Annotated in this window: 39 protein-coding genes, 1 tRNA gene and 1 riboswitch (1 of these 41 running past the window's edge); of the genes, 15 read left to right on the top strand and 25 right to left on the bottom strand. The window is 46.3% G+C overall.

Going from position 1 to position 57,671, the window contains the following annotated elements:
• Window positions 1-2,880, bottom strand: the 5' portion of a protein-coding gene (locus H8K52_RS16520; protein WP_186924012.1) for a TonB-dependent receptor. It extends 66 nt beyond the left edge of the window; only the first 2,880 of its 2,946 coding nucleotides appear in the window; it begins with the start codon at window positions 2,878-2,880; its stop codon lies off the left edge, out of view.
• Window positions 2,881-3,624: 744 nt separating this feature from the next.
• On the bottom strand, window positions 3,625-5,553 hold the full coding sequence (locus H8K52_RS16515; protein ID WP_186924011.1) for a M64 family metallopeptidase: 1,929 nt from the start codon (window positions 5,551-5,553) through the stop codon (window positions 3,625-3,627).
• Between the two features lie 285 nt (window positions 5,554-5,838).
• Here H8K52_RS16515 and H8K52_RS16510 point away from each other — a divergent pair, with 285 nt between their 5' ends.
• Complete coding sequence (locus tag H8K52_RS16510) at window positions 5,839-7,419, top strand: amidohydrolase family protein (RefSeq protein WP_186924010.1); 1,581 nt, start codon at window positions 5,839-5,841, stop codon at window positions 7,417-7,419.
• Window positions 7,420-7,796: 377 nt separating this feature from the next.
• Here the strand turns inward: H8K52_RS16510 and H8K52_RS16505 are convergent, their stop codons facing one another.
• From H8K52_RS16505 to H8K52_RS16495, 3 genes are all read right to left on the bottom strand, one after another.
• Entirely contained in the window at window positions 7,797-8,336 is a 540-nt protein-coding gene (locus H8K52_RS16505; RefSeq protein WP_186924009.1) for a CAP domain-containing protein, read from the bottom strand.
• Between the two features lie 127 nt (window positions 8,337-8,463).
• Complete coding sequence (locus tag H8K52_RS16500; protein ID WP_186924008.1) at window positions 8,464-8,928, bottom strand: nuclear transport factor 2 family protein; 465 nt, start codon at window positions 8,926-8,928, stop codon at window positions 8,464-8,466.
• A 10-nt stretch (window positions 8,929-8,938) separates the two neighbouring features.
• Window positions 8,939-9,298, bottom strand: coding sequence for a hypothetical protein (locus H8K52_RS16495; protein WP_186924007.1), 360 nt, complete (start codon window positions 9,296-9,298; stop codon window positions 8,939-8,941).
• A 325-nt stretch (window positions 9,299-9,623) separates the two neighbouring features.
• Here H8K52_RS16495 and H8K52_RS16490 point away from each other — a divergent pair, with 325 nt between their 5' ends.
• Together H8K52_RS16490 and dinB are read left to right on the top strand one after the other, a co-directional pair.
• Window positions 9,624-10,394: a DUF481 domain-containing protein gene (locus H8K52_RS16490; protein ID WP_186924006.1), complete on the top strand. Its 771-nt coding sequence runs from the start codon at window positions 9,624-9,626 to the stop codon at window positions 10,392-10,394.
• A 132-nt stretch (window positions 10,395-10,526) separates the two neighbouring features.
• Window positions 10,527-11,588 (top strand): DNA polymerase IV, encoded by a 1,062-nt coding sequence (gene dinB, locus H8K52_RS16485; RefSeq protein WP_186924005.1) that lies wholly within the window; start codon window positions 10,527-10,529, stop codon window positions 11,586-11,588.
• 1 nt (window position 11,589) lies between these two features.
• Here dinB and H8K52_RS21095 read toward each other — a convergent pair whose 3' ends face one another.
• The 6 genes from H8K52_RS21095 to H8K52_RS16460 form a co-directional block, all read right to left on the bottom strand.
• Window positions 11,590-12,330, bottom strand: coding sequence for an ATP-grasp domain-containing protein (locus H8K52_RS21095; protein WP_222613811.1), 741 nt, complete (start codon window positions 12,328-12,330; stop codon window positions 11,590-11,592).
• A gap of 9 nt (window positions 12,331-12,339) precedes the next feature.
• On the bottom strand, window positions 12,340-12,822 hold the full coding sequence (locus H8K52_RS21090; RefSeq protein WP_222613810.1) for a hypothetical protein: 483 nt from the start codon (window positions 12,820-12,822) through the stop codon (window positions 12,340-12,342).
• 49 nt (window positions 12,823-12,871) lie between these two features.
• On the bottom strand, window positions 12,872-14,332 hold the full coding sequence (locus H8K52_RS16475; RefSeq protein ID WP_186924004.1) for a pyridoxal phosphate-dependent decarboxylase family protein: 1,461 nt from the start codon (window positions 14,330-14,332) through the stop codon (window positions 12,872-12,874).
• Between the two features lie 141 nt (window positions 14,333-14,473).
• Complete coding sequence (locus H8K52_RS16470; protein WP_186924003.1) at window positions 14,474-15,424, bottom strand: hypothetical protein; 951 nt, start codon at window positions 15,422-15,424, stop codon at window positions 14,474-14,476.
• A 13-nt stretch (window positions 15,425-15,437) separates the two neighbouring features.
• A complete protein-coding gene (locus H8K52_RS16465; protein ID WP_186924002.1) occupies window positions 15,438-15,812 on the bottom strand; it encodes a flagellar protein FlaG in 375 nt (124 codons plus the stop codon).
• 275 nt (window positions 15,813-16,087) lie between these two features.
• Window positions 16,088-16,162, bottom strand: a tRNA-Arg gene (locus H8K52_RS16460).
• Between the two features lie 346 nt (window positions 16,163-16,508).
• Here H8K52_RS16460 and H8K52_RS16455 point away from each other — a divergent pair.
• Entirely contained in the window at window positions 16,509-17,051 is a 543-nt protein-coding gene (locus tag H8K52_RS16455; RefSeq protein ID WP_186924001.1) for a c-type cytochrome, read from the top strand.
• A 102-nt stretch (window positions 17,052-17,153) separates the two neighbouring features.
• On the opposite strand, the gene H8K52_RS16450 is transcribed toward H8K52_RS16455, so the two are convergent.
• The 3 genes from H8K52_RS16450 to H8K52_RS16440 all read right to left on the bottom strand — a co-directional run bounded on the left by H8K52_RS16450 (window position 17,154) and on the right by H8K52_RS16440 (window position 22,222).
• On the bottom strand, window positions 17,154-19,187 hold the full coding sequence (locus H8K52_RS16450; protein ID WP_186924000.1) for an NADPH-dependent 2,4-dienoyl-CoA reductase: 2,034 nt from the start codon (window positions 19,185-19,187) through the stop codon (window positions 17,154-17,156).
• 131 nt (window positions 19,188-19,318) lie between these two features.
• Window positions 19,319-19,720: a BLUF domain-containing protein gene (locus tag H8K52_RS16445; RefSeq protein WP_186923999.1), complete on the bottom strand. Its 402-nt coding sequence runs from the start codon at window positions 19,718-19,720 to the stop codon at window positions 19,319-19,321.
• 66 nt (window positions 19,721-19,786) lie between these two features.
• Window positions 19,787-22,222 (bottom strand): zinc-dependent metalloprotease, encoded by a 2,436-nt coding sequence (locus tag H8K52_RS16440; protein WP_186923998.1) that lies wholly within the window; start codon window positions 22,220-22,222, stop codon window positions 19,787-19,789.
• A gap of 342 nt (window positions 22,223-22,564) precedes the next feature.
• Between H8K52_RS16440 and H8K52_RS16435 the strand changes: the two genes are divergently transcribed.
• The gene (locus H8K52_RS16435; RefSeq protein ID WP_186923997.1) at window positions 22,565-23,359 is read left to right on the top strand and encodes a substrate-binding periplasmic protein; all 795 of its coding nucleotides are present in this window, start codon (window positions 22,565-22,567) and stop codon (window positions 23,357-23,359) included.
• A 44-nt stretch (window positions 23,360-23,403) separates the two neighbouring features.
• The gene (locus H8K52_RS16430; protein WP_186923996.1) at window positions 23,404-24,753 is read left to right on the top strand and encodes an MATE family efflux transporter; all 1,350 of its coding nucleotides are present in this window, start codon (window positions 23,404-23,406) and stop codon (window positions 24,751-24,753) included.
• A 58-nt stretch (window positions 24,754-24,811) separates the two neighbouring features.
• On the opposite strand, the gene H8K52_RS16425 is transcribed toward H8K52_RS16430, so the two are convergent.
• Window positions 24,812-26,737 (bottom strand): PKD domain-containing protein, encoded by a 1,926-nt coding sequence (locus H8K52_RS16425; protein WP_186923995.1) that lies wholly within the window; start codon window positions 26,735-26,737, stop codon window positions 24,812-24,814.
• Between the two features lie 70 nt (window positions 26,738-26,807).
• Window positions 26,808-26,891, bottom strand: a riboswitch (cyclic di-GMP riboswitch).
• Window positions 26,892-27,133: 242 nt separating this feature from the next.
• Between H8K52_RS16425 and H8K52_RS16420 the strand changes: the two genes are divergently transcribed.
• Together H8K52_RS16420 and H8K52_RS16415 are read left to right on the top strand one after the other, a co-directional pair.
• Window positions 27,134-27,640 carry a hypothetical protein gene (locus H8K52_RS16420; RefSeq protein WP_186923994.1) on the top strand — a complete coding sequence of 169 codons (507 nt, stop codon included), beginning with the start codon at window positions 27,134-27,136 and terminating at the stop codon, window positions 27,638-27,640.
• Window positions 27,641-27,790: 150 nt separating this feature from the next.
• Window positions 27,791-30,001 (top strand): NHL domain-containing protein, encoded by a 2,211-nt coding sequence (locus H8K52_RS16415; RefSeq protein ID WP_186923993.1) that lies wholly within the window; start codon window positions 27,791-27,793, stop codon window positions 29,999-30,001.
• 249 nt (window positions 30,002-30,250) lie between these two features.
• Here H8K52_RS16415 and H8K52_RS16410 read toward each other — a convergent pair whose 3' ends face one another.
• From H8K52_RS16410 to H8K52_RS16400, 3 genes are all read right to left on the bottom strand, one after another.
• The gene (locus H8K52_RS16410; RefSeq protein WP_186923992.1) at window positions 30,251-32,281 is read right to left on the bottom strand and encodes a UvrD-helicase domain-containing protein; all 2,031 of its coding nucleotides are present in this window, start codon (window positions 32,279-32,281) and stop codon (window positions 30,251-30,253) included.
• A gap of 149 nt (window positions 32,282-32,430) precedes the next feature.
• Window positions 32,431-33,309 (bottom strand): pirin family protein, encoded by an 879-nt coding sequence (locus H8K52_RS16405; RefSeq protein ID WP_186923991.1) that lies wholly within the window; start codon window positions 33,307-33,309, stop codon window positions 32,431-32,433.
• Window positions 33,310-33,336: 27 nt separating this feature from the next.
• Window positions 33,337-33,936 (bottom strand): FMN-dependent NADH-azoreductase, encoded by a 600-nt coding sequence (locus tag H8K52_RS16400; protein WP_186923990.1) that lies wholly within the window; start codon window positions 33,934-33,936, stop codon window positions 33,337-33,339.
• Window positions 33,937-34,073: 137 nt separating this feature from the next.
• On the opposite strand from H8K52_RS16400, the gene H8K52_RS16395 reads away from it, so the two are divergent.
• Entirely contained in the window at window positions 34,074-34,991 is a 918-nt protein-coding gene (locus H8K52_RS16395) for a LysR family transcriptional regulator (protein WP_186923989.1), read from the top strand.
• Window positions 34,992-35,173: 182 nt separating this feature from the next.
• Here the strand turns inward: H8K52_RS16395 and H8K52_RS16390 are convergent, their stop codons facing one another.
• The gene (locus tag H8K52_RS16390; RefSeq protein ID WP_186923988.1) at window positions 35,174-36,259 is read right to left on the bottom strand and encodes a potassium channel family protein; all 1,086 of its coding nucleotides are present in this window, start codon (window positions 36,257-36,259) and stop codon (window positions 35,174-35,176) included.
• 567 nt (window positions 36,260-36,826) lie between these two features.
• Here H8K52_RS16390 and H8K52_RS16385 point away from each other — a divergent pair.
• Window positions 36,827-41,188: an NACHT domain-containing protein gene (locus tag H8K52_RS16385; RefSeq protein WP_186923987.1), complete on the top strand. Its 4,362-nt coding sequence runs from the start codon at window positions 36,827-36,829 to the stop codon at window positions 41,186-41,188.
• 483 nt (window positions 41,189-41,671) lie between these two features.
• Here the strand turns inward: H8K52_RS16385 and H8K52_RS16380 are convergent, their stop codons facing one another.
• Window positions 41,672-42,598, bottom strand: a complete 927-nt coding sequence (locus tag H8K52_RS16380; protein ID WP_186923986.1) for a peptidylprolyl isomerase — start codon at window positions 42,596-42,598, stop codon at window positions 41,672-41,674.
• Between the two features lie 229 nt (window positions 42,599-42,827).
• Here H8K52_RS16380 and H8K52_RS16375 point away from each other — a divergent pair, with 229 nt between their 5' ends.
• The 3 genes from H8K52_RS16375 to H8K52_RS21635 all read left to right on the top strand — a co-directional run bounded on the left by H8K52_RS16375 (window position 42,828) and on the right by H8K52_RS21635 (window position 46,175).
• Window positions 42,828-43,286, top strand: a complete 459-nt coding sequence (locus tag H8K52_RS16375; protein WP_186923985.1) for a hypothetical protein — start codon at window positions 42,828-42,830, stop codon at window positions 43,284-43,286.
• 113 nt (window positions 43,287-43,399) lie between these two features.
• Window positions 43,400-45,457 (top strand): methyl-accepting chemotaxis protein, encoded by a 2,058-nt coding sequence (locus H8K52_RS16370; protein ID WP_186923984.1) that lies wholly within the window; start codon window positions 43,400-43,402, stop codon window positions 45,455-45,457.
• Window positions 45,458-45,713: 256 nt separating this feature from the next.
• Entirely contained in the window at window positions 45,714-46,175 is a 462-nt protein-coding gene (locus tag H8K52_RS21635; protein ID WP_222613809.1) for a prepilin-type N-terminal cleavage/methylation domain-containing protein, read from the top strand.
• An 88-nt stretch (window positions 46,176-46,263) separates the two neighbouring features.
• On the opposite strand, the gene H8K52_RS16360 is transcribed toward H8K52_RS21635, so the two are convergent.
• From H8K52_RS16360 to H8K52_RS16350, 3 genes are all read right to left on the bottom strand, one after another.
• Window positions 46,264-47,145: an AraC family transcriptional regulator gene (locus tag H8K52_RS16360; protein ID WP_186923982.1), complete on the bottom strand. Its 882-nt coding sequence runs from the start codon at window positions 47,143-47,145 to the stop codon at window positions 46,264-46,266.
• A 593-nt stretch (window positions 47,146-47,738) separates the two neighbouring features.
• Window positions 47,739-50,492, bottom strand: a complete 2,754-nt coding sequence (locus tag H8K52_RS16355) for a TonB-dependent receptor domain-containing protein (protein WP_186923981.1) — start codon at window positions 50,490-50,492, stop codon at window positions 47,739-47,741.
• Window positions 50,493-50,593: 101 nt separating this feature from the next.
• Window positions 50,594-52,966 carry a GspE/PulE family protein gene (locus tag H8K52_RS16350; protein WP_425507552.1) on the bottom strand — a complete coding sequence of 791 codons (2,373 nt, stop codon included), beginning with the start codon at window positions 52,964-52,966 and terminating at the stop codon, window positions 50,594-50,596.
• Between the two features lie 430 nt (window positions 52,967-53,396).
• Between H8K52_RS16350 and H8K52_RS16345 the strand changes: the two genes are divergently transcribed.
• The gene (locus tag H8K52_RS16345) at window positions 53,397-53,606 is read left to right on the top strand and encodes a cold-shock protein (protein ID WP_186891624.1); all 210 of its coding nucleotides are present in this window, start codon (window positions 53,397-53,399) and stop codon (window positions 53,604-53,606) included.
• Window positions 53,607-54,349: 743 nt separating this feature from the next.
• A complete protein-coding gene (locus tag H8K52_RS16340) occupies window positions 54,350-55,630 on the top strand; it encodes a Xaa-Pro dipeptidase (RefSeq protein ID WP_186923980.1) in 1,281 nt (426 codons plus the stop codon).
• An 86-nt stretch (window positions 55,631-55,716) separates the two neighbouring features.
• On the opposite strand, the gene H8K52_RS16335 is transcribed toward H8K52_RS16340, so the two are convergent.
• On the bottom strand, window positions 55,717-56,508 hold the full coding sequence (locus H8K52_RS16335; protein ID WP_186923979.1) for a hypothetical protein: 792 nt from the start codon (window positions 56,506-56,508) through the stop codon (window positions 55,717-55,719).
• Between the two features lie 93 nt (window positions 56,509-56,601).
• The gene (locus H8K52_RS16330; RefSeq protein ID WP_186923978.1) at window positions 56,602-57,159 is read right to left on the bottom strand and encodes a neutral zinc metallopeptidase; all 558 of its coding nucleotides are present in this window, start codon (window positions 57,157-57,159) and stop codon (window positions 56,602-56,604) included.
• Window positions 57,160-57,671 lie beyond the last annotated feature (512 nt).

The following is a 57,671-nucleotide window of genomic DNA, read 5'->3' as shown; positions in this document are numbered from 1 at the left end:
GGTTGGAGAGATCGTACCTAACGCAGACTCACCTTGTTCATTGAGGCTCTTCACGGTACGTTCGTTGAAAACGTTCAAAACGTCAACCGCGAATGTCAAACCTTTGTACCAAGATGGTGCATAGTGCGCCTGCAAGCTCAGATCACGTGTCCAGTCGGTACGGCCATAAGAACCACGTGGTTGCAAGCCTGGCTTGATCGCCGTGCAATAAAATGAAGCCGCGCCGTAGAGAATCGACACACCATCCGTATTACCAGCATAGTAACCGAGACAGTTACGTGGGCGACCACTTTGCACCACTAAATTTGCACCTAAACGGAATTCAGGCGTAACTTGGTAAGAACCCCACACTTTCAATGTATGGCGACGATCATTTGGCAAGTAACCATTTGAACCTTCAGCCAAACCTGGGTAATCCCAATCTTGACTAATACCAGCATCATCCTGACCAATATCAGACTTCACGTAACCTTCTGTATTACCTTTATTGAATGCTAATACATAGTTACCTTGCAGGCTCCATTTACCATCCCATGCACGATCAAAACCGAACTCAAGCGCATTGAAAGTACGTACTGGCTGAGGGAACATCAATGCAGCAGCAGGGATCGTGATTGCCTTCAGACCTGATGCAAAAGCAACATTCGCTGTCAAATCCTTACCTGGGTTATACAAGAAGCAATGACCGACTGTATCAGCGATTTTGGCTGCATCAGTTGCGTTGTAACCGTTTGCAGCAGCCCATGCGCCTGCACCTTCGTCATTACACATATCGTCCATTACGCTTTGTAATTTACGGTGCGTAACCTTGACGCTCCCTGACCAACGGTTACCGAAAGCTTGCTGTAGACCAAGGATGAACTCGTCTTGATACATAGGCTTAATGTTTGGATCAACCACAGTACGTGGGTCAGCAGCCTTGCCATTAGAGACTTCTAGACGTGTACCTAGTTGAGCACCGCGACCTGGCAACTGGAACTTGTCTGCGCCATAAGTGCCGTTAAACGCGAAATAGTCAGTATAGTCAAGTTCAGCGCCCGCTAAACGCACATTGGTATTCGACATTACAGGGATGTAGTAGCGACCTGCATTTGCAAAGACTTTGGTCTCTGCATTGCCCTTCATGTCCCATACCAAGCCCAAGCGTGGAGCAATCGTGTTCTTCACGTTAATAAAATCAACGCCATTAGCGTTCAAGTTATTAAAGGACTCACTACGTAAACCGATATTAGCGATCACGTTTTTAGTTGCTTGCCAGTTATCTTCGATGTAAAAAGCACTGTTTTTAGTAGTAAAGATACCGCCATTTTCAAAATGGCGAATAGCCATGTATGGTTGAACGGCAGCCGTATTATTTACATAACCATTTGATAACTTAGAGCCAGGATTTAAGTTACGGATAGTATATGAATCACCACCTGGGTACTTTGTACCATCAACCACTTCATATTTTTCATCATCCATACCGAAACGCAGACTATGCGCACCTAAATTCCACTCAGCATCGATACGGAACGCAGTACGCTTGTCATTTGCATTTGGGTCAGAAATCGATGTCACCGTCGAACAACCAAGTTTAATGCTTGGAGAAGTACGTGCATCTGTAATGCGCGGACAGGATGCTGTTTGGATTTCAGATTTACGGTCATACTTACCAACACCATACATAGCAGACACTGTCAAATCATCTGTCACCCAAGCTGTATATTTACCGATTAAGTTTTGACCACCGTTAGTAAGCGTGTCATTGCCGACCACAGCGCCTTTGGCACCACCATACGGAGTAGCTGCCTTATAAGTACCGATTTTGTCTTCGGATTTATCACTGAAGCCAGTGAACTCAAGCAAGTTCGATTCGTTGATATTCCAATCCACCTTCATCAAATATTGAGGAGTTGAATTTTTTAAGGTCTCCTGTTCGGTCGTGAAATACGATTCACGCTTCACATTCGCAGCTTGTATCAAACCAAAAATGAACAACTTATCTTTAATAATTGGACCACCCAGCCAAACGTTAGACTTCAAGTCATCGGTGCCACCTGGACGGTTATGGAGTTCCCACTTGCCGGTGATAGCTGATTTTTCAGTGTAAACTGAAGAGGCTTCCAAAGATTCTGGTGAGTACACAACGTTTGCGCCACCATGCCATTCGTTTGTACCACGCTTTGTCGTCACACTCAACACACCACCGAGGGAACGGCCAAATTCAGCGCCGTAACCACCAGTTTTTACCTGTTGCTGACCAATAGCGTCAAATGGCACTTGATTGAACGCCACACCATTCAGATTATTTGTGACGTTAAAACCATTGATGTAGTAGACGTTTTCTGCTGGTGATGCGCCGCCCAATGAAGGAACGTTACCAGCGCGTGAACCAGTCTGTCCAATGCGTGAGTCACCAGCAACAGCACCTGGTGCCAACAATGCGACGGCTGTGACGTCACGCAATACTGGTACACGGTCAATTGCGGCCTTATTCATAACTAAGCTTGACTCTGGGGATTTAACGTCAATCCGCGTCAAGCGTGCCGTAACTACCACTTGCTGTGCAGAACCCACGAAAGTCGCAGCGGTACCTTCACCAGCATTGACAGCGACCGTCAACTCTTCATTGCCAGATTTCAAAAGGTAAGTGCCAGGTGGTAATTGGCTGACCGTAAACGTACCATCTTTGCCAGCTTTTACGCTACGCAATAAGCCTATTGATTTGTTCTCAATTGTGACAACCGCACCTGCAGGTGCTTGTCCATTAACTGCACCGTTGCTTGACTGAGCCATCGCTTCTGGCATTACGCCGATCGTCAGAGCACTTGTGCCGAACGCAAATACAAGCGCATGTGCGACTAATTTTTTCTTAAAAATCATATTTCTTTTTGACATGTAATTACCTTTTAAATTTATTAACGAGATTCCATGTTTTTTTGAAGTTATAGCGAGACCTTTTGGGAAATCGATACTTCTTTGAACATACGCCAATTATCTTTTTACTACATAAAACAAATATTTAATTCACAACGAGATTTTTTACGATAATTGAGCTGTATTTGTAAAAAAATCGAATCGTACAAATTGCAAAAAAAATCGCTCAGGTATGAGAACATTTTTCTCGTCGGCCTGTCAATTTGATTCAAAAATGATCAGTAAAGTAATTATAAAAAAAAACCCGTGAAAAACCGGCATTAAGTTAAATTTTCAACAATAAAAATACGTCTAAATTTTAGGTTTATTGGTTTTAGATCAAAAAACCAACATATATTTTGAGAAATCGCGATTACTGTTTACTTTTACCTCCTTGATATTCGATATTTCACTTTGATAAAAAATAGCATTAAATGTCTTTTATTTACCAAATTGATGCAAAAAAACAACATTTAAGACGCCTATGAGGATTGGGCCGAATCAGGAAGACCGCCTGCAAATTTCGATCATGAAGTGCTTCTGATTCAAATAAATAGCTATTTAAGTGACTGAATTAACATTAATTGACAGTTTTCTTCATCTACTTAGTAGGCAATGATGGGGTGAAACTTGCGGTAGGCTCTTGATCGATGCAAGCAGGTAATTGATCAAGGCACAAACTGTGAAATAGCCGAGGGCGGTACATCATGACAACGCAAATTCTAATTAAACAAACAAAACCTGCCCCTCAGCCAAACCAATCAAAGCAATTGCCGCTTGTGTATCGGTCGGCGTGATTAATTTCGCAATAGCCATACCCTGTGTAATCGAGGTGTCCGAGTCGAGATAATTCAATCCCCAGCTAACTGCAAACTTGTCGGCCACTGCGGCTTTGTTATCTAATAGATCAGCAACCCAGCCCCAAGTCGCATTGCCTTTAAAGCTATGTGCGCTATTTAAAATCGAATGCACTAAACTTCCCGGCGTATCACTCCCACTTGTCAACTGTGCTGACCAGTAGCTCAAGCCTTCGGCATCAGCGCCTTCATTCCGTCCCAGTACATTTTTATAAACGATGTTGACAAAACTCTCAGGCGACATCGACGCACTGTAGCCGGTCAAATGACTAAAACTGATCGCAGACTCATAAAACAAATCACCAATTTGCTGCAAGGATTTACCCGCTTTGTATTGGTCTATCCAATAATTGAGGCCGTCTGCCTCTGGAATACGATTAAAAAACGCGACATATAAATCTTCGAGTGCGGTAAGCCCTTGCTTAGAAATACTTGCTGCATTTTGGCGAATATTGAGATTCACCGTGAAATCCTGGAATTGCAGATTTTCAATATTACGTGTAGCCCAATTGACCGCGCCTTGCATAGCTACCAGAAATGTTCCACTTTCCAGTTGCTCTAATTGCAGTTTTTGGATGGTTTTTAAAGAATTAGAGAATCGCAACACATCATTTCCGGCACCACCATCGATATAAACCTTGATGGAAGTCTGGGCATCCAAAATCTCGATGACATTATTAGCATCGGTAAAATGCAAGACTTGGTTCACATCACTCGCCCCCACTGCATAACTTGGCGTAGTTATTTGTTTTACCGGGTTACTTACAGAGATCGATTCTGTCTGTTGTGTCGAACTCAGATTTTTTCGTATGGTCCCAGTTGTATCTATCGTCGTCAGGCTGAGCGCGCTACCTGGGCTATACGCATCGTTTGCATAAGCATCAAACAACTTGGCCTGATCATTCATGCGAATAATGTTCCCGGCATATTTCCACGTATATGAAAACAGAGAGTTATTTGGTGTGACAGGCATATACAGACCTGGCAAACTCGTATTGACAGACAAATAGTCGCCAATCGCCTGATAATACTTGAGCGCAAAAGCTTCTTTTTCCGGGGCGTTAAACGGTACATCCAAATTCAACATTTTCGAACGCTGAGTCGCGCGCCAAACACCAGTCGCCCGATAATATCCGCCCTCAAACGTGCCCACTGCACCTAATTCGCCATCGCGGTAGCCCATCCAATCTTGCCACGGAATGCGCGCTAGCGAATCAGTGACATGTGGGCTGTTACGAAACGCTGTGGCGCTTAAAGGAAAGTCCTTCGCGACGACCGAGTCGACATATTCATCCTGCAACTCAGCAAAGCTATGTCCAATCTCATGCAATGCTAATTCCGAAGCCAAGCGATTTCCGGCAGACGCCCATGCTATCGAGCCTCCGGCACCCCCATATAACGGCGTATTCACCAGCACAATGACCAATTCACGCGCATTACTTGCCAGAGCGTTTGCGACTTCTTGTTCCACCCTGCCACCATCACCATACAATAGCCGACCGTCACTACCATGCTGTGAAGCATTGAAGTACGTGTCCACTTGGATACTATTATTCGGCTGATCGGTACCAGATTGCGCAGAGGCAAAAAATAGTGCGTTGGCATTAAAAAATCCATCATAAGTCGAAAATGGCGCATTCAAGCGGGCATTGCCAGCTCCTAAGATGGTCGTCACAAAAGTATTGGCATCCAAAATGAATTTGTCACGCTCTGCCTGAGTGTAACCCTCAGCAACAATCACGATATCAACCCGCTTTGCGCTGTCGCCTGTGTTCAAGATAGGAATAATGTCTGCCATAGTTCGATCAATGATAAAAATGAAAAATAATTATTAAACCGAGATTCCGATTGGGATTTGCGAAAATTGCAAGCACTCCGATGGATATCTGGGTTAAATACTACGCTAATTTGAGACTGTTATGAGTTCGGCTCTCATTTTTTAAGATTCCCAATTCCGGCAGTTTCCTGCTGCTGTCGTAATTTCCCCCAAAACAAGGAATATTTCTTGATGGAAGCAAACTTAAGTTTGATACTCAGCATCTAAAGAAACTAGACCCAACACGACCACTGTGGAGACACCAAGATGAATCGGCATTACAAGTTCCTACTTTCTATTTTATGTTTAGTGAGCACGACTGGCTTCGCTGCCGAGCAACATAAATACACCGTCAGCCCAGCCCCAACACGTCAAGAAGGACAAGGTCCCTATTCCCAATTGATTCTGCGTGAAGTGATGGTTATCAATGGCACCGGTGCCCCAGCTTTCGGCCCTGCTGACATTGTGATTGAAGGTAATAAAATCAGTCAAATCAGCATCGTTGGGACACCCACATCAAGCGTGCGTAGTAACCGTCCAAAACTTAAAGAAGGCGGCACAGAACTACAACTCGCAGGCCATTTCGTGATGCCCGGCATCATTGACATGCATGGTCATATCGGTGGGAGTGAACAAGGCACACCTGCCGAATATGTTTATAAATTGTGGATGGGACACGGTATCACCACGATTCGGGATCCTTCTTGCGGCAATGGTCTGGAATTTTGTTTAAGTGAAAAGAAACGTAGCGCGGAAAACAAAATCACTGCACCGCGCATACTTGCCTACCCGGTCTTTGGACAAGGACAAAGCAAAGCTTTCACCGATCCGGAGCAAGCACGCACCTGGGTACGCGAGATCAAAGCCAAAGGCGCTGATGGCTTAAAGTGTTTTGGATATCGCCCAGACATTTTACAGGCGGCCTTGGAGGAAACAAAAAAACAAGGACTACGCTCCGCCTGTCACCACGCACAAATTGATGTGGCACGTGTCAATGTTGTCAACACCGCGCGTTGGGGTTTGACCACGATGGAACATTGGTATGGATTACCAGAAGCCTTATTTGATGGACAAACCGTACAAAATTATCCCGCCGATTACAATTACCAAAACGAACAACAACGTTTTGCACAAGCTGGCCGCCTGTGGGCACAAGCAGCGAAACCTGGCAGTGACAAATGGAACTCGGTCATGGATGAGCTCTTAAAGCTAGACTTCACGATCGACCCAACCTTCACCATCTATCAGGCTTCCCGTGATGTCATGCGGGCACGTCGCGCAGACTGGCATGACGCCTATACCTTGCCTAGCTTAACTCAATTTTTCACACCGAATCCTGATTCGCATGGTTCCTTTTTCTTTGACTGGGGCACGGAAGAAGAGGTCGTCTGGAAAGAAAACTATCGCCTTTGGATGCGATTTGTGAATGACTATAAAAACCGCGGTGGGCGTGTCACGGTTGGGTCTGATTCTGGCTATATCTACAAGGTATATGGTTTTGGCACGATCGAAGAACTAGAATTGTTACGCGAAGCGGGCTTTCATCCTTTGGAAGTGATGAGGTCGGCGACCTTGTCTGGTGCCGAAGCATTAGGGCTGCAACAAAGTCTGGGAAGTATAGAACCAGGCAAACTGGCTGACTTAGCGATTTTGGACGAAAACCCTTTAGCTAACTTCAAACTGTTATACGGTACCGGACATATGCGCCTAGATAAAACTGGCAAGCTAAGCCAAGTAGGCGGCGTCAAATATACTGTCAAGGATGGCATTATTTATGATGCTAAGCAGTTGTTGGCTGATGTACGAAAAATCGTAGAAAATGCTAAAAAAGTAGCCATCTCCAAATAGAATTCTGCCTAAGCCGATAGTTCAATTGATTGAGCAAAGGCTGACGATACGCACGGGACGTCGATATTTTTTAAAAACACACCTGTGCTATCGTCAATTTGCTTATACCCAGAGCAAGTAATATGTCTGGCGATTCTCAATCGATTGTCATCGCAATACAAGATCACAGCACGGGCATTTTTAAGGTGTTTCTCGACCGGATTTCTTCTAAGTCTACCTAAGCTAGCGGCGCCAACAACCGCAAAAGACAGCATCGAATTAAGGCTCAATATTGCCAAATTCTTAGTCGAGAAAATGAGTGGCGAGAGTAATTTTGATTGCAGCGAAGGACAAGTCGGTCTATTTTGGGTTCCCTTAACGATAGAACTGCAATAGACCTATTGGATGGGTTTAGGCAAGGACAATGGACGGCCTAAGTTCATCGTCCAATAGCGCTTATAAAACGAGTTGTCCTTCGCTACGCAAGCGATAGCGATTTCTGTAAACTCAGACGTCAGCATTTGCTGGCAGTGCGGCGGACTATTGAACCACCGCTGTATCGCGGTCCGCACATCGATTTTACCCGCTGCGATATTTTCCCCCAAGAGTATGTGTTGATAGCCCGTTATGGCTACGCGATCGTGCAATCTTCGACCATCTAAGCTAACGTGAGAGACTAAGTTTGTCGCTGCCATCTGTGCTGAATGTTCATATGCAGCGATTTGCAACTTTGCATTCCATGTCAGCGGCTTGCTTGCCAACATAGTTTGTCCACCACAAACTTGATCTTGAGCACGCAGTTGATTGACCAATGTAAGTGCTTCGTCTTGAAAAAATTGAGCTCCAAGTAAATTACAATTGGCATCACTCATATCGACATGCACGTAGGGAGAATGAACCTCGTGTTCAGAAAAAATGGTGGCAGGCTCGGATGCCACACTTTTTACTAGCGAAGATCTGCTTGCACGTTCAGACTCAGAGACGCAAGCCGTATTCATAATCAGTAGAAAAATACTGCAAATCAAGTGGTAAAAGAACCTGCACCGGCGCATGACAATTTACACGCTATTTGGCAGAAAATTTACGTAGATTCTTTGCTGCTAGCTGGCGAATTTTGTTCTGCACAAATGGTAAGCTCCCAAGCAAATAACCCTTCCAACCCATCGCCTGACGGCTCCATTTCCACAAGTCAAAATGATCCCTATGCTGGATTATTTTTCCATCTTTAAATCTAAACTTGGCGTGAATATCATTCACCACAAAACGCCCTGTTTGGCTAAAGCTATAACTGGCAACCCAATGTGCGCTGCCTTCACTATCATTCGCTTCGATGGAATCAAAAACCAAAGAAAAATCCTGTGCACGTGAAGTCAACATCCGCCACATATTTTTCGCCTCAACTCCACGTAATTCTGGAAAAACTGGATCAGAAAAAACCACATCTTCCGCATAGCATGCACACATCGCATCACCATCAAGACGTTGAAATGCTTGATAAAACTGTTCTATTAACTTGGCATTTGGGTGCATATTATTTCCTTTAATGGGCGCTTGCGCTTGCACTTGCGCTGGCAGATGCCGATGCAGAATCAGAGGCAGACTCTTCTGTCTCGGCGCTAACAGGAACTTCAATGCTTGGTTTCACATCCGCGATATTATTTTCACGCATATAGTCATTCATTTCTTTCCAACCCGCATACACTGCGGCGCGAGCAGCAGCTGGATTTAATGCATAACAATCTTCGATGCCTCGTCCAGCATGTCGACATGCACTACCTGTAGCGCGCGCATCTGCTTCTTTTAAAGCGGCTTCTTTCGCAGGATCGGCCAAGCCCAGCCGCTCACATGCGGTCAGGCTACATAGGCTAAGGCAAAATAAATATTTTAAATACTTGGACATGGCACCACCGATTTACTGATTCATTCAAACTTTGGAAATTCATGCTATCACAATCACACTTGGGTAGTAAGGTAATCTCATCACCACACTTAGTGTAAAACATAAACTGTACAACATGCTCGCCTGCCGAAGAGATTTTTATTTTTACATCTCATTTTGAACACAACGTGTGCTAATGAATCCCCAACGGCCGTCATCATAAAGATCAAATTGGTAGTCAACGCCGAAGGATGTCGAGACGTTAGCGGAACCTGTGCCGATTAGAAAAATCCCGCGAGGATTTATAATTTCACCTTTAACTCAGTTCTTATGATGGGAATCACTCATGTTACAAAGCCTTAAACGTAATTCAATTCACACTCTCGTATCAAGCCTACTTCTTGCTGGTAGTTTAGGGTTAGCACAAGCGCAAACAGTCCAAGACAATCAATGGCACGGTGGCATTGCGATTGGCGGCAGCTATGCTTCCAGTAATACCATCGCTCAGACCTTCAACCTGAGTGCGAACGGCACCAAGGCTAGCAAAGAAGATAAGTTAGGCCTGTACGCCGTTATGAACTACGGCAGCAATACCGTCAATAAAGTGAAAACCAATACAGCACAATTGGCTCGTCTCGGCGGACGCTATGATTACAACTTATCGGAAAACAGTTTCTTCTTTAGTGGTAGTGAAATCGAAACCAACAAGATACAAAACATTGACTCACGCTACTCCATTAATGCAGGTGCGGGTTTTAAATTAATCAAAACGGACGAAACCTCCTTCGATTTGTTCACCGGTTTAGGCTATTCCGATACGCGCTTTGGCACCACCATTCCACCTTCGCCGAGCAATAAAAAGGGTGTGGAATTTTTGATAGGGGAAGAATCAACCCACAAGCTAAGCAGCACATCGAGCATCAAGCAGCGTTGGGCAATTTACCCGGGCAGTTCCAATATTGGCACACGTAGCACCTTTGATATCAGCCTCGCCACCGTGGTCGCCAATGGTTGGACCATGAATGCCAGTGCAGCAATCAGCTATACCAGCAAACCCAGCAATAACTTCAACAAAACTAGCAGCCTGATTACGTTTGGGTTTGGCTATAAGTATTAATCAACTTGTGCTATCCGAGCATAAATCGGCAACAGAGGTAACTACGTAATCGGCTACGATTTCAGCTACAAATTCAGCTATGAATTCAGTTACAATAAGCACTGAATAAATAACCAGTGTTTTAGCGAGAAAATGAAGCCGGTTCAACGCAAAATCATTCACTGTGATTGCGACTGTTTTTATGCATCGGTCGAGATGCGCGATGACCCCAACTTACGTGATGTGCCGCTCGCCATTGGCGGACAAGCCGATCAACGTGGGGTCATCGCTACCTGCAACTATGCCGCCCGCAAATTCGGCGTACGTTCAGCGATGCCAACTTCCCAAGCGCTAAAACGCTGCCCCGACCTAGTCGTGATGCGACCCAACATGGAAAAATATCGCATCGCATCTCGCCAAATATTGGCGATCTATCGTGACTACACGGATTTGGTCGAGCCGCTATCCTTAGATGAAGCCTATCTCGATGTCAGTAACACCAAGCACTTACAGGGCAGTGCCACCCGCATTGCGCAAGAACTACGTCATCGCATTGCAGATAATGTCGGCATCACGGTCTCTGCGGGCGTGGCACCCAATAAGTTTCTTGCCAAAATCGCGAGTGACTGGAATAAGCCCGATGGCCTGTATGTGATTTTACCGGAGCAAGTCGAAGAATTTGTGGCTCAACTCGAAGTCGCGCGCTTATTTGGTGTCGGTAAAGTCACAGCGGCGAAATTGCAGCAATTAGGGATTCAAACCTGCCAGGACTTATTGAACTGGTCACTACCCGATTTGTTACACCAATTTGGCAAACTTGGCGCTAGTCTATTTTCCTTATGCCGAGGAATCGATGAACGTGCCGTGGTCGCCAGTTCTGAGCGTAAGTCGGTAAGTATAGAAGAAACTTACACAAACGATCTGATCGATTTTCAGCATTGTATTGCTGAGCTTCCTATCCTCTACGCTAGCCTCGAAAAGCAAGTTGCACGAACTGGTACCGCACAACAAATCCATAAACTCAACATCAAAATTCGCTTTAACGATTTCAAGCAAACCACAGTCGAATGCCGTGCCAGTCAACTCGATCAGCAAGTGTTCGCTGACCTCTTACAAATCGGCTATCAAAGACGCCAACGCCCCGTCCGTTTGATCGGTTTAGGAATAGGCATTAGCGATAAAGTCGTCGATGAACAATTAAAACTATTTGAATGAATTATTCCAATGTGCTGGCCACTTTATCCAAGGAGACGGTTTTCAACAACAAAGCACGAAAGGCAGCAAATAATTTTTGCATAGGTTCCTGCTTATAGGGAAACATGTCGACCGGATCCATAGCATGCACAATCATGTCACTATCAACTTCAAAAACCAGCAGCTTACCATCCTGCGTTTCGCCACAATCGATGCCGACATAATCCAGTCCAGTTCGTTGATGAATTTCTGCAAAAGCATTGGCATGACGTTGCGCAAAATCTGTCTCAAAAGTCGCCATAAAGTGCGCTTCTTCAGCTCTCTTCTCGGCGCTCTCCGTCATCCCTGCATTCAGATAATGTATCATCCAATGCTTAGAAATACCCATGTGTGAAATAAAGGCTTGACCATCAATCAGCATAATTCGGTACTTACGGAAGAACCCATCACCGCTACGATAGTCAACGAAACGTGCGATATAAAACTCAGCGCTTGGTACCGCTTGTAAATAGTCTGCTATCGCATCAGCAGAAGCAATTTTTCGCAATCCATTGCCAGCATGCGAGCCCAAGGGGCGGGCAATAATCGGGAAATCGGTGGCAGGAATCAAATCAGACAAAGCACATTTTTCATCAGCCAAGTCTTGCATTTGAACGCGGGTAATTCTCACCGCAGTGGGCATCTCGATAGCGCTCACTGATTGCAATAAGGCGCAAGCGCGATCACGTCCAAGCTCCGCGATTCTGGCAGGATAATTTAACACTGGACGTGGTCAGATTTTCAGGATTTCTTCAAGATTCAACAACAAATCACGTTTATCGTCAGCCTCACCAATAGCCACGAATAACACATCATGCTCAGGCAACTCAGTGATCGCCGGAATTCCCTCACCGACATATAACAACTCAAGTGCGATATCTGAATTCTCCAGCAAAAATTCGACGGGCGTATTTGCCATCAAGTTGCCATTCGTCATCAATACCAGAAGTTTGATGGTCGCCTCAGACTTTGGAGCGATCTGATACAAAGCCTGCGTTTGTAGCGCCAACATTTGCGTCGCTAAAGCAGTATCGGCATGTCCAGACAGCAGTAAAATTGTGGCTAAATCCATACAGGCATGAGCGTCGTCTGGATTATTACCAGCCCTCGCAATCAACTCAGCGGCGAGCGGCTTTAGGTCTTCTTCGGCAAACGCTTTGCGCATGAGTGGCGCCAGACCAATCAAATCTGGTATGACGGTGTTTGGTGCAGTCATTGATTATCCTTAGCTGGTGGCAGCGATTTACTGATTTATTAAAGTGGAATTAAAAAGCTAAAAGTTGATCGCCAAAACGCAAAGTCGCATCGATCATGCGATCTATGTCTAGCCTTGTAGTACGGTGATTCACCAGCGCCGCACGAATCGCCAACACACCATTCACACTGGTGGTTGAAGGCGCAGCAATACCGGATTCATGTAGGGCGAACACGATGTCGCGGTTGAGATCATCGAGCGACAATTCAATGTGCGCATCAGCTAAGGGGCGATAACGGAAACAAACTATATTCAAATTGACCGGCGCAAGTAATTCTAACTGGGGCTCTTGCTCAACACGAGCTTTCAGATATTGTGCAAGTTCGCAAGTGTGGGCAATCATTTGCCCTAATTGCTCAGCACCATAAACCTGTATCGTGAACCAAGCTTTCAGCGCACGAAAACCACGCGATAAATCTGGCCCGAAATCACACGGCCAACGCTCACCAGCAGCGATACCACGCGTTTCCCTTTTTAAATAACTAGTCGGCGTCGCAAAAGTATCAAAGTGCGCCTGACCATCTCTCACCAAAATATAACCAGCGTCATATTGCACCTGTGCCCATTTGTGGAAATCAAATGCAATGGAATCTGCGCGTTCTATTCCTTTGAGTCGTGGGGCAATGCTTGTCGATAACATCGCCAAAGCGCCATAAGCACCATCAATATGAAACCACAGCTGATGCCGTTGCGCGATATCTGCCAGTGCATCCAAATCGTCAATCGCACCAACATCAACAGTACCAGCAGTACCTGCGATCAAAAAAGGGGTATAACCAGCGGCACGATCGGCGGCGATGCGTTGCTCTAGTTCGTCGAGATTCATCGCAAACTTGGCGTCCACAGAAATCAAACGCAAGGCATCGATTCCAATTCCCGCCATATCAATGGCTTGTGACACACAAGCATGCGCACCGGCAGAAGTATAGGCGACCAACTTGTGTGGACTAGCAGCCAAACCTTGACGACGGCTTGCGAGTCCTAATGCCTTGGTGCGCGCCACCAGAACAGCAATAAAATTGGCGATGGAGGTCCCAGTCACAAACAGGCCGCTCGCACTCTCAGGAAATTGAAACAATTCACGCATCCATTGCGTCACTTGTTTTTCCACCTCAATCGGCATTTGATCCCTGCCACCTAAATTGGCATTTAAGCCAGCAGCCAACATCTCCGCCAACATGCCAACTGGCGTGCCACCACCCTGCACCCACCCCATGAAACCAGGATGCGAGTTTCCGACGGCATACGGTAACACTTCCTGCATAAATCGCTGGTGTATCTGCGCTAAGTCACTAGGCTGTTGCGGTAAGTTTTGTCGAAAGCCTGAGCGGATCTCATCAGGAATAGTTTGCCACACTGGTCTCTCGCGAATTTTCTCAATGTAGTCGAGCATATCGTCGAGCATACGATGGCCTTCGGCACGCAGGTTGCTCCAGTCTTGGGGGTCTAAACTGTGGTTAGGTTCTGTCATATTATGTGATTGCAGAAAAGTTACCTCTATGCAGTGCGCTAATGTGCAGTGCAAATAGACTTAACATTATTAATGGGCAGGGCAAATCTAAAGCGAAGAATAGCGTGTATTTTCTTGTCTTGCCGAAACTAGGGAGAGGTTTTATGGTGATGCTTGCAAGAATTTCGCAAATATTTGTGCTTTTCGCTGGGCTCGCGAGCTGCTCCAAAAATCAAAAAAGCGCAAAACAGGCTGATTCGCCTGAAAAATTTGAATCTGCCATGGCTTTTTCATCAAAACCACATGAACAAAGCTGGCAAAACTGTCAGCAAAATCCTCATACACCGTGGTTGATGCGTACAAAGTTGGAAACGAGGTATGGCTTAAGGATTGATAAACAGCGGACATGCACTCAGCGTCTAATTGAGGCTTCGTATAGTAGGTAATCTTGCTGCGCTGTTCAAAGTTATGTCGAATTAAGGGAATGATGTCGCCATTCATCGCAATTTGCCAACAGATGGAGAGAAAAGAATACTCTTCAGTATCCTTAAACTTCTGCGAACCTAACCACCAGTTGGGCAAAAACTCCGTATCGACACTTAAGACATGACCAAATTCGTGTAATAACAAATATTGCAGGGCTTGCTGGCGATGATCATCTTCAGGATAGGCAATCTGCGCATTGAGTTGAACATCCGAATGTGCAGCAAATGGCGTTGATTCCTTCCAAGTCATCCAGACATTTGCCGAACGTGTCAAAAAAACCTCGGCATCCAGCAATACTACCGAGCCAAGCAGGCGTCCATCTTGCTGTACCACGACATCCGTAATGGCAGATGAGCCAACGCCCGATGCCAAGAAAACGCCAAGCAAACATGACTCCAGTTTTGTCTGCACAATCTCAGGAAGCTGCGCAATCGCGCCCCGTATATCATCTAAAAAATCTGAAGGTATTTGATAAGGTAAAACTGGTTGTGACACAGCTTCGGGATAGGCCGCAGCATTGACTGCTGTGACGTAGTGAAGTAATTCTTTGGGTGCGGTACCGATTCTGTCCAGTAAAGGGTGTTTGCTATGTGCACGCCAAAAATCCGGCTCGGTTGCAATAATCACAAATTTGGTTCGCCTAAGCCTGATCGCGCAACAGCATGCCGTTTTTCTTTTCCAAATCTTTGGCCATTTCCAGCACTTCTTTAGATGGAATCTGCCGGATCAAGGTATTGGTTTCTTTATCAACAATTTGCACTATGACTTTGCCAGACTCACTATCAAGATTCAAATTCACACTGTTGTTGGCATTAAAAAAACGATTTATGGCATCCACGGATTTTTTTAATTCCGCATCACTGACCGCGTCACCTTTTTCATTACTGGCATCCGTTTGATTCACCTTTTTTGAATCCGTAGTTGCTTTGATCGCCACACGGGCATCTGCTGCAGGAGCGATTGCCGCTATATTCGCAACACTGGAAACAGCTGCAGTAATTTGATTGATACTCATAATTTTCCCCGATAGCTATCGAACAATCATTGAATAATCACTGATTAATCACTGATTAATCACTGACAAATTCATCAACAAATCAAACCTTAAGCGGATTACGCCGTATAGTGTTTATCGGAGAGTTTCGCGAAAAGTTTAATCAAATCGCACAAATTCGCAAATTAAGTTCGCACCGATTGTGCTAACGCACAGATCAAACTCGCGAACGGCTAGGTGTCAACACTTTTCAAAGTCTTAGGCGGGCACAAACGGTGGTGATGTCGATGGGGATTTGGTGCGACCGACAGGAATCGAACCTGTATTGCGAGCTTCGGAAACTCGTATCCTATCCGTTGGAAGACGGTCGCGTGTGCGGAGAAATTGCAGACCGCTATTGTAGCTGTTTGAAGCAAAATATGCATGAGCAATATGCGCTAAATTGCTTGACGTCTTCAGTCTTCATACCGTCACATCACTAAAGGAACGCATTCATTGAGAATATTTGCACACAATTGACTGAAAATCAGGCACAGAGACTTTCCTGTTTTTTTGCTATTTTGTGTATTTCTTCAGGATTTGAACCGACTCCACGCACGCAAAAGCCGATTTTTCATTCCAAAACACAAGCTTTAGCTCTATAATCTGATGTTTTACGCTTAGCCTGAAATATTGTGTGGCAAGCAAATTTCACATTATTTTTGTATTGAGGAAACTATGAGCGACGCCCACGACGAACACGAATCAGCGATCAAAACGCCTAAGCAACTTATCGTTGCCGTTGTTGCCGGATTTATTGTCCCAATTTTGATTATCGTTTTGCTGGTGAAATACGTTTCCAGCAACCACACGGTAGGTGCAGGCTCAAACGCCCAAACACCAGAAGCGATCGCAGCTCGCATCAGCCCAGTTGCTAACGAAGGTTATACTTTCACAGACGCGAATGCACCAAAAGTATTGCAAACTGGTGAAGCCGTCTACAAAGCTGCTTGTGCAGCTTGTCATGGCACAGGCGCCGCAGGTGCACCTAAATTTGGTGACGCTGCTGGTTGGGGTCCGCGCATTGCTCAGGGTTACGATACAGTTTTGAAGCATGCAATCGAAGGTATTCGTGCGATGCCAGCAAAAGGTGGCAATCCTGATCTGGATAATATCGAAGTCGCTCGTGCCGTAGTGCATATGGCAAATGCTAGTGGTGGTAAATTTAAAGAACCAGAAGTGAAAGTTGCTGCAGCATCTGCAGAAGCTTCTGCGAAATAATTGATCGCCGAATCAGCAATCTCAAATTTGCATTCATTAAAAAAGCCAGTCGATTGACTGGCTTTTTTATTGTCTGGAACGTCTACCGTATTGCAGAGGTCTCTACAAAGACGCTGCCAATTCTGCCCCTTCTTTTATCGCACGTTTCGCATCCAATTCAGAGGCTAAAGCAGCACCACCAATTTTGTGAAACTTCGGCCCCGCTTCATTCGCTTGTTCAGGCATTAACTCCGTTAAGGATTCTTGACCTGCACACAAAATTACGTGATCCACGTCCAAAATTTGCATCTGCCCGCCAACACTAATATGCAAACCCTGATCGTCAATTTTTTGATAATCAACGCCCGCTAACATTTTCACTTTATTACGTTGTAAAGTGGCTCTGTGCACCCAGCCCGACGTCTTGCCCAAGCCTGCGCCGACTTTGCTGGCTTTACGCTGCAATAGATAAATATCACGAATCGGATGAGCCTCATCAGGTTTAACCAAACCACCATTTTGTTTTGCTTGCAGATCAATGCCCCATTCGCCCAGCCAAGTTGATAAAGGAATTGGCAATGGTGTATTAGCATCGTGCAAAAGATATTCCGCTACATCAAAGCCGATGCCGCCCGCACCGATGATGGCAACCTTTTTGCCGACTGGCTTTTTATGCAGGAGCACATCGAGGTAAGACATCACTTTCGGATGATTCACGCCTTCGATTCTTGGTGTACGTGGTGTGATACCGGTAGCGACAATGATGTGATCAAATCCCTGCGCGATCAATTCTTCACGTGTGACGCGCTTACCTAAATGGACTTTCACACCGGTGATCTCTAAACGCTTGGTAAAGTAGCGCAGTGTTTCTTTAAATTCTTCTTTGCCGGGAATTTGCATGGCGATTTTAAATTGTCCACCAACGCTATCCGAACTATCGAACAAGCTAACGTCATGGCCGCAAGTAGCCGCCACGGTAGCCGCAGACAGACCCGCAGGACCAGCACCTACTACCGCCACCCGCTTTGCCACTGCCTTTTTCAGATACTGTAATTCAGTCTCATGAGCCGCCCGTGGATTCACTAGACAACTGGCACGTTGATTCGAAAATGTATGATCGAGACAAGCTTGATTGCAGGCGATACAGGTATTAATTTCATCGACTCTGCCTTCTGCCGCTTTTTGCACAAATTCAGGATCCGCCAAGAACGGTCGCGCCATCGACACCATATCGGCGATACCACTGGCAATAATGTCTTCCGCTTGCGCTGGCATATTGATACGGTTAGAGGCAATCACCGGGATCGATACAGCTTCTTTCAATCGACCTGAAACCGCGGCGAAAGCGGCACGCGGTACCGAAGTAACGATGGTCGGCACACGCGCTTCATGCCAACCGATACCGGTGTTAAACAAAGTCACGCCAACTTTTTCTAGAGCTTGTGCGACGGCGACCACTTCATCCCAACTATTGCCGCCTTCCACCAAATCCAAGATTGAGTGGCGATACATGATGATGAAATTTGCGCCGACTGCCGCGCGCACTCGACGTACGATTTCGACGGGCAAGCGCATACGGTTTTCGATACTGCCGCCCCAGCGATCAGTGCGCTGATTCGTGCGTACACACAAAAATTGATTCAGCAAGTAACCTTCACTACCCATGATTTCAACACCATCATAGCCAGACTTTTGCGCCAGTTTGGCACAACGCACGTAATCACGAATCGTGCTTTCTATGCCGGCTTCGGTTAGGGCTTTTGGTTTAAATTTGGAAATCGGGGCTTTTTTGTCAGAGGCGGAAACAATAAAGGGCTGATAGCCATAGCGGCCAGAATGCAAAATCTGCATCACGATCTTGCCACCTTCTTCGTGCACCGCGCGGGTCACTTTACGGTGATTAAAGATATCACCCAAACTATTCATGGTGCCGCCAAATGGCAGTAGCCAACCGCGTCGATTCGGTGAAATACCACCAGTCACGATCAAACCTACCCCACCACGTGCACGCTCTTTGAAATAGGCGGCCAACTTGCCATAGTTATAAAAACGGTCTTCCAAGCCAGTATGCATAGAACCCATCATGACGCGATTACGCAGTTGGGTGAAACCCAAGTCCAGCGGTTCTAACAAATGTGGGAAATGTGGATTAGCCATGAGGTTGCCTACAGTAGAAAACAAGATTGGACAAGAATACACAAGCTGAGGGTAAATGGCGACGATTTGCCTAGGTGAGATTCTCTAAAATGCACAGGATAGCAACCGTTCCTTCAAGCCGAGGCAGATGACTAGACGAAGGCTTTCAGAATATCTAAAGCAATCAGGGGTTGTACTTTGAAAGCACTGAAATCGTCTTGGAAGTAGGTTTTATAGGCAGGGAATTGATCAAGCTCTTCAGAACTGATCTGGCGGAATTCCATATTCCAATGCATGAAGGCGCGATCCGCAATACTTTGCTCTAACAACAAAGTCACGTGTTCGTGGCGTGGATCGTCCTTAATATAGGCGAAGGTTTGATGTACCTGCTTCGCCTCACCTTCCAAGACTTGCAAGAAACGACGATTGGCATACAACAAATGTCCGGTGATGGTATGCGCGGTATTATTTCTGACAGCATGGCTATGGATCGCTTTCAACACCGACTCATCGCCAACTAAACGACTAGCGTAAACTAATTGGATCAGGCTCATGGCAACTCCCGCGTAGAATGGTTTTTTCCATTCTACGCCTGAATCCTAGCGCGACCAAATGGGAGTTTAAATTGGTGCTCCCGGTGGAATCGCTGGTAAAGGACGCAATTTCACACTAGCCGGATTCCGCAAATACGCCTGTATCAAATCGGCGGCTTGCTGACGACTACTGGCGGTACTGCCTTTACCAGGATTTTTTTGCAACCAAAGCGCGAGTTCGTTAACACTTTGACGCACGTCTGCCTGCACTTGTGGATGCAAACGCGCGCCATCGATCAGATTTAACACGGCATCAAGTACGACCCAGTTAGCTGCCAATTGCACCGCTTCACCGGCGATCACTTTAGGGGCTACTGCATCACGCTTCCAAGTTTGATCGAATACCTGTTTGAATAATTCACTGACACCCAATTGTTGCGCATCGCGTGATTGCTGCCATGCTAAACGATTAATCCGTGCCGCATCAAATAAAAATAAACTACTCTGTGCGGCACCTGCTTCGACTGCAGACAAAGCATCAAATACCACATTCATGCGCCCGGTAAAATATTCTGGCGTACGGCTATAGCCTTCTGATTGTGGAGTCAAAATATCCAATACATTTTTTGGCAAGGCGAGATTTTCTGCACGCAAGCTACTAATCAGCTTTTGCAGTGCCTGCCTTTGCGTACTGGCAGGAACGACTTGCGTGCCCGCTTTTACCCGCCCTTCATTGGCATCTTTCGCCAAACCATATTCATATTCAACGCCAGCGATCAAACGTGCGACCGCCTCGGTCTGATAGCGATGCAATAAATAGACTGGCACCAAACGCGCTTCTAATTCACCCAATTGTCGTTGTGGTGGTAAAACCGCGGTCGAAAAATTGTCGAGCGCACGCTGGCGCACGGTCATCAATTGATCATAGGTCTTCATGGAATCCGCGCCAAAATCCCACAGTAAGCCATTCGGATGCGCAGCACCAGGCGAGCGCGAATCACTATCGGCAACGTATTGCAAACCAGCGGCCTTGGCCTCACTGCGTAATGCTGCCAAAGCTTGTGCTTCGTCTTGGCCGGGGAAATTTGCATACAAATGCTTAATGACAAAATCGTCCCAAGGGCCAACACCCACACCGTAAGCGTTGTTTAATTCTGGTTCACCCTTACTGTTAATACCCATGATTGGGTGAGGATAGTCCATCACCGAGCCATTGCCCTGGCGACTTGGAGCGAAGTTATGGGCAATGCCCAAGGTGTGTCCGACTTCATGAGCTGAGAGTTGACGCAATCGTGCTAAAGCCATTTGTTCTGCCGCGTTTTTCTTTTCTGCGTCGGTCGATTTACCGTATGGCGCTAACAAACTTTCGGCAATCAAAATATCTTGCCTCACCCTTTGCGAACCTAACGTCACAGCGCCTTTGATAATCTCCCCTGTACGCGGATCACTCACCGCATTGCCATACGACCAACCACGCGTTGCTCTATGCACCCACATGATGGTGTTGTAACGGATATCCATAGGATCAACGCCTTCGGGCAATAACTCGACACGATAGGCGTCTTTGAAGCCCGCTTTTTCAAACGCGCTACCCCACCACCGTGCGCCATCTAACAATGCAGAACGCACAGGCTCTGGAGCGCCGCGATCGAGGTAATACACGATCGGTTTTTTCACCGTGCTAACAGCAGCATTCGGATCGGTTTTTTCGAGGCGATGACGTAACTGCCATTGCACCATAATGCTGTCCGCCAAAGGCGTAGCGAAATCCATGCGCTCGCTATCGATGCCACCAGAGCCTGGATGATAGACTCGCGGCGTGTAAGCTTCTGGCAAACGAATCAAACTCACATGCTGATGCACGCGGAGACTTTTGGCATCGGCAGCAACTTGACGTACAAACTGTCCTTCACCTGCACCGGCCAAAGTTAGTAAGGCTTCTAACTCAGTATTATCAGGAAAACTTTTTGCCTGCTGGCTCAAGACCGCGCTGCGTTTTTCATCCACGGCATAATTACCTTGGCGAGTGCGATTTAGACTGTCCGCGACGCCATGACGGTCAGCCAATAAAAAAGAAGAGAAATCAATTAGGTGGACATTATTTTCGCTCGCCAAAATGTCCCCAGCCCACAACACCGCGCCAGCAAAAGCCTCACGCACTGAGGCGCGTTCATCAGTATTGCTAGAGTTAGCAATAAAGCGCGTGTTCTCCTGCACCAAAAACAGACGTTTACCATGCCGCTCAAAACGAACCAATTTACTGCTACCAACTTGACCACGATCTAAGCCCACATCATTTGATCCTAGACCAAATGGTAACGATGTCACCAACAAAAAAGTCTTATCTAGTTCAGCAACTGACATCAATACTTTAGCCTGCTCGCTATGAGTCCAGATATCAAACAGACCTGCCTGTTTCTTCATGCCGACTGTATGTTGAGAGAACGCTGCTGCAGCGCTGACACTGGCCGTGGATGGACTCCCAACAGCCGGTACAAGCTGAGCGGCCACTTGTGCGGACATTGTCAGCATTAATATGGCGCTACTGAGAGCGAGAGATTTCAACACGAACTTTGATGATGGGGCTGACGACAAGGCATGCATTGCAGTTCCTTTAAGACGGGGCGAAAAAAAGGCTTAGACATCTCAAACAACAATTTAGTTGCCACTTAATTCCGAAATGAAAAGCAAAAACAGTCAGAACAAAAACCAACTAAATATGGTTCATATCATTTACAAAATTAATTTTTCCAATCAAAGATTTTTAAACAACATTTACCTGTTTTATACGGAACAAACATCGCAAAATCCAGTCTCACCAATGTGAGCTTGCTACAATCAACGCAAATAATGATTCCAATCGATATGTCAATTCCTCGCATTCCATTTTTTCTTTGCACTGGTTTTTTGTTACTCGGTTTATTTCTTAAACCGGTCTGGGCTCAAGAAGTCGTTGAGTTGCAAACGATAGAAGAATTCGATCATCTTGGCAGGCCAGTGCCACTATCAAAATCAAGCACTGAGATGCTCACTTATATCGAAAAAACCATCAACATCCGTTTTAATGTAAAACTGGTGCCGTGGAAACGTGCAATGGAAACCGCAATGCGTAGTGACATACTATTGATGGGTATGTCGATGACGACAGAACGGGTCAAGAAGTATGCATTTTCCGAAGCCATTAATGCGAATGGCAATTGGCTCATTACCCGTTGCGACGCGACTTTTCCTTTCGACAGTTTGCAAGATTTAAAAGGCAAATTGATTGGTGTCGTTAATGGTACCAGCGGAGGCGAAGCTTTTGACGCACAAGCTAATAAGATTTTCAAACTTGAAAATGATACTAGTACTGGTGTATCTCGCTTAAGAAAATTAATGGCAAAGCGGATGGACGCTCTAGTCTGGTCTGGAGTCGCCATTGAGGTCAAAGAGATGCAAGCGGTTATTAATCGCATTTATGCGATACAACATGACTCCAATGACACAGAGAATGCAGAACCGTTTTGTGTGTTACCAAAACCTGTCTCGATTGTGACCAATCATTTCGCCATGCGGATTAACGCAAGCAATCAACAATTATTAGCTCGCATCAATCAAGCACTCAACAAAGGTCGCAAAGAAGGTGTAATTCGGCCCCTACCTGTATCGAATGTAAATTAATCCGCTACACTGCCAGTTTATCGACGTTTTAGGCAAAAATCGCAATGGCAAGTACTCCAACGATACAAGGAAAATTTGTGCATGGTTCCACCATGCGACACGTCATCAATATGACAGCGACTGGTTCCATAGGTTTAATTGCCGTGTTCTTAGTTGATGTCTTAAATCTGCTCTATATCTCCCAACTTGGAAAAGCAGAACTAGCCGCTGCGATTGGCTATGCCAGTACCCTTTTGTTTTTTCATACCTCAATCGGAATCGGCCTGTCGATTGCGACCACTGCTACAGTTTCGCGTGCCATTGGTAGTGGCGACATCTCGCTGGCAAAACAATTAGCCGCTAGTTCACTTTTTTTAATTGCTGGCATTAGCGTCAGCCTAATCATTCTGACCTACCCCTTTCTGGCCAGTCTTTTACAGCTACTCGGCGCTCAAGGCGAGACAGCCCGTCTGGCACAACGCTTTTGCGTCATCGTTCTGCCTTCGCTTCCTTTACTCAGCCTAGGCATGGGCTTGAGTGGTTTGCTGCGCGCAGCCGGTGATGGCAAACTAGCCATGTACGTCACATTAGGTGCGGCGGCAGCCACGGCGATCTTAGATCCCCTGTTTATTTTTAGTTTTGGTCTCGGTTTAGATGGTGCTGCGTATGCCAATATTTGCGCTCGCCTAGTATTGATGAGTATTGGTTGCTATGGTGTTTTTAAAGTTCACCACCTGTATGCGCGGCCTGATCATGCGGTCTTTGTACGTGGTGCTAAAGCCTTTGCCAACATCGGGATACCGGCAATTTTGACCAATGTCGCCACACCATTTGGTAATGCCGCCGTCACTTCCGTGATTGCTAAATATGGCGACCAAGCTGTCGCTGGTTGGGCAGTGATTTCACGCTTAATTCCAATGGCTTTTGCAGGCTTGTTCGCACTCTCAGGTGCGATCGGCCCTATCCTTGGGCAAAATCTGGGCGCTAAGCGCTATGACCGCTTGCGCTCTACCATGCGCGATAGCTTACAACTGACCTTGATTTATGTTTTGGTGGTGTGGTTTTTATTAGCGATTTGTAGTCAACTGATCGCCCGTGCTTTTGATGCGCAAGGTGTCGCGGCTGAGGTCATTACATTTTTTTGTATGTTTGTCGCCGGAAGTTTTCTGTTTAACGGCAGTCTGTTTGTCGCCAATGCCGCCTTTAATAATCTTGGCTATCCGCTATATTCGACCGCACTCAACTGGGGGCGCTCAACGCTGGGCGTGATTCCTTTTGTTTGGTTTGGTGGGCTGTGGTTTGGCGCACGCGGTGTGATTGCTGGCTATGGCCTAGGGGTCGTGTTCTTTGGCGCTGCCGGCGTATGGTTATGTTTTCGTGTCTTAAGAAAACTAGAAGCCTCTGAACAAACATAAAATAAAAACGCCAAGTCGCTTTGACTTGGCGTTTTTACTAGGTCCTAAATTTCGAGAACTATTTATTCACAGTGACTTTAAATGTTTGCGATTTGGTCTGATTATTACTATCCGTAATCTTGAGCACCGTATTGTAAGTACCAACTTTGCTATACGTATGCAGCACAGCCGGCAGCGTAGAAACCGCAGTGCCATCACCAAAATTCCATTCATACTTGGTCACTTGTGCACCGACCATCGCACTAGATTTTCTGGCGTCAAAATTCACATTCAGTGCGGCCTTTCCTGTCAATGCGGAAGTGGTCACCGCTATCACCGGTGGGGTCATCACGTATAAAGGTGCTGTCCCAGTAATCAAGTATTGCCCCAAACTTCCGTAAGTGGAATAGCCGTTGGTTTTCGGATCTCCCTTTCCAACTCCACTAATGCTCAGATAATAAGTACCGCCGACGGTGATCTTGGTGCTAATGGCAGTACCCAATGTTGTTAAATTATTCGATGTCACGACTACTTTACCGGCGGCATCAAGCAATTGCATTTGTGCGTCAAGATTGCCGGCAAAGGCTGATACTGCCAGACTCAAATTAAGCGTGCCAGCACCTGCGGTAAAACGGAATACATCAATATCGCCAACTTTTCCGATGATGCCAGCAACACTAAGGTTATTTAAACCATTACTGATAACACTGGTCATCGCCATCGCAGTCGCTGTCGTGTTACCAACGTCATCAACACGCGGATTCAAACCTCGCTTGAGCATAATGGCGTAGGCGTCGTCTTTATTGGTTGCACCATTAAACTCGCCCTTTGCCCATTGCCCCAAATTTTTGTAATAGCCCACGCCCATGATGGGCGCCCAACCAGTTTCGCCATCGCCATGGCCGGTGTAGTAGCCGACAGTCGCCGTACCTTGGTGGTAGAGTCCAAGGGTGTGGCCTAATTCGTGGGAGACGCAATCGGCGATATATTTTTCAGCGTTTGCAAGATTATTCTGGAAACAAAATGCGGGTGGATTACTCAGATTAATCGTACCAAACGAGTTGAGGTAAGCATAACCACCAGCCTGATGCACTCTATTCGTAATTAAGATCGATGTTCCGGTTTTACCAACCAAACTGGTAGGCGGCTCGGTCGTCACATTCACATCAAAAGGTGAAAAATCTTCTTTCACACGCGCCCAGATCTTTTGGATCATGGTTTGTTCCGCGGTGCTAAACGTTCCTTTATTCTTATCTAGATCAAAGGCTGGATCGGTACCAACACCTTTAAAATTCAAATACAAAATGCGCGTCGATTCTGGCTTGCTTTGTAATTTAAAAGTTTGATCCAATGGATAAATACTATTATTCACGGCATTGCCAACCGCCGACTTCTCCGCATCGAATTGAAAAGGCTTATCTTTTGGCTCTTCAACGATCAACGATGCTTGCTTGTCATCCACGCCATCATCAATAGTCAACATCCGCCCCTTACGATCAATATGAACCGTAAGATCTTTTAGCATCAGTTGTTTCAAACCGTCGGTGCTTAGGCCATACCATTGTGCAACCGAAGCAATATTGTCACCGAGCAGATCAATAGCTCGCTGTCCCGACGCGATCTCTGGCAAATCGATGCGACTAAACGGCGCATTCTCGATACTGCCTTCTGCATTACTCGGAACAAAATCGTTAGGAACGGTAATCTGCGCCATGAACTGCGCACGCTCTGCGCTCACTGGTGTGCTTGGAGATTGGATGGAAGCCAACTTGGCTGCATCTGCTTGATTTGTCAGAGCAGGCACCGATTCCGTGACTTTGCCATTCGTGTGTTTTGGATCTAAGTTGGCATTACCAGCAACCCTCGCCGATAAACGATTGGCTGAATCAATCACGCCTGATACAGAATTATTGATATTTTCTACAAAATAGACACCTGCGCCAACTAGCAACACAAGCACTAATGCGCTAACAGCAGCGCGCCCCGATTGGGTTTTAAGTTTCATTATTTTCTCCCTTTGTTAACTCGATTAAACAAAGGGCTAACGCCATCAACCGACATTATTGCAATGTCTGATTGGAAACCCCGCTGCCATGATCAAAGACCTTAGGCCGGAAGCTTTGCGTCCTTATCTTTCGATAAGTTTGCCCATAGTTTGCACTTTAATTGCCCGAAAGAAATTTTGAAAGGTCATTTCACTAATATTGATCGGTATTTCCAACTATTTTTTTGATTTAAGTGCTTGATCTACAATGAAAATTAAGCGTTTTACTATTTAATGATTTTTAAAACTAGAAAAGATTGCCACCAAAACAGCCGTGTTTCTACTAAGATCCCCAATTCCTAAGGAATTAAAGATGATGCAAAAAAACCGCAAAAAAACCGACAAAGGAAGGCGCAGATGAGCAACATACTCGTACGAAAAATGGTACTGACGACCGCAGCAATACTGCTATTCGGACTAGCATCTGCGCAAACCAAAACAAGCGACAAGCCAAGCTATCAGCCAGCATGGCCGCATGCTCATGGCAGCGTCTTGTATGGAGATCAGGCAAAAACCCTGAGCAAACAATGTTCGCGTCCCCCGCTCAAAAACATCAAAGGCGCGTGGATACCATCGGCAAATCAAATCACATTAATGGAGCAACAATTGGATCAATACCTGGGAAAACATCACCCAGCAATCCGCAAAAATATTGGCCAAGTCTATTTTCAATATGCAGGCCTAATTCGCAACAAGAAAAAATTCATCTACATCAATACGCTAGATCACTACACCCAAACCAATCCCGACTGGCGACATACAGCGATGATCATCTGTGATGGTGGTGCTAGTTTTTGGGGATTGGAGTACGACCCTGCTACGGAAGAGTTTACAGATATGACGTTTAATTCTGCTATGCCTTGATCTTATCAGCACGGCGGTAACAGCAAGCTTGATGCGTCTAAACAGAACAATACTTGTCGTTCTACGCAATACCATGGCCATCAGGTCGCAGACCTTGAAAGGTCTGCTGATTACTTTTACTAAATTCACTTAATTGCTATCCCCACGTCCATGCCCTTATTCCTGCCCCAAAATAGATTCACTTTCACACTTTATGCTTTTCTCTTTACTAGCTGCCTAGCGCTCACAGCCTGCGGTGGCCGCAATGAAAACCCAGTTACCGCCCCGACGCCACCATTGACTCTAGAGTTTGTCGCTGGTGAATTAGGCGGCCAAGGCAATGCCGATGGTGCAGTTGGGCGCTTTACCAGTCCGCAGGGTATTGCTGTCGGCGCAGATGGTGCCATCTACGTCAGCGAAAGCACGGACGAACCGATACGACGTATAGACAGTGACGGGGTGGTGACAAGTCTTCCGAATACAGCAAAAAACAAATTCTGGGTTGAAAAATTCTATCGAAATGTTCCTCCTTCGCGCAGCTTGGCTGTCGATAGTGCGAATAATCTGTACTATGCGGTGGAGAATGAGTGCCTGATTCACAAAGTTGCAGCCAACGGCGAGACGAGTATTTATGCAGGGCAAACGACTTGTGGTTTTGCCAATGGACATAAAAGCCAGGCACTTTTCGGCAAAATTAGTTCCATAGCGATCGATGGTTTTGGTTCACTCTATTTGACAGACCCTGAAAATTCACTAATTCGCAAAATCGATACCAATGGCATGGTCAGTACTTTGGCAGGCAGAGTCAAGGAAACTGGCGCAAGCGATGGCATGAAAGAATTGGCAAGATTTACCAATCCTTTAGGAATCACCGTGGATAATCAGGGCGTCCTATATGTTACTGATAATAATTGGAAAAAGATACGAAAAATCATGCCCGATGGTCTTGTCACTACCCTGAATCCTCATTGGGAAAACACGAAGACTCCGGTCGAATTTACTGATCTCCTTGGTGCCATCGTTACAGATCAAGCTCGCAACATCTATGTTATGAGCGGTACACAAATACTCAAGATTTCCCCCAATGGAAATTCACGAGTTCTAGCTGGGGAATATTGGAGTCATTACCCATTTGATGGCCAAGGAGAAAAAGCAAACTTTGGGGCATGGGCAAGAGGCGTGGGCGAGGACTCTATGGCGATGTGGACCCCAGGACGATTAAGTATTGATCAACAGGGCTTTCTTTACTTTGCCGATACCATTGGCCATTGCATACGAAAAATCAGTCCTGAAGGTGCAGTAACGACGATCGCAGGAATCAAGCCAAATAATGATTGGAGGCACTTAGATGGACAGGGCAGTGCTGCGCGATTTTTTACTATGCTTTTCGATGTTAATGATTTACCCGAATCTAGTCTCGAAACAAACTATAGTCTAAGAATGGACAACAATCGCAATGTCATCGTCACAGGTCGCGGCTGGGCATTACCGAAACAAGTTGCACGGCAAGTGAGCCCTAGCGGCATGGTCACTAGTCTAGAGCCTTGGGGAAGCAGTAACCCTGATGCCGTTGCCAAAAATATGAATAAGTATTGGTTTAGTACGGAGACCTCAGGACGTGAGTCCAGGACTGTCTCGGGCGCAATTTTTATGCAAGACAGCAAGGGCGAAGTGCAAACCCTAGCGGGGGGTGTTGGGGCCTATTACCAACCTAAAGATGGCATCGGCGGGGAAGCCAAATTTTTCAACATTACGGCTCTCACTTTGGATAACGCAGACAATATCTATGTGATCGACCGCGACCGTGTTCCATCCCCTACGCCTTGGGAAATGCCAGGCCGACTTGGTTACTTGCAAGAAGGCGGCTTAATTCGCAAAATCACCCCCGCTGGTGTGGTCACCACCATTGCCGGATCCTTGGACGAACGCGGTCATGTTGATGGCCCTGGTAGCAAAGCCCGTTTTCATGCACCGATGAGTATTGCGGGCGATCAATACGGTAATATGTTTGTCGCAGACACACTCAATCATGTGATCCGCAAAATTAGTCCAGATGGCATGGTGAGCACCTTTGCTGGCACACCCGAAAAAACAGGATTTGCTGATGGGCTTGGTAATAAGGCGAGCTTTAACACGCCCAACATCATTGTTTTTGACCGTCATGGCAATCTCTATGTCGCTGATAGCGGCAATTTTTTGATCAGAAAAATCACCCCAGCAGGTGAGGTCACGACGATTGCTGGAACCCCGGGTTCTCGCGGTGTTATCCCAGGTAAGTTACCCGCTAGCTTGTCTTTCATCTCTGGGCTAACGATCGACGATAAAGATACCGTGTATATTTTTTCTGAAGGGGCTTTATTGAAAATTGTGCAGAAGAAGTAGCGATTTGGTTTTGCTTAGATGGGATCGTGATGCTGCATAAACCGACTTGAAAGTGAATGCCGAACTTAGTCTTCATGACTTTATCGAACCCGAAAGTCCGTCAAAGCATGCTTTGACTCCCCGACCCTTCTCCCGCTTGCGGGAGAAGGGAGTTACAAACTAACACTGTCATGAAAATGAATCGGGATAGCAGTGAGATCACCAACGCCATGACAAACATGATGTCGACAGCTGTCTTTCACTATCGAATCATTCCTTAGGCCGACTCAACAAAGCCTTTAAATTCGCCAAACGATTTTGTGGCGTAATGATTTCATCGTCGGTTGGCACGGCATCGCCTTCGTCAAGCTTCATCTCTTTGATAAAACGCGAAGGATCGCAATGTACCGCTTCGCCAGCGCGTTTGCGTTTCTTGCACCAAGTGATGTGCAAGCTACGCTGGGCGCGGGTGATGCCGACGTACATTAGTCGACGTTCTTCTTCGATGCGGGCGGCGATGGTTTCGACTGGGGCGTCGGGGTCGCCTTTGTGTGGCAAGATGCCTTCTTCAACGCCGACTAAAAATACGTGCGGGTATTCCAATCCTTTGGACGCATGCAGAGTGGACATGCGCACCGCATCGGGGTCTTCGTCCTTGCCTTCCATCATGCTCATCAAAGCTACCATCTGCGTCAAATCTAACAGGCTACGATGATCATCAGTACCGTCTTTGCCGCCATTGCCTTTTTGTTTTAACCACTGGGTAAAGTCGAGCACGTTTTGCCATTTGGATTGGGCAGCTCTGTCGTCGAAATTGTCATACAAATAGAATTCGTAATTAATCTCTTTCAACAAATCATCGAGCAATTGTTCGGCATGACCTTCTCGATGCGCGTGCGCTTCGACGGTGTTGATGAAGTTGCCGAAATCGCGCAAAGGTCGCAGTTGACGCTCAGTCAAAATCGCTTCGATACCGCCTTTGAAAACAGCCTCGAACAAGGAACATTGCCATTGCCCGGCGAAGGAACCAAGCGCTTCTAAGGTCGCCTGCCCTACGCCGCGACGGGGTGTGGTAATCGCGCGGATGAATGCAGGATCGTCTTCTTCATTGGCGATCAAACGCAAATAAGCGATGATGTCTTTGATCTCAGCTTTATCAAAAAAGCTTTGTCCGCCAGAGATGGTGTAAGGAATGCGTTCTTTACGCAGGGCTTGTTCGATCACACGCGCCTGATGATTGCCGCGATACAAAATCGCATAATCGGCCCAAGCGGCACGACGTTCAAATCGGTGCGCAGAAATCATGATAGCGATCTGCGCGGCTTCTTGTTCATCATCGTGCATGCCCATGACTTTGACGGGATCCCCTAAGCCGTGTTCAGACCACAAGGCCTTTTCAAATAGCTTAGGATTATTGCCAATCACCGAGTTGGCGGCTTGCAAAATGCGGGTCGAGGAACGGTAATTTTGTTCGAGCTTGATGATACGCAGATTCGGAAAATCCACTTGCAGCGTGGTCAGATTTTCGATCGTCGCACCGCGCCACGCATAGATCGCCTGATCATCGTCGCCGACCGCAGTGAACATCGGTTTTTTACCAACGCCAGTGACCAACAATTTCACCAACTCGTATTGGCAGGTATTAGTGTCTTGGTATTCATCGACCAGCAAGTAACGCAAACGACGTTGCCATTTATCTCGCACTTCTTCGTTATGACGAAATAATTCGACCGGCAAGCGAATCAGGTCATCAAAGTCCACCGCTTGATAAGCCGACAGCGTAGCGACATAACTGGTATACACGCGCGCTGCTTGCGCTTCGTCTTCGTCTTGGGCTTGTGCCAGAGCTTGCTCGGGACTGATCAAACCGTTTTTCCACAAGGACATGGCGGTTTGTATGCGACGGATTAATTGCTTATCTGTGGTAATTGCCAAATCCTGCACCAAGGAAAAACAATCATCACTATCCATGATGGAAAAGCGATCTTTCAATCCTAATGCGCGCGCTTCTTGTCTGAGGATCTTGACTCCCAGAGAGTGAAAAGTCGAGACCGTGATTTGTTTCGCTTTTTTCGGTTCTTTCAAGAGCTTGGCGATACGCTCTTGCATTTCATGCGCAGCTTTATTGGTAAAGGTCAAAGCGGCAATGTGCTTGGCATCATAGCCATGCAGCTCAATCAGATTAGCGATTTTTTGCGTGATCACACGGGTTTTGCCTGATCCAGCCCCTGCCAAGACTAGGCATGGGCCATCCATATAATTGACTGCGTCGCGTTGGGGTTGATTCAGACCGTGGGACATGGAGACTACCGATTGCTATTAAGGCCGTATTGTAACCGCTGATAAGGAGGAGACAAAGGCTGCTTACAAAGCCTAGACTGACTCCTCAGCAATCAGCTTAGGCAAATACAGTAGATAAAATCCAAAATTATCTAAGAACCTTTTTTTACCTACGCGGCATCCACCAGTCGCCCATTCTGAAAATCATCAATCGCTTTAAAAATCTCTTCCTGCGAATTCATCACAAACGGGCCGTACTGCGCGATGGTTTCGCCCAGAGGTTTACCAGCAATCAGAATAAATCGGGCATCGCCTTTGGCTTGAATTTTCACCCCGTCTGCAGATGGCCATTTCTTTAAGATCGCCATGCGTTGCAAAGGAACCTGCTGTTCACCGATGCTGACTTCACCGCGATACACATATATGAAAGCATTGAAATCCGCTGGTATGTTTTGGCTAAACATCGCACCGGCTGGCATGTGTACATCAAGATAGATCGGCTCGGTCGTTGCTCTTTGCATCGCGCCTTGTACGCCTTGACTTTGCCCAGCAATCACCCGCACTACAGCACCAGCATCAGTCGTCAATTCGGGAATATCAGCTTGCTTAAAATCGCGATACCAGGCTGGGATCATCTTGTCCTTACCTGCCAGATTCAACCATAGCTGAAAACCCTCCATGCGACCGTTTTCTTGCTCGGGCAATTCGGAATGAATCACGCCGCGTCCGGCCGTCATCCATTGGACTCCACCGTTTTCCAGCAAACCCTCGTTACCTGCGCTATCGCGATGACGCATGCGACCTTCGAGCATATAGGTAATGGTTTCAAAACCACGGTGCGGATGATCGGGAAAACCTGCAATGTATTCATCAGGATTGTCGCTACCAAAAGCGTCTAGCATCAAAAATGGATCGAGCCGATATTGATAAGGCTGCGTCAACACCCGCGTCAACTTCACCCCCGCACCATCAGAAGTCGCTTGTCCGACCACCAATTGCTCAACGGCGCGCGATAGGTTGACGGTGTCTGGAGTGAGTTCATGTTTCATGTTGTATTCCTTAATCTTCTTCAAGTCTTACGCTAACGCTGCCTCGATCTGTGCCTGCGCATCACTTATTGCCCGTTGTTCGCTTTCGGCTCCCATCGCCAAGCCTTCAGCATAAATGAATTCCACATCGGTCATACCGAGGAAGGCAAAAAAGGTTTTCAGGTAAGGCATTTGCGTGTCATTCGGGGTGTTTCTGTACAAACCACCACGGGTCAAGACCACATAGACTTTCTTACCTGTCAACAAACCTTCTGGTCCATTCGCAGTGTAACGGAAAGTGACTTGGGCACGCGAAATCGCATCGATCCAGTTTTTCAGTTGCGAAGAGATGCCAAAGTTATACATCGGTACACCGATCACCAATACATTGGCGGCTTGAACTTCAGCAATCAATGCATCATCTAAAGCCACACGTGCCGCTTGCTCCGGTGTGCGTTGATCGGCTGGCGTGAACAAAGCCTGCAACGCGCTCTCATCTAAAGTCGGCTGCGGTGTCACTGCCAGATCCCGCACAGCCAAGTTCGCGCTGGCATGCTGCTCAAGTAAGCGTGCGCTCAGTTGATTAGCTAAATTACTGGAATGAGAACCGACGATACGGGCACTAGAATTGATTTGCAAAATGTTCATGGTATTGCTCCTTTGAATTTGGACTACATGATTCTGTGAATGTGCTGTCACTTTATATGTTCCAAATTCAATGCGGAAGTCTGTAAAATGGATATGATTGTTCCATTTATGAACCAATAGAGTTTACGAAAGAAATCATGCAGCTCGATCCCAACGATCTTTTATTGTTTTCGCGCGTTGTCGCGGAGGGCAGTTTTAGCCGCGCAGCCGAACGGCTCAGCATGCCGAAATCGACCTTATCGCGCCGCATGACTGCCTTAGAAGCCCAGCTAGGCGAGCGCTTACTCTTGCGCACAACTAGAAAACTTGTCGTCACCGACTTCGGCAATGCGGTTTTGACCCACGCCCAACAAGTCACTTCGGAGGTTGAAGCGACACTCGCCTTAACCCAGCAAAGACAGGTACAACCGAGCGGTCGGCTGCGAGTTTCCATGCCAGCCGACTTTGCCAACGAAACCATGACGGCCTTAATCGCCCGTTTCCTACAAAAATACCCTGCCATCACGCTAGAGTTAGATTTGTCACCACGCCGGGTTGATTTGATCGGGGAAAATTTTGATTTAGCAATCCGTATGGGCAGCCTGCCCGATGACGCCTCGCTGGCTGCGCGTCAGTTGGCCATGTTCTCCGCAGCCATCTATGCCGCACCCAGCTATTTGGAAAAACACGGCGAGCCACAAGAGCCAGAAGCGCTGATGGAACATCAAACCCTGCGTCTGTTAGCGCGCAATGGCGAGCCAGCGGTCTGGCGCTTAAAGAACGGCGACCAAAGCTGGCATGGCATCCCACCCGGCATCGCCACCGCCAACTCCCCAGAAATGCTGCGCCGATTAGCACTAGCGGGTCTTGGCATCACCCTGATCTCAGAACACTTCGCCCAATGCCACCTGCACGACGGCAGTCTGATCCGCGTGCTACCGGAGTGGCACTCGCCAGAATTCAACGCTTGGGCCGTATTCCCAGGACGCCGCTTAATGCCCGCGAGAACCCGTGTGTTTATTGATGCAATGGTGGAGGAGTTTAGTACCGTGACGGATACGAAGGGCTGCCGTTAGCGATAGTCGATTTATGCAACCGAGATACATCGCAAACACTCGTGATGCTGACTGCTGACATCCTAAATTCGGACTTGGTGATCGCGTGTGACCCCGTTGAATTCAACCAAACTAGATGGAGCATAACGACGAGACAAGTCCGCTTCTAGCAAATGGATCAGGTATCTCCTACCCAAGTCGAACTAGGCTCGAATCACGTCCAATAAATGACTTTCAATCTCGGCACGCCCTTCTGTGCTAGTCATCGCCACAATCACGTCACCAGCGCGAAGCAGATAATCGTCATTAGGATTAAAAGTCCAATCACCGTCAGCACGAACTGCAATTAAAATATAGTCAGGGCTACGTAGCCGCAGCTTGCCCATCGCTGTAGCAGGAAAATTATGTGGTGTCGCGACCTCCTCGACCCGCAGATTTTTTTCAGACTTTAACATCTCAGCCAAAAAGCTCACCACATGCGGCCGCACCATTGCCGACGCCATACGCATGCCGCCAGTGAAGTCGGGGCAAATCACTTCATCGGCCCCCGCTTTACGCATTTTTTCCACATTACGCAACTCATGTGAACGCGCCACAATCCGCAATCGCGGATTCAACTGCTTAGCAGTAATGATAATCATCAAATTGCGTGAATCATCACCAGTCACAGCAAACAAACCGTGAGCATCGGTGATATCGGCACCAAGCAAAAGATCATCGTCAGACGCATCGCCATGCAGATAAAGCAAATCAGGAAATTTGTCTAAAAATTCGTCGAAATTAACTTGATCAGGATCAATCGCCACGAACTGACGCCCGGTCTTTTGCAACTCATTTGCCACATTACGACCGACCCGCCCAAAGCCGCAAACAATATAATGCTGCCGCAATTTTTTAATACGTTTTTCCATTCGTCGTCTCCGCAAGGAATAGTCCAGATCTTTTTCAAGAAAAAACACCGTCAAACTGGTGAACAAAAAGGTCAACACACCCAAGCCTGAAATACTCATCAACCCGGCAAACACCTTGGCGCCAAACGATGTGAGCGGCACCCCTTCACCATAGCCAACCGTGGAGATCGTGATCAACGTCATATAGATCGCATTCTCCCAGCTAGTCTGGTCGCCAATAAAATAAAAACCAAGGACACCAACACCAATCAAAGCCAGAAGAATCAAAGTCGCCCAACCAATGCGCGCCAAAATACGCATAAGCTGCGCATTTTCCGCCACCGTGCGTGGCTCCATAGTCGACACCGAAGCCGGATTGTTTTTTTCTGAAATCTGCATAGATTGAACTGATTTTTCCTTTAACCATCATTGTAGCCGCGCGCAATTTAGCATCGCCGACATTTATGCAAGCCAGCGCAATCTGTCGTTTTTTCGTAAATCATTTTTTGCGGTTTTTGGCGTCGGTTTGACTTTGGACAATGTGGGTGGAGTGTTGGCGAGTTAGGGAAATTGGTTTGTTACTCTTTCTGTCCGGATAGCACATGCCAGAAACTGACGGCATAGCAATACTATTGGACATGTTAAACAATATCATTGGGGATTGTTGCAATCTGATGTGCGGTAGTGATTTTTCCGAATGACTGCCATCACATACTATTTAGATTTAACAACAAAAAAATAAACGAGCACTTTCGTTCAAACCCGTCGATTTCGACGGGTTTAGAATACATACAATGAGATAAATTTTTAGAAATTTCTACCAGTTAATTGGTATTTCTAATTCATTTGTGCGACTCCAAGTTTAGAAACAAGAGATTGAAAAAATAACTATTTTGCGCATGTCTGTTTCTATTATTATGAGAAATTCTTTCATCATTACCCTTTATAACTATTCAGATACTCGGCATGAACGACAAAACAAAATCGCCATCACCGATTCAACGCAATTTCTGCGACATCTCGGAGGAAATCAATAGCCATATCGAATATGCTCAAATACAAAAACAGATGGGCATAGCAGGCAAATTAAACTGGCAAAAGCTATTAGAATCTCGCCGGATACTCATCGTTTCTGAAGCGGGCTCCGGTAAAACCTACGAATGCAAACAAATACAACAGCAACTTTGGGAAAATGGCCAACCTGCGTTCTTTTTGGAATTGGCAGAGTTAGCGAAAATTGGTGTATACGATCAACTTTCTTCTTGTGAAATCGAGCGCTTTGAAGCATGGCAAAGTTCGCATACGGATATAGCCACCTTCTTTTTAGATTCAATTGACGAACTAAAACTAACCCAAGGTAATTTCACAGTAGCCCTGACCCGACTAGAAAGAAAACTATCAAAAAATTTGCATCGAGCACGCATCGTCATCACTACTCGACCAATTCCTTTTGACGGCGATGAAATTAAAAGGATATTACCTGTACCGCAGAGTAATGAAGAGGCAAACTTAGGAGAAATTTCGCTAGAAGAAAGCTTTGCAAGAATTGCGGCTGGCCATATTTCATCTAACGGTCAAGAAAAAAAAGCACCTGAAGTGCCCAATTGGCGACACGTTTACTTAATGCCTTTATCAACAGAGCATATTCATCAAATTGCGCATGCACAAAAAATCGAAAACATTGACGAACTTCTAAACGCAATTCATCAACGTGATCTGGAAGATTTTACACATCGCCCCTTAGATTTAATTGAACTATGCATAGACTGGCGAGAACACAAACGTATTCGTACTCACCAAGAACAGCTCGAAAACAATATTCGTGTCAAATTGAAGCCACGCGTTGATCGTGGAGAACTGACTCCATTATCTCCAGAAAAAGCTTTGGACGGTGCATCTAAACTCGCTTTAGCTTGTTTGCTTTCAAAAAAACTGACGATACGGCATAGCGCAGAATCAGAACAAGTAGCGAACACTGAAAGCACTTTAGATCCATCATCTATTTTGATTGATTGGAATGAGAAAGAAAGAAAAACTTTACTCGAACGGGCGCTTTTTGGATTCGCAAATTATGGACGGATTCGTTTCCATCACCGTTCTGTCATCGAATTTCTTGCCGCTAAACAGCTCAATAATTTACTTCGAGCTGGAATGACGATGAAAGCCCTTAAGCGACTCTTGTTTGCAGAGACGCCACAAGGTATCAAAATCATCAAACCAAGTTTGAGGCCAATCATTGCTTGGTTGGCAGCAAATGATGACAGTATTTTTAAAGAGGTGTTAGAGCGCGAGCCAGAAGTCCTATTAAATTTTGGCGACCCAGAATCTCTGTCCTTCTCCCAACGGTGCCAAGCGCTCAAAACCTATGTTAATCGCTACAAAGATGGGAAATGGCGAGGCCTACATGTGCCGCGCTTGCAAGTGCATCGTATTGCAAGCCGAGAACTGGCACCGTTAATCCTTGAACTTTGGAAGTTGAATATAGAAAACCACGAAGTTCGAGAGTTAATCATAGAAATTATAGAAATTGGCAAAATAAAGGAATGTGCTAATTTAGCCTTAACCATAGCATTGAACCACTCGGCAGAATGGCAGGAGCGTCAGTCATCCATCACGGCATTAATTCAGTTCAATGACTCCGGCATCTTGGATGTACTTAATGACATGTTAAGGCATCCTGAACAATGGCCTGAGCGACACATTAAATCTGCGATTGTGGATTGTTTTCCTCTTCAGCTCTCGATTGAGCAAGTAGGTTTCCTATTGCAGCATGTCTCTGAACCACCCAATGAGATAGGCGACCTAAAATGGCGTTGGCCTAAAGTCATTGCTGAATCCAATTTAACGCAACACGCTCTTGAACAGTTGCGACAAAAACTAAATGATCTGGTGCTGGAAAATGCAATACCAACTAGAACTGAATTAATCGATAAAACCCCAAGAGCCGACTTGTTGAATGCCTTAGCCGCGGTGTGTCTACGGTTATTGACCAAGAATTGTTTTGATGATGCTGTATTCAATTCATCGATTGTAGCGCAGCACTTTTCAGAGGATCACTATTCGAGTCAAAAGGAACCAATATCTGAACTAGGAAAAGCACTTAGTTCTATTCCAGAGCAATGTAGGGAAACATTTTATTTTGCACATCTTGCATTCATACAAAGTTTTCACAGTGCGGAAAATAGAAACTATCAGTTTTATCATCTAAGCCGTCAAAGCCCAATTCAATACAATATTCAACAAGACGATATTTGGATTAGAAAAAACCTAGCCTCAAAATCACTCCACACTGATACGCGCGCGCATCTCTTAAAATTGATGATCAATATTCATAGCAATGCACAGCATAACAGCTCCGAGTACTTTCATAATTTCATATCATTAGTTACCGATAATGAAGATCTAACAAAACAACTCGAAGAGTACTCAAAGCCTCCCAAAGTATATGCAGAACAAATTCGTTGGGAAAATCAAGCGAAGAAATATGACGAAAAAAATCGACGAGGAGATGCAAAAAATAGGGCAAGTTGGACTGCTCTGCACAGAGAAATTTGGAATGCACCACATAACGTATTTAGCAATGAACGGATGTGGAATACGTCGTGGAATCTATGGCATGCAGCGTTGAACGACAATAGCCCAAAAAGTGCTGCCTGGAACCGCTTATTTTTTGAAAAATATTTTGGCGAAGAGATTACAAATCAATTCAAACACGTTTTGATGAATGTCTGGCGCAGTGAAAAACCGGTACTTAGAGTTGAACGCCGAGACGAAGATAAAAACACATGGTGCGAAAGTTGGAATTTAGGACTTTGGGCAATTTCCGCGGAATCCGAAGATCCCGATTGGGCAACTAATTTGAGTCACGAAGAAGCACTACTCGCCGCACGATACGTAGCGATAGCTTTAAACGAATTCCCAGCATGGTTGACAAATTTAATAAGTACACACCCACTTGCCGTCGAAACAGTTCTAGGTTCAGAATTAGCTGGTGAGTTAAATGAAATTACTCAATCAATTTCCTACTTCAAGATTCTTCAGCAACTACAAAGAGAATCACCCTCATTCGTAAAGTTGTTCATACCCGTATTGTTGCAAAATTTTAATTCTGTATCTCAACTTAAAGAAACCGACGATGAAAAGTCGGCAAGTGAACGGCTACATCTGGTAGTAAATTTAATGCTTAAATATGGTAATGAAACAGTTGTCGATTTTGTTCTTAGTAATGCAAAGGAAAAACTGAATAAGGGATTGAATACACCTTTCTCTTTTGTTTGGATTTCAACGCTATTAGCGATTTCCCCTACTGACGCCGCTACCATACTTGAGAATGAATTGGTTGTGGATGAATCAAATGAAGTCTCTTCTGGTGTGAAATGGATTGCCAAACTTTTTGGGAAAGAATTGAATGAAAGGCTCTTTACGTTAGCAAATACCAACTTCACTCCACGAGTGTTATTAAAGCTTCTACGCTTAGCTTATAAGCATGCTCCTCCCAAAAATGACCCATTACATAAAGGCAGTTTTACGCCTAATATGCGAGACAACGCGAAGCGTGGACGAGGCGCATTGTTAAACGCAATTCTAAATTTGACTGGATCAGAAGGTTGGAATGCGAAACATGAATTAGCGGGGGATCCTTTACTTGCAGACTTTAAAGATCGAGCTTTGTCACTGGCGATAGAGAGTGCCGCTGGAGAAATGGACGATCAGATCTATAGTCCAGCAGAAATTTCCACCTTCTACAAAAGCTACGAAGTAAGTCCAAAAACGCGGGATGAACTCTTTAAGATAATGTTAGATCACCTAGATGACTTAGAGGACTCTCTCATGCAAGACGACTCACTAAAGGAGCTATGGAGAACAATTTCCGAAGAAAAAATAATGCGTCAAGCAATCTCTCACGAGTTAATTCGCATCTCAAGAAACAATTACCACGTGAGTCAGGAGGGAGTGACCGCCGAAGAAAAGGAAACAGACATTCGAATACAACTATGCAATTGCGATTTACAAGGTGTTATCGAATTGAAACTTGGTGACGGGCGTAGTGGTCGTGATTTACGAGACACACTAAAAGACCAGATCGTCACAAAATACATGAAACCAGAATATCGCCGAGCCGGATGTTTACTTGTAACTGTCAACAGCGATAAACGTTGGTCTCATCCTGACACTGGCATATCCCTTGATATCGATGGATTACGCGACATGCTGAAGGACGAGGCTCAGAAAATTGTTACTGAAATGGGTTTGTCATTAAAATTGGCGACGAAAGTTTTAGATTTACGTCCTCGCCTACCAACCGAAAAATTACGTGAAAAGAAGTGACTCAAGAGTCTAATACTTGGAGTGACAGAATTGGTACTAATCCATAAACGTGACTTTAATCTCGCACGATAACTGGCATTGTTATTGTGCTTTTTTGTCTCGATTGTATCGACGGTTATTTTCTACTTAGCACTTTCATTAATCGAGATGTGCGATCTATTTACAAGGTTACTTAGTTTAGCTTGTATAACTGACTAAATATCCGAAGCATTTAAACCCATCGAATTCGATGGGTTTAAACTTAGCGCTGTAGTGTTTGCCCGCACAAGAAGACCATCGAACTCTTCAATAATTTAGCAAAATTAAATACCGTTATCGATTGGCCAAAAACCCTGAACTTCTGCCTTCGCAGGAACCACGCTTCATCTATTTTGCCGCAATTTTGTTTTGTGTAAATGCACTATCTCGAACGAAAATATTCAGATAACACCCATAAAAAAACCGCCCTAAAAAAGGCGGTTTTTTCACAAACGCAGAGACGAATTATTTCTTGTCGCTAGCTGCTGGTGCCGCTGCTGGTTCAGCTGCTGCAGACGCTGGTGCTGTCGTAGCTGCTGCTGACGCGGAGGCTGAAGCTGCTTTTTCGCCGATGATGTCGATCTTGGCTTTTTCTTTCAGGCCGTCCAAGAATTTCTTCAGGTTTTGCTGTTGGATTTGTTGTGTCAAACGTGGTTTAACTTGTTCTAAAGTTGGGGCTTCTTTCGCACGGCTGTCATCTAATACGATGACGTGATAGCCGTATTGGGATTTCACTGGTTCTTCTGTGAATTTACCTTTTTCTAATTTGGCTACTGCTGCGCCGAATTCTGGCACCATGCCACGTGGGTCAAACCAGCCTAATTCGCCGCCTTTGTCTTTTGAACCTGGATCTTTCGATTGGGCTTTTGCCAACGCTGCGAATTGCTTCACGTCTTTTTGGAGTTTAGCGATGATGGCTTTCGCATCGGCTTCTTTTTCTACCAAGATATGGCGAGCAGAGAATTCATTGCCGGATGTCGCTTCTTTAACTTTTGCGTATTCAGCTGCGTAGTCAGCATCTGTTACCGCGTTATTTTTTAAGTAGTCATCAACGAAACCTTGTGCCAATACATTGGTTTTCATCATTTCTAATTGATCAGCAACGTCGCCAGATTTGTCCAAACCTTTTTTAACCGCTTCTTGTGCGACTAATGAGGCCATTGCCAAATTGTCGATCACCATTTTGCGCATTTCTGGGTTGTCTGGCATGCCTTGTGCGGCTTGCTGTTTCATGATCATGTCAACTTGCTTTTTGCTGATAGGTTTGCCATTGACTGTAGCGGCGATGACACTTTGTGCTGCATCCGCTGGCTTGTCAGCTGGTTTGGAGCATGCTGTCAATGCCAACACTGCCATGGCGCTACCGATCATGAAACTAGATTTAATCAACATCTTGGTCTTCCTTTATGATTTTCTATATTTTGATAAAGCGGTGAATGCCGCTGTGGATTGAGTGAAGCAATAAAAAGCAACTGCGAATTTTACCTGTGATTTCGCGATTGCACTTAAAATTCGCACAGTTTCTAGTGAATCAACGGATTTTTTTAGGTAAATATTTATCTGAAGAAAAATTTGTATGATCCGCTACTGTCTACCAATGACGCTCAGGAGAGAAAAGATAATGATCGATTTTTCAGAAATGCTACCAGTGGGTATGGTGGCGCACGGTGGTCAAGTCGCGCAAATCATGGCCGAGATTGCGAAGCGCCAGCGTGGTTTGGCGGATTGGGAAGCGTTTCACTATGAGAAAATCTCTGAAAGCGCAGTCGAGTTAACTGGCGGCATTGTCGCTATCAGTAATGGCGCAAAGCGTTGGCTGGAGCCGCACGATTGCATCACGATACCATTTGCCGCGGTAATCGCAGAGATGCAAAAACAGGGCTTATTAGAAGCGCCTATTCATACAGAAGTCAAACCCCACACTGCGCAAACGCCGCCTGCTGAAACACAAGATTTCCCCTATTTGCATCTAAAGCTAGCGCTTCCGCGCGATGCCGCCAGTCGCCAAAAAATCTTACAGACACTGCATTTGCAAGCGGATTTGATGGGGGCGAGTGTCGTCGCTTGTCATCTGGAATAGCAAGCAAACTTATGTCTAGCACAACAGCTAACTGTCATTAGGAAGTCACAAACAATACGTACAGTCGGGTTACGGTTTTATTTCCTATAGCCAACTTTATCTGCGGAGTGCGTATGCCATTTTTTTTGTCTCCTGCGATTGCCTTGATGCGTCAATTGCGCTTATTGCCTAAATTTCTCATAGTAGCCTGTCTGTTTGCGATACCTGCGGTGCTGGTGTCTGGCTTGTTTGTGCAGGAACTAAATAAGGCCATCGATCTCAGCAAAACAGAACAGCTTGGACTGCAACATTTGCGCCAACTGCAGACGCTGAATTTACATCTGCAACAACACCGCGCCTTACGCCATTTAGCCTTGGCTGGCAATACTAATGCGAAGCAAGCCGCTAGCGAGTTAACGGGAACGATCGACCAAGAATTTTTACAATTACAGTCATTGCAACAGCAACAAGCTGAACTAACAATGGCCGAGGATTTTAAACAAACCCAAGCCATATGGGCTCAAATCAAGGAGCCTTTAGAACAAAGCAAGGCCAAAGACAGCTATGTGGCGCATACATTATTACTACAGCAATTTCAAAAATTGGCTATCGCGATAGCCGATCAAAGCAAACTGAGTTTAGATCCGCAAGTCGACACCTATTATCTGATTGGCCTATACGCCAAGTCCTTACCTGAATTGACCAATGTACTAGCAGATACCGCGGCGCGTGGTGCGCCTTATATTGATACCGGTTTGATGGAAGCCAATGAAGATGTATTAATCAACGCCAATGTCATGCTCAGTCAACGTGACTTGCCTAAGGTGCAGGCGCAATTAGACGCGGTAGTACGAGCGTATCCTGCATTAAAAACTCTTGGGCAACGACAACAAAACGTCATCGATGACCACTTGGCTTTTTTAGAGCGGACTAAAAGTGAAATCTTAAATACACTCAATCAAACCAGTGGCACAGAGTATCTTAAGGCTGGCCAGCAGGCACTCGATGGCTGGTATGGCCTGAGTACGAATTTGGCTGATCTTATTGAGACGACGTTGAATCACCGCATCGAGAATCATGTGTGGAATCGCAATGCCATGATTCTCGCCATCGCCGCTGTGATATTCATCGCGGCGTATTTGTTAGCCGGTTTTTACCTAGCCTTTGCCCGCGAGCTGACGTTGTTGACGCAAGCGATGCATCGCGTCAGTGATGGCAATTTAAGCATCGCCACGCAATCCCAAGGCAAAGATGAAGTTGCCCAAGTGTTGCATGAATTTGAAGCCATGCGCCAAGTCTTAATCGGCTTGGTACAAAATATTCGCCACAGTACCGAGCAGATCGCCAGCTCTTCGCATGACATTGCCAGCGGCAATGCGGATCTCTCGTCACGCACGGAACAACAAGCGAGTTCGTTGGAAGAAACCGCCACCTCCATGGAGGAACTCACCGTCACCGTCAAACAAAATGGCCAAAGTGCACAACAAGCCAATGTGATGGCGAATAATGCCACCATGATTGCAAAACAAGGTGGTGCGGCAGTCGCCCAAATGACGGTCATGATGGAGGCGATACAGCAATCGTCCAAGCAGATTAATGACATCATTGCCGTGATTGATAGTATCGCCTTCCAGACCAATATTCTGGCACTCAATGCGGCGGTAGAAGCAGCCCGCGCTGGCGCGCAAGGACGTGGCTTTGCGGTGGTGGCGACTGAAGTACGCAATCTGGCTCAACGTTCCGCCAATGCCGCCAAAGAAATCAAAACTCTGATCAATAATTCGGTCAATCAAGTCGAAGCAGGTCATCGTCAAGCGCAACAGGCAGGCAATACGATGCAGCAAATCGTCGACTCTATCTTTGCTCTCAACAACAATATGCAAGCGATTACCGATGCCAGCTTAGAGCAAGGTGATGGTATCCAAATGGTCAATGCAACCTTGGGCCAACTGGATCACATTACACAACAGAACGCGGCATTAGTGGAACACGCTGCAGCAGCAGCCGAGAGTATGCGGATGCAAGCGGCAAAGTTGACCGATGCCGTTGCCGCTTTCACCATAGAAAATACAAGCCAGCCTCAAATTCCAACAGTTAGAATTATTACTCCAGAACGGACGCAAAGCGGCGTGGCGAAGATGCACCAAGTCCGCGGATTCGCTCTCGCCCGGCAATTACCCAGTAGCCAGTAGTTTAGGCACTTGTTTTTCTCCAAGCGGCGTGTCGATTTCACATGGCAATTTAGATACAAGCATAGAGATTATGTTGAGTTTTGTGGGGAAATAGGCTGATAATGCAGATAATGCTGTAGAGCAATGCGACCACACCGCCTGATCTACGACAAACCCTGTTAAGCTGACCGGGTGATTCCTGAAACATTTGGTCTATTATCTGACGTAAAATCAAGCAGCGGATTAGTGGTATTCGCTCATGAATTTGGAGAACGCTATGCAAACTTATTCAACACAAAAACAAGCCGGCTTTACCTTGATCGAATTGATCGTCGTGATCGTGATTTTGGGAATTTTGGCAGCGACGGCATTACCGCGCTTTGCCGATCTCGGTGGTGACGCCCGTATCGCTAGCGTGAATGCTGCACGTGGCTCATTGGCAGCGACTTCCGCCATGGTACACGGTGCATTTTTGGTGAGAAATTCACCAACCACCGTGGACATGGAAGGCTTCGCAGTGGCGGTTGTCAATGAATATCCAAGTGCCGCCACCATCGCGACTGGTGCTGGTATTACCGTCGCTGATTATGACATTACCGCCACAGCCACTACGGTCAAAATATCACCAAAAAGCGCTGGTGCTACCGTACATACGGCGGGGACGTGCTCCGTCGTGTATACCCAAGCAGCATCAGCTGGTGCAGCGCCGGATATTACGGCAACGACAGGCGGATGTTAATGCTTGTGTAGTCTCATCAACAAAAGCGTAGATTATTTTGATCTACGCTTTTTTTTCGCCCTCTTTTCCCGCCAAACTCCGCTACAACCTAATTAGTCCGCAAAGCCAAATAGATATCCGTGCGCAAATCCAAAGGCGCGGTCTCACGCGGATCATTGAGGTACTCTTCATACACTGCCACATCCGCCGCCTCATACCCCGACGCTGGCAGCCAAACACCAAATAACCATTCATACGCCGCATGCATGTCAGAATATGGTCCCTGATAATGCAGCACCGCACAGGTGGCGGCAGCAATATCATAAGCTTGCAAGGGTGATTGCGCTTGATTTGCCTGCTGCTCGGGACTGACCGTCAGACAAGCCCAAGAACGCAATTTAGCCTCCTCCACTAGAGATGGATCATCGAGATAAATGCCGATGGATCGGCTGTGCGGACCAAACAATTGTCGACTAGCAGCAAGTCCTTGCAATTGATCAAACGCCTGACCTATCCCCATATAATCGCCGTGATGTGGCAGCGCCAATAAACACATCGCTGGTACCTCTTTAATCTCTACAGTAAACATCGTGTCGCTCCTCAAGTGCTGTGGTGAATAAAACTGTGTATGACTCCCCTCTTTGCGATACCTCGCTGGCGGCATGCCATATACACTGGAAAAAATACGAGTAAAAGATTGCACATTCGGATAAGCACAAGCCTGGGCAATCTGTTCTATGCTTTGCTCCGTTTTTGCTAACAAGCCAGCGGCACGTTGCAAGCGTAAGCGTTTCACGGTGCCGGCTAAACTCTCACCACAAAAAGCCTGATAAATTCGATGCCAGTGATATGGCGACATACAGGCAATGTCAGCCAACACATTAAGATCTAAATCGCGTTCAAGGTTTTCATGCACGTAATCAATCACACGCTGAAAACGCCGTTCATAACTAGCGCGATGGGCGCTGATGGAAGTGAGTTCTTGATTCATATCGTCCCCGTCTGTATCAATGACGAGAACAATATCATGGAGTGATTTGACAAATCTTGCGGACTTGCAGTGGGCGATTAGTTGATTATTGAAAGATTATTGAGGAATTACAAGATAAGAGCATTAAACCCGCGGGAATGATGTTCGGTTAAACCTTGTCCTCCATAGCGTCAATCCCTCGGTGTAAAAGCCTAACGTCACTGGATCCCTGCCTGCGCACACTGCTGTACGGAATAAGATTTTGGACAATCGTGTAGCGCTGATGGCGCTTGACATACACGATGACATTGCATGAATGGACGTGAAAAAGAACGATACGTAGTGGGCGTAAATATTCCCTCTCCCGCGAGCGGGAGAGGGTTAGGGTGAGTGTGGTTCAGAAGCTGCAGTAAGATTTCATACAACTACGTGGCAAGGAGATAGCGTTGTTTAGATTTCTAAATATCGTTAATCCAATCTGACGCGCCCTCATCCCAGTCCCTTCTCCCGCTTGCGGGAGAAGGGAGATTTAGCCAAAGCTATAAAAAAAATTACTCCAGACAGCAATGTGCCTACGCAGGGATGACGCACTGACTTTTTGAGCTTAACTGAATCTATTTGAAAGAATACTGCGCACTCACATAGAAAAACCGGCCGCGTGGATCGGTGTAGCTTGGGTCATAGCCAGAGATAAAGAAATTAGCCTGATTAGAAAATGGCGGCGTGGTATTGAGCAAGTTTTGTATCCCAGCCCGCAGATTAAGATTTTTGCCCAGCGCATACGATGCTGACAAATCCCATAAAGAATACGCTTTCACCCGATTGGCCGCGACAATGCTGCCATCGTCAATATTGATCGCTGAGTTTTGATCTTGATAGCCAGAGAAATAAGTATTCCCAAGATTCAAGCCCAGAGCACCGTGCTCCCAACTCATGGACAAACGATGACGCCAGCGTTGCACTACACCTTCGGTGACAAATTTGCCGAGGTTACTGACATAAGGATCGCCCGGATTGGTTTGCAATTTGGAGTTGAGCATGTAGGTGCCTAACATGCGGGCACTGATTTTCCCCCAGCTCGTGTTAATGCCATGCATTTCGATTGCCAGATCGAGGCCAGAGGCGATTTGAGAGCCACGATTTTCTTTGCGCAATTCTATGTAATCGATATACTTATCTTCATCGCGATGAACGAGATCGCCGTACTTATCCAAATTGCCCAAAATCACATCATCGCCAATTTCACTGATCAAATTGCTGCGTTTGATATTCCAATAATCAAGGCTAAAAGTCCAGGCACGCACGGGTTCAAAAATCACTCCCACCGTATGTTGTTGACTGCGCTCAGGTTTAAGATTGGCATTGCTGTAGCGGCGTGTATCCCAGCTATCTGCACATACCGACAAATCATTATCGTTGTCCTTACAATAAACTGGATCAGGCAACGTAGCCGTTGAACTGTATTGGGTTGGTCGATACAGATCGGACATCGATGGTGCACGGAATCCACGACCAACGGAGGCGCGGAATAAGAGTTCTTGACTAGGTTGGTAACGCAAACCCACTTTAGGGCTGGATGCGCCACCGACGCCTTGATAACGATCATGGCGCAAAGAAAGTTGCGCTTCCCATTGCTTGCTCAACGGTGCCAACAATTCCGTATAGATGCCTTCGACAGTACGGGAATCTGCAGTGCCTGTGCCGCCTTCGGGCGCAAAATCATTATTGATGTTGTCACTCATTAACAAGGCTGAGGGCGTGAAGATACTACGCTCACGACGCCACTCTGCCCCCACCGCCAACGATAAATCACCGCCATCAAGACGCATTAAAGGACGCGCAGCTTTAAAGTCCACGCTAGTCATCGTGCCGCGCGCGTAACGGACTTCATCATTCACTTGCAGGCTATTGAGTAATTTGATTCCTGCAGCACTAGACGGGCCAAAAGGATTGATCAAGCCGTCTTCAATGCCATCCATCAGTTCATTGTATAAAACATAGCCGTGCGTATCGCGATCGCGTACGACATTGCGACTTTGATTAACACCAACATCGTAATCCCAGCCTGCGAGTGTGCCTGTTAAACCGACTACAAAACGCTGTGCTTCACTGGTCAATTCGCTGGTGCGATTACCTGCTTCTTTCAGACGCATGCGCAAGGTCACTTCACCAGGATATTCATCGTCGGTCAAGGTGTGTAAATTGGTATTGGCTAACTGCGGTATCAGTCGATAGTCGACATAACCAGTGACCCGCGCAGACGATCCTACGTAATAGGTCTTCGCTTTACTCCAAGTCGCCTCGGCATACAATTGATGCTCAGGATTGAGTTGGAATACCGCACGACTTAGTAAGCTCGACTTATCCGACTTAGGATACAACTCGGTATCCCCCATGTAGTCATACGTACAGGCATCGGCACCGCCAGTACCCGCAGGTAGATACAGATTTGCCGCGGGTTTACAGGTGGGAATAGAGAAATTGATCAGACGATTTTCAATTGGTTTGCCGTTGATTTTAAAGCCTTGCTCTTGCAAGTAATCAAGCTGATTCGAAGTTAAACGAATATTCGCTGGATCGGTATAGCCCGATAACAAATGTCCGAGTCGCTCGGGAATTTTTAATTCAGGAATAAATTTTCTTTGTGAGGTAAACAAGCTGCCCGTATGTTGTTGATCAAAAACGGCAAATACATTGTAACCATCCTTACTCAAATCACCGATACCACCTGCCAAAGTGAAACTACGTTTTTCGGCGCCACCTTCTTGTGTTCTGCCGGCATAGGCACTGGCCTCAACACCTTGATAATCTTTACGGGTAATAAAATTGATGACACCACCAATCGCATCGGTGCCATATAAGGCGGAAGCGCCATCGAGCAAAATCTCGACGCGCTCAATCGCCGCAGCAGGAATATTATTCAAGTCAACGCCAGCATCATCGCCTGGCGAAGCAAAGTTTGCCATGCGTCGACCATTTAATAACACTAAGGTCGATGACGTGCCCAAGCCACGTAAATTCACCGAATTGAAACCACGTTGATCACCGCCGACATTGATACTGATGCCATCGGTTAAACCACCAATATTTGCGGACACTTTCGCCATTAATTCGGCAGCAGTTGTCACGCCTAATTTTTGAATATCTTCGCGGGTAATCAACTGTACCGGCAAGGCTGATTCACTATCGACACGCTTAATCGCCGAACCGGTAATTTCCACCCGCGCCAGCGGTTTACTGTCACTACTCGTTTGTGCGAAAGCGGGGACTGCCGTGATCGCCATCAACAGCAAAACAGCTTGCGAAATGGCATGGCGAGAGAATGAAAAACTGGAGGTATCCAAAGATGGGCTTACAAGTTTTGACATGTTAGATTCCAAGAGTTAAGAGGCGAAAAAGCTTGGTCGCCGGATTTTTTTATTGAGACATTTGATGCGAATTTGAGAGATAGCGAAACAGACAATCTAATTTATTTGATACACACCACCCGAACTTGTTTCATATCGGTGACACCCGACAACACTTTTTCGATGCCATCCATCTTCAGAGTCAGCATGCCATCTTCTAAAGCGGCGGTAAATAATTCTGAGACGCGGCCGTGTTCTTGTATCAGTTTTTTGACCGGATCGGTACCGACCATCAGTTCATGCAAACCAACGCGTCCTTTATAGCCATTTCCGCATTTGTCGCAGCCTTGCGGGCGATACAGTGTGAATTGTCCTTTGTCATCGGCATAAGCTTCAGTCCATTTTTTCAACACCTGCCGCTCACCTGCCTCGGCATCACGCTGAAATTCGTTGGTCGCTTGCAACTCGGCACAATACTCCTTAAGTAAGCTTTGCAATTCCACTGTGCTGGGGTGATAAGCGACTTTGCAATTGCCGCACAGACGTTTGGCCAGTCGTTGCGCCAAAATTCCCAATAGCGCATCGGCAAAATTAAATGGGTCCATGCCCATATCGAGCAAGCGGATGATGGATTCTGGTGCACTATTGGTGTGTAAGGTGGCGAACACTAAATGTCCAGTGAGCGAGGCTTCGAGGCCAATGGAGACGGTTTCTTTATCGCGCATTTCACCGACCATGATGATGTCGGGGTCGGCCCGTAAAAACGCCCGCATGACAGTCGCGAAGTCCATTCCTGCTTTACGATTGACTTGCACTTGACGCAAACCTTTTTGGGTAATCTCAACCGGGTCTTCCGCCGTCCATATCTTAGTTTCTGGTCGATTTAAATAACTCAACACCGAATGCAAGGTCGTGGTTTTGCCGGAACCGGTTGGACCACAGACAAAGAAGATGCCGTAAGGTTTTTCGACGACATTTTTCAAGCGTTCTAGATTGTGTGGCAGCACGCCTAATTTATCGAGGGGAATTGGTTCGCCCGCTGCGAGTATCCGCATCACCACATCTTCCATTCCTCCTGAGGAAGGGATGGTGGCGACGCGCAATTCAATGTCGAGTGGACCGTATTTTTTGAACTTAATTTTGCCGTCCTGCGGTTTTCGCCTTTCCGAAATATCCAAGTCACACATGATCTTAATACGCGCTAATAGAGCGCTGCGATAACTCGCTGGGATCTCGATATACGGTGACAGCGAGCCATCTTTGCGGAAACGAATCAGGGTTTTTTCTTTGCCTGGGCGTGGCTCGATGTGAATATCAGAGGCGCCTTGCTGATAGGCATCCACGATAATTTTATTGAGTAATTTGACTAATTCATTATCGACTGCGGCAGAGACTTCAGTGGCGTTGGCATGGCTGTCGTCCTCATCATCTTCCATGCCAGACAGTAATTCACCAACACTGGCAGTGTCGCCAGTTTGACCAAAAAATTGATCCACAGTGAGTTTAAATTCGCGCTTGGTGGTGACTTTATAGTGCAAGCGGGCGCCGGGAAAAATCAGATTAACCACACGGGTGGTTTTCACTTGCTCTGGATCGACCGCTAAAATTGTCATGCCGTTTTTATCTTCGGAAATAGGCAGCCAATTGTTCTCTTCAACGTATTGCCGCTTGAGCTTTTTTACCAGCTCCACATCAGTCACACGGTCATGCTGCAAGGCGTCATAGGGCACGCCAAAAAAACGGGCTAAAGCGCGACCAATTTGCGCCGGTGCGACTTGAAATTCATCGATCAAAACATCTTCTAAATCAAGTTGCTTTTGACGTGCGGAACTAATCGCCAATTCAAATTCTGGCACTGACAAAACGCCATCGGATACTAAGCCATTAAATTTCGATGGTGGTATCGGCGCTGGCTTATTTTTTTGCGTGAAGGCAATCGCCAAGGTCTCACACAATTCACGCACACCTTCTTGTGCGATCGACGTGAAGGCGAGCCCGTGACGACTATTGATAAATTGAATCGCGCCCAGCAATTCCGCCTTATCGGCATCAATAATCGGCGCTACCAACATTTCTTTGGTGCGATAACCAGTGCGTTGATCAATGGCTTTTTGAAAGTGTAAATGCGGTGAAATCGCCAATAATTCAGCTTCGTCATAAACATCGTTAATGCATAGCACTTCTTTATGCATGGCGACATAACCCGCAATACTTTGATCCGAAATCGGCAAACGAATGTCTTTGAACGTATGCAAACCCTTTTTCACTTTAGAAATCAGACTAGCGCCATCAGGAGACACCACATAAATCGTCAACCGGTCGCAATCAAACAAGTCGCAAATATCCGCACTCAAGTCCAACATAATCTGGTCAACAGCGTTGGTTGCATGAATTTTGTTAGTCAAAGTTTGCAGTCGTTTGAAGAACAACAGCCGCTGCGCAGCACTGTCTGCTTTTGCTGTGGACGTAAGTGGCTTGGCCTGCATAATTTCCATCTTTCTCAGCGTAAGGAATGGCTCGAATAAGAATGTTGTTGCCTGCATTATCACTCAATCGATTGCGATACCAAATATAAGTCACCAGAGATAGGACACATCTGCAACAGATCTAGGTTTTTGTTGATGTATGCCAACGGATCTAAGCCGGCTGATGCCTAAACTGAAATAGCTTTATTTTTGAACGATGAAAGAAAAGATTAGGTGAATTGTGATAAAGCCTGTATATTCCGGTTTGTACTTGCATCAGGTCGTAATATTGTTGGTCCCAATTCCGCATGGCTGTTCTTCTCTAGTCGTTCTGTTTTATCTCCTTCGGTTTCATCTCTTGGTTTTAAGTGCCTAGCAGGCAATGTTGCCTATCGGCCGTCAATCACGCACAAACGTTGTTTTGCGCAGTGGATACTGCCACTAATCTAAAGGAAATAAAATGAGTACTCAAACTGGAATCGTCAAATGGTTCAACGATGCTAAGGGCTTCGGCTTCATCACACCTGACGCTGGTGGCGCGGATTTATTCGCTCACTTTCAAGACATCCAATCTTCTGGTTTCAAGAGCCTGTCGGAAAATCAACGCGTTTCTTTCGAACGCAGCGCTAGTCCAAAGGGCGACAAAGCCAGCAACATTCAGATTTTGTAATTACTACAAAATCTAAACAAATTTGATGTGTGATGTTCGCATGACATATCAAAACGAATGCAGGTCAGCACTGGGCTAAGCCCTTATGTGCGACAGCTAAAATGAGTTCACACCACGCAGATAGCTTGGGTGAATTTAATTTAGATTCACACCCACATTCAAACTGCAAATGGTCGCCGTAAGTCGGGCAATAAACCCGACACACAGACCGCACAAACTGGTTCTAACCGGCTACAGCCACTACGCAGATAGCGTGGGGCGATAGAAAATGGTTTAGCCAGGCCTGATGAAATTCAAGATGTCACCATCATTCGTGATTGGTGCAATATGAAACATCAGGCAAAGCTAAAATTTCGCAAAATAACATGCTGATTTGTGTACTTTGTGATTTGACGATAAGTCGTCAAACGCAATAATTTGCTGCAAATAATTTGTACTTTGCACTGCTCCTGTGTGATCAAACAGCCGCAGCCGCATAATTCCGAAGGTACACCACGCAGATAGCATGGGTGCCGGAAACTTAGTGATACTTGGCAGATAGCCCTGGTTGTTAATGAATTATCGCAATGCATGAAGAGCCCGCCTTTGGTGGGCTTTTTGCTTTTTAAAGCGCGGCTCCTTTGCCGATGTTGGTCGTTGACATCACTTACAAAATCAAATTTGACCGTAACAACGCTAAGCACGATACTGAGCGCCTGCCAAAAACATACTTTACGGCAATCTCAATAATCTCGGAGTCTTAGATGAAAAACACCCTATGTGCCGCCTTAATCGCTGCTGCGTTTAGCTTTAGCAGTAATGCATTTGCTGCTGATACCTTGATCACTGCTAGCCAGATGTTAGATGTGCGTAGCGGCAAAATGCTCAGCAATCCGCAAATTCTTGTGCGCGATGGCCGTATCATCAGCGTTAAACAAGGCGCCAATCCCAGCGTCGATGCCTCAGTACAAAAAATTGATTTAGCAGGAATGACGATCTTGCCTGGTTTGATCGACATGCATGTGCATCTCGATTCTGATCCGACCTATGGCGGCTATAACACATTGCAATTTGGTGATCGCTTTTGGTCTATCTTGACTGTTCCACATGCCAGCCGCACCTTGGATGCGGGCTTTACGACGGTGAGAAATGTAGGCGCGGATGCTTGGAACGATGTCGGCTTACGTCAGGCCATTGAAGAAGGCAAAGTACGTGGTCCACGTGTGGTCACCGCCGCGTACTCATTCGGTGCCACAGGCGGCCATTGTGATTCCACGTTTTTCCCACCATCCATGAATCAGCAGAGCGCCTTTAATGCGGATAATCCAGAGGAAGCTCGCAAACGTGTCCGTGAGTTACGTAAATATGGCGCCCAAGTCATCAAAATCTGCGCTACCGGTGGCGTGTTTTCTCACAACACCGAGCCTGGACAGCAACAAATGAGCCTGAAAGAAATGACGGCGGTTGCCGAAGAAGCCCATCAATGGGGCTTACGTGTCGCCGCACATGCACACGGCAGCACAGGTATTAAAGATGCCATTCGTGCTGGCGTGGATACGATCGAGCATGCAAGCTTGATTGATGATGAAGGTATCGCGCTCGCCAAGAAGCATGGCGCGTATTTGTCGATGGATATCTATAACACCGATTACACCCAATCCGAAGGTAAGAAGAACGGCGTGTTAGAAGACAATTTGCGTAAAGATCGCGAAATCGGTGAGATCCAGCGCGAAGGATTCCGTCGCGCCCATACTGCGGGTGTGAAAATGGTCTATGGTACCGATGCGGGCATCTATCCCCACGGTGATAATGCAAAACAATTTGCCACAATGGTGAAATATGGCATGACGCCGATACAAGCGATACAGTCGGCCACTATCAATGCGGCTGAAGCTTTGGCCAGTAAAGAAGTTGGTGTCATTGAAGCCGGTCGCCTGGCAGACTTGATTGCCGTCGCTGGCGACCCTAGTAAAGATGTGCGCTTATTGGAAAATGTCGCGGTGGTGATCAAAGCTGGTGTGGTGGTGAAAACTGATAAAAAATAGTCAGTGGTTTGAGCTAGGTCATGGACTCAAAAATGGCGCGCTCTCTTCGGAGCCCGCCATTTTTTTCGATATCGAACAACTTATCGCTAGCCTGTTTTCTTCTTCAACTTCAACTCTCCCAAAATTTGTGCTGCACGCTCGGCCGCTGCTTGTTTTAATGCGTCACTTGCCTGCATCGCCATCTCTGTACGACGGAACCAATCGGCGCTGATGCTATCGCCGAGTTGGTCGGAAACTAGGTGCCATGCATAGGCTTCGGTGGGATTTTTTTCTTGGAAATACAATTCCGCGATGATGCCTGCAGATCGAATATTGCCCGCAACTAAGGCATCTTGGAAAGACTGTTTCGCGGCCTTGGCGTAATCCATATTTTTATCGAAATCGGGATGCTGAGTTTGCCCCTGTATTTCAAAATAGTATTTTTCACCAATATGCATCATCGCAAAAGCATCGCCTGCTTTTGCCATTCGACGCAGTGTCTTTAAATCTTTGCTGTAATACTCAGGCGGCAGCATATATCCTAATTCTTGTAGTTTTTTGGTGCGTTCCGCCTCCGCTGGTGAGACCACTTCTGCCACTGGTAATGCTGCCATATTTTGCGGCTGATTTTTGATGTCGGCAGCGCGTTGCTCTAGAGCTTCGGGACTAAGATTCGCTAATCCAAATGGTGATGCCTGTGAACCAGTGCCATGTTGGTGCTCGGCGTGGGTATTTATGACTTGATGGGGGTTCACCGTACTTGGGGTCGATGCGCGCTTATTCGTCGAGGTCATGGATGCGTTCGCAGAGTTAGTGTCCTCGCCTTGCCACAACTGCCAAGCCGCAACTGTCATTAATAGTGCACCGGCACCTATCCCTATCAGCATCATTTTTTTCATGTATCACCTGTTGACTGTGGACGTCCTCCACCACTACGGTCGCGGAAGACGTCACGAAATACCGACTACGAACATGCGTTTGCTTTGTCTAGATTACACGCGTGGCAAACTGTTCAAGCACTTAGTGATGCCATTGGTGTAGCCCCAACGCGTGTAATAATCGCGCTGCGCTGGCGTGCCGTGATCACCACCGGCGTAAGCGCGAGCTGTGTTCACCGCTGACGTCAGAAAATTCGCATAGCGCAAGCTATCAACTGCATAGCGAATGAAAGAGCCACCAGCGCAATCGGCTTGCAATTCCATGTAAGGCTGAGGTTGACGAATATTGCGGGCAAATTGAATGGTATGGCCCCACTCATGACCTAAGATGGCTTTCGCTGAATAGTTACCATAATTATTTTCCGCACCCTGTAAGAACGAAGTCCCAACGCTGATCGTGTATGGGCCACAGGCAAATGCGGAAAGTGAGGATTCACCACATGCACGACGATCGATGTAAATCGTCGGATTGGAATAACCGCCGAAAATGCCGCGGATTTCGCTACCGGTTTTGTTGATGTAAGTGGCGTTGACGGTGACTGCATTTGCCGACTGCGCCAAGCTAGTTGCCAACAGTGCGGCAACGACTACGCTTTGATATGTCTTCTTCATGATGTTCTCCCAAGATTAGATATGTTTTTCATGCATTATGGATTGCTGCCAACACCTGCTTGGTGCGAATTGAGCACGCAATCCGACATTATTAAAGTGCATCTAAAAATATTAATGAAGTCTTATTTATCGCCAAACTGTCAGTACGAAACACCATCACTAGTCCACCATTCGCTACCTCTGGGGTTTCCTCGTATTTCTGAAGTCTGCAACGTATAAAATTTTTAGAAGCGTATTACCGACTCCAGATAATCATGTATTCATGCCTTAAAGTCACAATAGCTTTTCTCAAAAATACACATCTAAAAAACGACATCGACTTTGGTTTTGCTAGAAATTTGAAACATATTCCAAATATTATTTTGTACAAATACCGAATCACACGTGTAAACCTCCCTTAATCAGTGCCAGGTATTACTAGAGTTTTGAGGTTGGTGAAACAACCGGAATTCAACAGGGGTCATCCCGTTGAGTGAATCATGTGGGCATTGCTCGTTGTAATCGTTCATCCA

It is taken from the genome of Affinundibacterium seohonense (assembly GCF_014284305.1).
Taxonomy (GTDB): domain Bacteria; phylum Pseudomonadota; class Gammaproteobacteria; order Burkholderiales; family Burkholderiaceae_D; genus Undibacterium; species Undibacterium seohonense.
The sequence above is the reverse complement of the archived record's forward strand: the minus strand, read 5'-3'. Positions and strand labels throughout refer to the sequence as shown.

Bases quoted from the DNA above. Each gene is read 5' to 3' on its own strand.
- H8K52_RS16515 (WP_186924011.1), bottom strand. From the start codon at position 5,553: ATGGCAGACATTATTCCTATCTTGAACACAGGCGACAGCGCAAAGCGG.
- H8K52_RS16510 (WP_186924010.1), top strand. From the start codon at position 5,839: ATGAATCGGCATTACAAGTTCCTACTTTCTATTTTATGTTTAGTGAGC.
- H8K52_RS16500 (WP_186924008.1), bottom strand. From the start codon at position 8,928: ATGCACCCAAATGCCAAGTTAATAGAACAGTTTTATCAAGCATTTCAA.
- H8K52_RS16495 (WP_186924007.1), bottom strand. From the start codon at position 9,298: ATGTCCAAGTATTTAAAATATTTATTTTGCCTTAGCCTATGTAGCCTG.
- H8K52_RS16490 (WP_186924006.1), top strand. From the start codon at position 9,624: ATGTTACAAAGCCTTAAACGTAATTCAATTCACACTCTCGTATCAAGC.
- dinB (WP_186924005.1), top strand. From the start codon at position 10,527: ATGAAGCCGGTTCAACGCAAAATCATTCACTGTGATTGCGACTGTTTT.
- H8K52_RS21090 (WP_222613810.1), bottom strand. From the start codon at position 12,822: ATGACTGCACCAAACACCGTCATACCAGATTTGATTGGTCTGGCGCCA.
- H8K52_RS16475 (WP_186924004.1), bottom strand. From the start codon at position 14,332: ATGACAGAACCTAACCACAGTTTAGACCCCCAAGACTGGAGCAACCTG.
- H8K52_RS16465 (WP_186924002.1), bottom strand. From the start codon at position 15,812: ATGAGTATCAATCAAATTACTGCAGCTGTTTCCAGTGTTGCGAATATA.
- H8K52_RS16455 (WP_186924001.1), top strand. From the start codon at position 16,509: ATGAGCGACGCCCACGACGAACACGAATCAGCGATCAAAACGCCTAAG.
- H8K52_RS16450 (WP_186924000.1), bottom strand. From the start codon at position 19,187: ATGGCTAATCCACATTTCCCACATTTGTTAGAACCGCTGGACTTGGGT.
- H8K52_RS16445 (WP_186923999.1), bottom strand. From the start codon at position 19,720: ATGAGCCTGATCCAATTAGTTTACGCTAGTCGTTTAGTTGGCGATGAG.
- H8K52_RS16440 (WP_186923998.1), bottom strand. From the start codon at position 22,222: ATGTCCGCACAAGTGGCCGCTCAGCTTGTACCGGCTGTTGGGAGTCCA.
- H8K52_RS16435 (WP_186923997.1), top strand. From the start codon at position 22,565: ATGTCAATTCCTCGCATTCCATTTTTTCTTTGCACTGGTTTTTTGTTA.
- H8K52_RS16430 (WP_186923996.1), top strand. From the start codon at position 23,404: ATGGCAAGTACTCCAACGATACAAGGAAAATTTGTGCATGGTTCCACC.
- H8K52_RS16425 (WP_186923995.1), bottom strand. From the start codon at position 26,737: ATGAAACTTAAAACCCAATCGGGGCGCGCTGCTGTTAGCGCATTAGTG.
- H8K52_RS16420 (WP_186923994.1), top strand. From the start codon at position 27,134: ATGAGCAACATACTCGTACGAAAAATGGTACTGACGACCGCAGCAATA.
- H8K52_RS16415 (WP_186923993.1), top strand. From the start codon at position 27,791: ATGCCCTTATTCCTGCCCCAAAATAGATTCACTTTCACACTTTATGCT.
- H8K52_RS16410 (WP_186923992.1), bottom strand. From the start codon at position 32,281: ATGTCCCACGGTCTGAATCAACCCCAACGCGACGCAGTCAATTATATG.
- H8K52_RS16405 (WP_186923991.1), bottom strand. From the start codon at position 33,309: ATGAAACATGAACTCACTCCAGACACCGTCAACCTATCGCGCGCCGTT.
- H8K52_RS16400 (WP_186923990.1), bottom strand. From the start codon at position 33,936: ATGAACATTTTGCAAATCAATTCTAGTGCCCGTATCGTCGGTTCTCAT.
- H8K52_RS16395 (WP_186923989.1), top strand. From the start codon at position 34,074: ATGCAGCTCGATCCCAACGATCTTTTATTGTTTTCGCGCGTTGTCGCG.
- H8K52_RS16390 (WP_186923988.1), bottom strand. From the start codon at position 36,259: ATGCAGATTTCAGAAAAAAACAATCCGGCTTCGGTGTCGACTATGGAG.
- H8K52_RS16385 (WP_186923987.1), top strand. From the start codon at position 36,827: ATGAACGACAAAACAAAATCGCCATCACCGATTCAACGCAATTTCTGC.
- H8K52_RS16380 (WP_186923986.1), bottom strand. From the start codon at position 42,598: ATGTTGATTAAATCTAGTTTCATGATCGGTAGCGCCATGGCAGTGTTG.
- H8K52_RS16375 (WP_186923985.1), top strand. From the start codon at position 42,828: ATGATCGATTTTTCAGAAATGCTACCAGTGGGTATGGTGGCGCACGGT.
- H8K52_RS16370 (WP_186923984.1), top strand. From the start codon at position 43,400: ATGCCATTTTTTTTGTCTCCTGCGATTGCCTTGATGCGTCAATTGCGC.
- H8K52_RS21635 (WP_222613809.1), top strand. From the start codon at position 45,714: ATGCAAACTTATTCAACACAAAAACAAGCCGGCTTTACCTTGATCGAA.
- H8K52_RS16360 (WP_186923982.1), bottom strand. From the start codon at position 47,145: ATGAATCAAGAACTCACTTCCATCAGCGCCCATCGCGCTAGTTATGAA.
- H8K52_RS16355 (WP_186923981.1), bottom strand. From the start codon at position 50,492: ATGTCAAAACTTGTAAGCCCATCTTTGGATACCTCCAGTTTTTCATTC.
- H8K52_RS16350 (WP_425507552.1), bottom strand. From the start codon at position 52,966: ATGGAAATTATGCAGGCCAAGCCACTTACGTCCACAGCAAAAGCAGAC.
- H8K52_RS16345 (WP_186891624.1), top strand. From the start codon at position 53,397: ATGAGTACTCAAACTGGAATCGTCAAATGGTTCAACGATGCTAAGGGC.
- H8K52_RS16340 (WP_186923980.1), top strand. From the start codon at position 54,350: ATGAAAAACACCCTATGTGCCGCCTTAATCGCTGCTGCGTTTAGCTTT.
- H8K52_RS16335 (WP_186923979.1), bottom strand. From the start codon at position 56,508: ATGAAAAAAATGATGCTGATAGGGATAGGTGCCGGTGCACTATTAATG.
- H8K52_RS16330 (WP_186923978.1), bottom strand. From the start codon at position 57,159: ATGAAGAAGACATATCAAAGCGTAGTCGTTGCCGCACTGTTGGCAACT.